General features: G+C 63.6%; 54 protein-coding genes and 1 pseudogene (1 of these 55 only partly in view). 30 read left to right on the forward strand and 25 right to left on the reverse strand.

Annotation, left to right across the window (positions count from 1 at the left end; genetic code table 11):
• Nucleotides 1-32 precede the first annotated feature (32 nt).
• The 4 genes from NKH42_RS09530 (at nt 33) to NKH42_RS09545 (ending at nt 2,714) form a co-directional block, all read left to right on the forward strand.
• Entirely contained in the window at nt 33-785 is a 753-nt protein-coding gene (locus NKH42_RS09530) for an SDR family NAD(P)-dependent oxidoreductase (RefSeq protein WP_352506906.1), read from the forward strand.
• A 91-nt stretch (nt 786-876) separates the two neighbouring features.
• Nucleotides 877-1,605: an SDR family oxidoreductase gene (locus NKH42_RS09535; RefSeq protein WP_352506905.1), complete on the forward strand. Its 729-nt coding sequence runs from the start codon at nt 877-879 to the stop codon at nt 1,603-1,605.
• A complete protein-coding gene (locus NKH42_RS09540) occupies nt 1,605-1,949 on the forward strand; it encodes an Atu4866 domain-containing protein (protein WP_502896106.1) in 345 nt (114 codons plus the stop codon). Before NKH42_RS09535 ends, NKH42_RS09540 begins: the two co-directional genes overlap by 1 nt.
• A 510-nt stretch (nt 1,950-2,459) precedes the next feature.
• Complete coding sequence (locus tag NKH42_RS09545) at nt 2,460-2,714, forward strand: hypothetical protein (RefSeq protein WP_352475839.1); 255 nt, start codon at nt 2,460-2,462, stop codon at nt 2,712-2,714.
• A gap of 113 nt (nt 2,715-2,827) precedes the next feature.
• Here the strand turns inward: NKH42_RS09545 and NKH42_RS09550 are convergent, their stop codons facing one another.
• The 4 genes and pseudogenes from NKH42_RS09550 to NKH42_RS09565 form a co-directional block, all read right to left on the reverse strand.
• On the reverse strand, nt 2,828-3,310 hold the full coding sequence (locus tag NKH42_RS09550) for an ankyrin repeat domain-containing protein (protein WP_352475838.1): 483 nt from the start codon (nt 3,308-3,310) through the stop codon (nt 2,828-2,830).
• A gap of 135 nt (nt 3,311-3,445) precedes the next feature.
• Nucleotides 3,446-4,581 (reverse strand): annotated as a pseudogene (locus NKH42_RS09555) (DmpA family aminopeptidase).
• Between the two features lie 30 nt (nt 4,582-4,611).
• Entirely contained in the window at nt 4,612-6,177 is a 1,566-nt protein-coding gene (gene xseA, locus NKH42_RS09560) for an exodeoxyribonuclease VII large subunit (protein WP_352506904.1), read from the reverse strand.
• A gap of 70 nt (nt 6,178-6,247) precedes the next feature.
• Nucleotides 6,248-7,204: a LysR substrate-binding domain-containing protein gene (locus NKH42_RS09565; RefSeq protein WP_352506903.1), complete on the reverse strand. Its 957-nt coding sequence runs from the start codon at nt 7,202-7,204 to the stop codon at nt 6,248-6,250.
• Between the two features lie 178 nt (nt 7,205-7,382).
• Between NKH42_RS09565 and NKH42_RS09570 the strand changes: the two genes are divergently transcribed.
• Complete coding sequence (locus NKH42_RS09570) at nt 7,383-7,673, forward strand: DUF1127 domain-containing protein (protein WP_352475835.1); 291 nt, start codon at nt 7,383-7,385, stop codon at nt 7,671-7,673.
• Nucleotides 7,674-7,850: 177 nt separating this feature from the next.
• Here NKH42_RS09570 and NKH42_RS09575 read toward each other — a convergent pair whose 3' ends face one another.
• The 4 genes from NKH42_RS09575 to NKH42_RS09590 all read right to left on the reverse strand — a co-directional run bounded on the left by NKH42_RS09575 (nt 7,851) and on the right by NKH42_RS09590 (nt 11,903).
• Nucleotides 7,851-8,828: a DUF937 domain-containing protein gene (locus NKH42_RS09575; RefSeq protein WP_352506902.1), complete on the reverse strand. Its 978-nt coding sequence runs from the start codon at nt 8,826-8,828 to the stop codon at nt 7,851-7,853.
• 102 nt (nt 8,829-8,930) lie between these two features.
• Nucleotides 8,931-10,304: a glutamate--cysteine ligase gene (locus NKH42_RS09580; RefSeq protein WP_352506901.1), complete on the reverse strand. Its 1,374-nt coding sequence runs from the start codon at nt 10,302-10,304 to the stop codon at nt 8,931-8,933.
• Nucleotides 10,305-10,489: 185 nt separating this feature from the next.
• Nucleotides 10,490-11,224 carry a 16S rRNA (uracil(1498)-N(3))-methyltransferase gene (locus tag NKH42_RS09585; protein ID WP_352754322.1) on the reverse strand — a complete coding sequence of 245 codons (735 nt, stop codon included), beginning with the start codon at nt 11,222-11,224 and terminating at the stop codon, nt 10,490-10,492.
• 31 nt (nt 11,225-11,255) lie between these two features.
• Nucleotides 11,256-11,903, reverse strand: a complete 648-nt coding sequence (locus NKH42_RS09590) for a hypothetical protein (RefSeq protein WP_352751543.1) — start codon at nt 11,901-11,903, stop codon at nt 11,256-11,258.
• A 74-nt stretch (nt 11,904-11,977) separates the two neighbouring features.
• On the opposite strand from NKH42_RS09590, the gene NKH42_RS09595 reads away from it, so the two are divergent.
• Both NKH42_RS09595 and NKH42_RS09600 read left to right on the forward strand, forming a co-directional pair.
• Complete coding sequence (locus NKH42_RS09595; protein WP_352751545.1) at nt 11,978-12,676, forward strand: type 1 glutamine amidotransferase; 699 nt, start codon at nt 11,978-11,980, stop codon at nt 12,674-12,676.
• Nucleotides 12,677-12,963: 287 nt separating this feature from the next.
• A complete protein-coding gene (locus NKH42_RS09600; protein ID WP_292664785.1) occupies nt 12,964-13,104 on the forward strand; it encodes a hypothetical protein in 141 nt (46 codons plus the stop codon).
• A gap of 28 nt (nt 13,105-13,132) precedes the next feature.
• Here NKH42_RS09600 and NKH42_RS09605 read toward each other — a convergent pair whose 3' ends face one another.
• From NKH42_RS09605 to NKH42_RS09615, 3 genes are read right to left on the reverse strand one after another with little or no spacing between them, the layout of a single operon-like run.
• Nucleotides 13,133-13,903 (reverse strand): metallophosphoesterase, encoded by a 771-nt coding sequence (locus tag NKH42_RS09605; protein ID WP_352751547.1) that lies wholly within the window; start codon nt 13,901-13,903, stop codon nt 13,133-13,135.
• A 38-nt stretch (nt 13,904-13,941) separates the two neighbouring features.
• Nucleotides 13,942-15,078, reverse strand: coding sequence for an alpha-hydroxy acid oxidase (locus tag NKH42_RS09610; protein WP_352541778.1), 1,137 nt, complete (start codon nt 15,076-15,078; stop codon nt 13,942-13,944).
• Nucleotides 15,079-15,132: 54 nt separating this feature from the next.
• Nucleotides 15,133-15,936, reverse strand: a complete 804-nt coding sequence (locus NKH42_RS09615) for a FadR/GntR family transcriptional regulator (protein WP_352751549.1) — start codon at nt 15,934-15,936, stop codon at nt 15,133-15,135.
• 296 nt (nt 15,937-16,232) lie between these two features.
• On the opposite strand from NKH42_RS09615, the gene NKH42_RS09620 reads away from it, so the two are divergent.
• From NKH42_RS09620 to glcF, 5 genes are all read left to right on the forward strand, one after another.
• Nucleotides 16,233-17,567: a DUF3422 family protein gene (locus tag NKH42_RS09620; RefSeq protein WP_352974051.1), complete on the forward strand. Its 1,335-nt coding sequence runs from the start codon at nt 16,233-16,235 to the stop codon at nt 17,565-17,567.
• Between the two features lie 136 nt (nt 17,568-17,703).
• The gene (locus tag NKH42_RS09625; protein WP_352506897.1) at nt 17,704-19,200 is read left to right on the forward strand and encodes an FAD-linked oxidase C-terminal domain-containing protein; all 1,497 of its coding nucleotides are present in this window, start codon (nt 17,704-17,706) and stop codon (nt 19,198-19,200) included.
• 222 nt (nt 19,201-19,422) lie between these two features.
• Nucleotides 19,423-20,679 carry an FAD-binding protein gene (locus tag NKH42_RS09630; RefSeq protein WP_352506896.1) on the forward strand — a complete coding sequence of 419 codons (1,257 nt, stop codon included), beginning with the start codon at nt 19,423-19,425 and terminating at the stop codon, nt 20,677-20,679.
• Nucleotides 20,676-21,059: a DUF4870 family protein gene (locus NKH42_RS09635; protein WP_352506895.1), complete on the forward strand. Its 384-nt coding sequence runs from the start codon at nt 20,676-20,678 to the stop codon at nt 21,057-21,059. The genes NKH42_RS09630 and NKH42_RS09635 overlap by 4 nt, the downstream gene beginning before the upstream one ends.
• Before the next feature lie 68 nt (nt 21,060-21,127).
• Complete coding sequence (gene glcF, locus NKH42_RS09640) at nt 21,128-22,459, forward strand: glycolate oxidase subunit GlcF (protein WP_352506894.1); 1,332 nt, start codon at nt 21,128-21,130, stop codon at nt 22,457-22,459.
• 12 nt (nt 22,460-22,471) lie between these two features.
• Here the strand turns inward: glcF and NKH42_RS09645 are convergent, their stop codons facing one another.
• Together NKH42_RS09645 and NKH42_RS09650 are read right to left on the reverse strand one after the other, a co-directional pair.
• Nucleotides 22,472-23,392 carry a bifunctional 5,10-methylenetetrahydrofolate dehydrogenase/5,10-methenyltetrahydrofolate cyclohydrolase gene (locus NKH42_RS09645; protein WP_352506893.1) on the reverse strand — a complete coding sequence of 307 codons (921 nt, stop codon included), beginning with the start codon at nt 23,390-23,392 and terminating at the stop codon, nt 22,472-22,474.
• 267 nt (nt 23,393-23,659) lie between these two features.
• Complete coding sequence (locus NKH42_RS09650; protein ID WP_352506892.1) at nt 23,660-24,394, reverse strand: L,D-transpeptidase; 735 nt, start codon at nt 24,392-24,394, stop codon at nt 23,660-23,662.
• 222 nt (nt 24,395-24,616) lie between these two features.
• On the opposite strand from NKH42_RS09650, the gene NKH42_RS09655 reads away from it, so the two are divergent.
• Entirely contained in the window at nt 24,617-25,252 is a 636-nt protein-coding gene (locus tag NKH42_RS09655) for a DNA-3-methyladenine glycosylase I (protein WP_352506891.1), read from the forward strand.
• Between the two features lie 4 nt (nt 25,253-25,256).
• Here NKH42_RS09655 and NKH42_RS09660 read toward each other — a convergent pair whose 3' ends face one another.
• A complete protein-coding gene (locus NKH42_RS09660; RefSeq protein ID WP_352506890.1) occupies nt 25,257-25,511 on the reverse strand; it encodes a hypothetical protein in 255 nt (84 codons plus the stop codon).
• A 227-nt stretch (nt 25,512-25,738) separates the two neighbouring features.
• Here NKH42_RS09660 and hisS point away from each other — a divergent pair, with 227 nt between their 5' ends.
• The 6 genes from hisS to NKH42_RS09690 all read left to right on the forward strand — a co-directional run bounded on the left by hisS (nt 25,739) and on the right by NKH42_RS09690 (nt 33,326).
• The gene (gene hisS / locus NKH42_RS09665; RefSeq protein WP_352751554.1) at nt 25,739-27,301 is read left to right on the forward strand and encodes a histidine--tRNA ligase; all 1,563 of its coding nucleotides are present in this window, start codon (nt 25,739-25,741) and stop codon (nt 27,299-27,301) included.
• A 178-nt stretch (nt 27,302-27,479) separates the two neighbouring features.
• Entirely contained in the window at nt 27,480-28,598 is a 1,119-nt protein-coding gene (locus tag NKH42_RS09670) for an ATP phosphoribosyltransferase regulatory subunit (RefSeq protein ID WP_352751556.1), read from the forward strand.
• Nucleotides 28,595-29,296 (forward strand): ATP phosphoribosyltransferase, encoded by a 702-nt coding sequence (gene hisG / locus NKH42_RS09675; protein ID WP_352751558.1) that lies wholly within the window; start codon nt 28,595-28,597, stop codon nt 29,294-29,296. The genes NKH42_RS09670 and hisG overlap by 4 nt, the downstream gene beginning before the upstream one ends.
• Before the next feature lie 472 nt (nt 29,297-29,768).
• Complete coding sequence (locus NKH42_RS09680; protein WP_352751559.1) at nt 29,769-31,535, forward strand: AMP-binding protein; 1,767 nt, start codon at nt 29,769-29,771, stop codon at nt 31,533-31,535.
• Nucleotides 31,536-31,615: 80 nt separating this feature from the next.
• A complete protein-coding gene (locus NKH42_RS09685; RefSeq protein ID WP_352688493.1) occupies nt 31,616-31,819 on the forward strand; it encodes a cysteine rich repeat-containing protein in 204 nt (67 codons plus the stop codon).
• A gap of 403 nt (nt 31,820-32,222) precedes the next feature.
• A complete protein-coding gene (locus NKH42_RS09690; protein WP_352688495.1) occupies nt 32,223-33,326 on the forward strand; it encodes a calcium:cation antiporter in 1,104 nt (367 codons plus the stop codon).
• Nucleotides 33,327-33,352: 26 nt separating this feature from the next.
• Here NKH42_RS09690 and NKH42_RS09695 read toward each other — a convergent pair whose 3' ends face one another.
• Nucleotides 33,353-33,520 (reverse strand): hypothetical protein, encoded by a 168-nt coding sequence (locus NKH42_RS09695; RefSeq protein WP_352506916.1) that lies wholly within the window; start codon nt 33,518-33,520, stop codon nt 33,353-33,355.
• A gap of 744 nt (nt 33,521-34,264) precedes the next feature.
• Entirely contained in the window at nt 34,265-35,365 is a 1,101-nt protein-coding gene (locus NKH42_RS09705) for a coiled-coil domain-containing protein (RefSeq protein ID WP_352751561.1), read from the reverse strand.
• Nucleotides 35,366-36,020: 655 nt separating this feature from the next.
• Here NKH42_RS09705 and NKH42_RS09710 point away from each other — a divergent pair.
• The gene (locus NKH42_RS09710; RefSeq protein WP_352688499.1) at nt 36,021-36,623 is read left to right on the forward strand and encodes a cupin domain-containing protein; all 603 of its coding nucleotides are present in this window, start codon (nt 36,021-36,023) and stop codon (nt 36,621-36,623) included.
• Nucleotides 36,624-36,688: 65 nt separating this feature from the next.
• Here the strand turns inward: NKH42_RS09710 and NKH42_RS09715 are convergent, their stop codons facing one another.
• On the reverse strand, nt 36,689-37,597 hold the full coding sequence (locus NKH42_RS09715; RefSeq protein ID WP_352506880.1) for a hydrogen peroxide-inducible genes activator: 909 nt from the start codon (nt 37,595-37,597) through the stop codon (nt 36,689-36,691).
• Nucleotides 37,598-37,745: 148 nt separating this feature from the next.
• On the opposite strand from NKH42_RS09715, the gene katG reads away from it, so the two are divergent.
• Complete coding sequence (gene katG / locus NKH42_RS09720; RefSeq protein ID WP_352506879.1) at nt 37,746-39,944, forward strand: catalase/peroxidase HPI; 2,199 nt, start codon at nt 37,746-37,748, stop codon at nt 39,942-39,944.
• An 81-nt stretch (nt 39,945-40,025) separates the two neighbouring features.
• On the opposite strand, the gene NKH42_RS09725 is transcribed toward katG, so the two are convergent.
• On the reverse strand, nt 40,026-40,703 hold the full coding sequence (locus NKH42_RS09725; RefSeq protein ID WP_254819333.1) for an MIP/aquaporin family protein: 678 nt from the start codon (nt 40,701-40,703) through the stop codon (nt 40,026-40,028).
• A gap of 344 nt (nt 40,704-41,047) precedes the next feature.
• Here NKH42_RS09725 and NKH42_RS09730 point away from each other — a divergent pair, with 344 nt between their 5' ends.
• The 6 genes from NKH42_RS09730 (at nt 41,048) to NKH42_RS09755 (ending at nt 47,423) form a co-directional block, all read left to right on the forward strand.
• A complete protein-coding gene (locus tag NKH42_RS09730; protein WP_352688501.1) occupies nt 41,048-42,337 on the forward strand; it encodes an RsmB/NOP family class I SAM-dependent RNA methyltransferase in 1,290 nt (429 codons plus the stop codon).
• A gap of 126 nt (nt 42,338-42,463) precedes the next feature.
• On the forward strand, nt 42,464-42,922 hold the full coding sequence (locus NKH42_RS09735; RefSeq protein ID WP_023677140.1) for a PaaI family thioesterase: 459 nt from the start codon (nt 42,464-42,466) through the stop codon (nt 42,920-42,922).
• Between the two features lie 27 nt (nt 42,923-42,949).
• On the forward strand, nt 42,950-43,630 hold the full coding sequence (locus NKH42_RS09740) for a 5'-methylthioadenosine/S-adenosylhomocysteine nucleosidase (RefSeq protein ID WP_352688503.1): 681 nt from the start codon (nt 42,950-42,952) through the stop codon (nt 43,628-43,630).
• Between the two features lie 55 nt (nt 43,631-43,685).
• Complete coding sequence (guaA, locus tag NKH42_RS09745) at nt 43,686-45,248, forward strand: glutamine-hydrolyzing GMP synthase (RefSeq protein WP_352688505.1); 1,563 nt, start codon at nt 43,686-43,688, stop codon at nt 45,246-45,248.
• A gap of 329 nt (nt 45,249-45,577) precedes the next feature.
• Nucleotides 45,578-46,456 carry an alpha/beta hydrolase gene (locus NKH42_RS09750; RefSeq protein ID WP_352752073.1) on the forward strand — a complete coding sequence of 293 codons (879 nt, stop codon included), beginning with the start codon at nt 45,578-45,580 and terminating at the stop codon, nt 46,454-46,456.
• Nucleotides 46,457-46,475: 19 nt separating this feature from the next.
• A complete protein-coding gene (locus NKH42_RS09755) occupies nt 46,476-47,423 on the forward strand; it encodes a sigma-70 family RNA polymerase sigma factor (protein WP_352754315.1) in 948 nt (315 codons plus the stop codon).
• A gap of 358 nt (nt 47,424-47,781) precedes the next feature.
• Here the strand turns inward: NKH42_RS09755 and NKH42_RS09765 are convergent, their stop codons facing one another.
• Together NKH42_RS09765 and NKH42_RS09770 are read right to left on the reverse strand one after the other, a co-directional pair.
• Nucleotides 47,782-48,429 carry a TetR/AcrR family transcriptional regulator gene (locus NKH42_RS09765; RefSeq protein WP_352688511.1) on the reverse strand — a complete coding sequence of 216 codons (648 nt, stop codon included), beginning with the start codon at nt 48,427-48,429 and terminating at the stop codon, nt 47,782-47,784.
• Between the two features lie 101 nt (nt 48,430-48,530).
• Entirely contained in the window at nt 48,531-48,719 is a 189-nt protein-coding gene (locus NKH42_RS09770; RefSeq protein WP_352688513.1) for a hypothetical protein, read from the reverse strand.
• Between NKH42_RS09770 and NKH42_RS09775 the strand changes: the two genes are divergently transcribed.
• The gene (locus tag NKH42_RS09775) at nt 48,718-49,611 is read left to right on the forward strand and encodes an NAD(P)/FAD-dependent oxidoreductase (RefSeq protein WP_352688515.1); all 894 of its coding nucleotides are present in this window, start codon (nt 48,718-48,720) and stop codon (nt 49,609-49,611) included. The two genes, NKH42_RS09770 and NKH42_RS09775, sit on opposite strands and share 2 nt — an antisense overlap.
• Before the next feature lie 600 nt (nt 49,612-50,211).
• Here NKH42_RS09775 and NKH42_RS09780 read toward each other — a convergent pair.
• Entirely contained in the window at nt 50,212-50,691 is a 480-nt protein-coding gene (locus NKH42_RS09780; RefSeq protein WP_352506867.1) for an SRPBCC domain-containing protein, read from the reverse strand.
• A 16-nt stretch (nt 50,692-50,707) separates the two neighbouring features.
• On the reverse strand, nt 50,708-51,067 hold the full coding sequence (locus NKH42_RS09785) for an ArsR/SmtB family transcription factor (RefSeq protein ID WP_352645093.1): 360 nt from the start codon (nt 51,065-51,067) through the stop codon (nt 50,708-50,710).
• Nucleotides 51,068-51,638: 571 nt separating this feature from the next.
• On the opposite strand from NKH42_RS09785, the gene NKH42_RS09790 reads away from it, so the two are divergent.
• Entirely contained in the window at nt 51,639-52,850 is a 1,212-nt protein-coding gene (locus NKH42_RS09790) for a carboxymuconolactone decarboxylase family protein (RefSeq protein ID WP_352974055.1), read from the forward strand.
• Between the two features lie 196 nt (nt 52,851-53,046).
• Here NKH42_RS09790 and NKH42_RS09795 read toward each other — a convergent pair whose 3' ends face one another.
• Nucleotides 53,047-53,643, reverse strand: coding sequence for an NADPH-dependent F420 reductase (locus NKH42_RS09795; protein ID WP_352688517.1), 597 nt, complete (start codon nt 53,641-53,643; stop codon nt 53,047-53,049).
• Between the two features lie 61 nt (nt 53,644-53,704).
• Nucleotides 53,705-54,439 (reverse strand): SDR family NAD(P)-dependent oxidoreductase, encoded by a 735-nt coding sequence (locus tag NKH42_RS09800; RefSeq protein WP_352473458.1) that lies wholly within the window; start codon nt 54,437-54,439, stop codon nt 53,705-53,707.
• Nucleotides 54,440-54,709: 270 nt separating this feature from the next.
• Here NKH42_RS09800 and NKH42_RS09805 point away from each other — a divergent pair, with 270 nt between their 5' ends.
• The gene (locus NKH42_RS09805; RefSeq protein ID WP_352688519.1) at nt 54,710-55,606 is read left to right on the forward strand and encodes a LysR family transcriptional regulator; all 897 of its coding nucleotides are present in this window, start codon (nt 54,710-54,712) and stop codon (nt 55,604-55,606) included.
• A gap of 202 nt (nt 55,607-55,808) precedes the next feature.
• On the opposite strand, the gene NKH42_RS09810 is transcribed toward NKH42_RS09805, so the two are convergent.
• On the reverse strand, nt 55,809-56,064 hold the final stretch of the coding sequence (locus tag NKH42_RS09810) for a mechanosensitive ion channel family protein (RefSeq protein WP_352754317.1). It continues 1,970 nt past the right edge of the window; the window shows 256 of its 2,226 coding nt (coding positions 1,971-2,226); its start codon lies beyond the right edge, outside the window; it ends in the stop codon at nt 55,809-55,811.

A 56,064-nucleotide genomic window follows, 5' to 3' on the forward strand; every position in this document is an offset into this window, starting at 1 on the left:
CCAAGCCGAAGCCGACCGACAAGGAGTATCCCATGACATCACTCCCTTCCTCCTGGGACCTGGATGGAAAAGTCGCCCTCGTGACCGGCGCGGCACGCGGCATCGGTCGCTGCACGGCGGAGCTGCTGCGTGCGCGCGGTGCCCGGATCGTGGCAAGCGATCTCAGCGACACCGTACGCGAATTGGAAGCCGAGGACGTGGCAACCCTGGTCGGCGACGTCGTCGACGAGGATCTGGCCCGACGCTCGGTCGAGCTCGCGGCGAAGCGCTTCGGACGCCTTGACATCGTCGTGAACAATGCCGGTCGCACGCTCAACAAACGTCTGACGGAGACCTCGGTCGACGACTACGACCGCATTCTGCAGATCAACGCGCGCGGCAGCTTCGTCACCGCCCGTGCCGCTGTGGAACTGATGGCCGCCGGTGGTGGCGGCGCGATCGTCAATGTCTCATCGATCTCGGCCGTCGCGGCCTTCGAGACGCAGGCGGCCTATGCCTCCTCCAAGGCGGCTGTCGCACAGCTGACCAAGGTAATCGCGATCGAATATGGGCGTATGGGCATTCGCTGCAACGCCGTTGCCCCTGGCGTGATCGAAACCGACATCATGGAAGGTGTGGTGGAGAATGGCCGGGAGATGCTGCGCAGTTTCGGCAACGCGCATCCGATCGGCCGGATCGGCCAGCCGCAAGAAGTTGCCGAGGCCATCGCCTTTCTTGCCTCGCCGGCATCCAGCTTCATCACCGGGGCGTTGCTTCTGGTCGATGGCGGCTACACCGCCCAGTGATCCCCTATAAAGCCGGCGCGCCGCGGGAGCTCATCCGCACGCCATCCCTTCACATCGTGAAATAATCACAAAACCAAAAGGATCGTCTACGATGACCATGAACAAAGTTGTTCTGATCACCGGTGCCTCCAGCGGCATCGGTGCTGGCATCGCCCGCGAACTTGGCGCGGCAGGTGCAAAGCTGATGCTCGGCGCGCGGCGCGCCGACCGCCTTGAAGCGCTTGCGGCAGAAATCGAGGCGGCTGGTGGAACGGTTCGCGTGCGAGCGCTCGACGTCACCAAGAGGGCGGACGTCGCAGCATTCGCCGATGCCGCGCGGGCCGAATGGGGCCAGGTAGATGTCATCGTCAACAATGCGGGCATCATGCCGCTGTCGGCCATGGCAGCCATGAAGGTCGACGAGTGGGAGCTGATGGTGGACGTCAACGTCAAGGGTGTTCTGTACGGCATCGCGGCGGTGCTCCCTGAGATGACGGCACGTGGCTCCGGGCATATCATCAATATCGGTTCCATTGGCGCACTGGCCGTCTCGCCCATGGCTGCCGTGTATTGCGCAACGAAATACGCTGTCCGCGCGATTTCCGATGGGCTCCGCCAGGAGAGTGATGATATCCGCGTAACCTGCATTCATCCCGGTGTGGTGGAAAGCGAACTGGCGGACACGATCACCGACGAAGCCGCTGCCGCCGCCATGAAAACCTGGCGCGCTATTGCCCTGCAACCCGGTGCCATCGCCAGGGCAGTGCGCTACGCAATCGAACAGCCCGACGATGTCGACGTCAACGAGATCGTCGTGCGTCCGACGAAGGCGGCGCATTGATGCCATCCACTTTGACCGCAGTGCATACGGGCATTGCCCTTGCTGTAACTCCAGCCGGCCTGACCCTTCCTTCAACTCCAATCCTTGCAGAGGAACCAATGACGCAGCAAGATCATCCTTACGTCGGACTGTGGGTCACCGAGGATCGCCATATCAGGCACGAACTCCTGCCGAACGGCCGTTATGACGAAGCGCGCGGTGACCGCGAGAGCGCCTATCAGGGACGCTACGAAGTGCGGGGCAACCACATAGAATACTGGGACGATACGGGCTTCACCGCGGATGGTGAGTTCGTCGAAGGCGTCCTCTATCATGCCGGCATGATCCTTTACCGCCAGCGGTAGAGAGCCACCCTGAGACAAGCACTTCAGGGCTCCACAAGACGCTATTGCATGCCTTGCATAACGCGCTCGGCAGCTTGCACTGCAAGGCCGGTCACGCCATATCTCTCCCAGCAAGCGCGGCGGAAAGAAGCAGGACCGCGAGCAGAGTCGACATTGCAAATGGTTGTCACTATATAGCGGCGGCTTTGACGGCTCGCCTTTTACGTCGTGCCAGCGAGAGCGCGGTAAATGTGCTAGCTATTGTGACATCTATCGTGATCTAAAACGGCTTGAAAACCGAAAAAAAGCAAATAGAAACAATAGCGCGGGTCGAACGAGTTTCCTCGAGAGAATCAGTCCTCAAAAACCAGAACGTGCTCCTTGAACCCTCCATTCCCTTCGGCTCTGTGGACCTCGGACAAGTTCGGCTTGCCGGGCGAAGCCGACTCGGCTCGAATGGCAGCACGCATCTTTTCGAAGATGCCGACGTTTATGATTACCAATCGGGACAGCCGCTAGGGAAACAGCAGTATGAGTGAACACGCGATCGAGTTCTTGCGCGGGTGGATTGGCGAAAAAGTCCACTGCCAGCCCTCGCCAGCCAGAATCGAGAAGCAGGCCGAGACCCTCGCCAGGGAATGCGCGGCCAAGGCTGCCGAAGCCGGCATACCCCTGGAGGATATTCAGGAAGAGGTCGGCGACATTCAGGAGCTCATTGCTTCGAGGCTCGAAGAGGCGGCCGAGGCCGAGCAGGACGAAAAGAATTCGAACAAGCCCGCCGAGTAATATGCTTAGGAACAGTATGCGACAGTGGCTTGTCGAGATCGAAGTTCCTGGCGCCAGCTATTTGAAGCACAGCATACACCATTAATTGCTTGCTGGGTGAAGCTAGCGGGTTTTCAGCCCAGGAACGCGTTAATGTCGTAATTTCCAATGGTCTTTGCGAGGTCTTGCGGCGAACAGCCAAGCTTGTTTTTCAGTGTCTTATCTGAGCCAGCTGAGAGAAGAAGCTTGATCAACTCGCCACGGCCCCGTGATTCAAACACGGCACGCCACAGGGGCGTGTTTCCATGAATGTCTTGGGAAGAAACATCTGCGCCGCCCTTGACTAGAAGTTCCGCCACCTCGAGCCGATATTCGCGAGCAGCAAAGTGCAGCGGTGTTTCCAGATTCTTGTCCTGCACATTCACCTTCGCTCCACGCTCGATCAGTGCAGCGACGATTGCGGTCTCGCCATCTTTTGACGCATAAAACAACGGCGTCCGGCCTTCGCGATCTAACGCATCGACATCTTTCCCCTCTGAGATGGCCTGGATGACTTCAGCCGAGCTATGTCTCATCACCGCCTTGTGCACGGGTGCGGGACCATCTGGGTTGCTCATACTATGGCTCCGATTGGGCGATGAGTCTTCCAATTGATATTTTTTGGGGTCGTTTATTCGTCGTTGAGCTGCTTTGGGTTAATCCTTCGCGGCTTCCAGGCCATTCCTGCCGAAGACGGCGAAGACCGCGAAAGCTTAACCAAGATCTGCAGTGTGATGCGCCCCGAATCTACCTTCGAGCCACCCTTTCGGCAATGCCGGCACGAAATTGCCGTCGCGCCCGCTCATGTCTTCGTTGGCGATCAAAGCATTGAGGATTGCTTCCTCCACGCTCTGAATGACGGCGTCGAAGAACGGGTTGATGTCGGCATCCGGTATGTAACCGGCGCTGGCCAATTTGCCGGCCGCGCCGCGCGCCGCATCGGCATTGGCCGTGCTGAACGCAAGAAAAATATCGCCGGACGAATTGTATCCATAGCCGCCGGTCAGCGCGACCCCGAGGGGCACGCGTTTCGCCAGCCGTTTCAACTGGTGCGGCATGAATGGCGCATCGGTGGCGACGATCGCGATGATCGAGCTCTTTTCCGCTCGCGGCGTGTTGTCCCGGATCGCCGGTTCGGCGAGTTCCGCTCCGGCCCTGATGCCACCTATGACGAGGTTTCGCCTTGCACCGAAATTCGACTGGACGAAGCAGCCGATCGTGAAACGCTCTCCGTTCCAGTCGACGCTGCGCGAGGATGTGCCGGACCCTGCTTTGAAGCCGAAGGTGATCATGCCTGTGCCGCCGCCGACGCTGCCCTCTTCATCGGCCCGCTTTCAGCCGTGTCGAGCGCGGAAAACACGTGCTCGAAGCTCAGATGATGGCCGTTGATATCGTTGAGAAAGCCATCATAAGTCTCGCCCGCCACCGGCAGCGCCCAGGCGCTGTCGAGCGCGTGCGGCAGCACCGTCTGCATCCAGCGCAACGTTGCGTCGCGGCTGACGCCGCAGGAATGCGTGTTGGTGATGGTGATGGGAAGATTGAACGCTCCGAGCTCCTCTATCAGATGCGAGCCGGTCAGTTCGCCATTGCCATTGGCGCTGAACACACCGGCGAACGCCGGGACGGCCAACTCGTCTCTGGGCCTTGGCAGGATCGCGGTCACGCCGGTGCGTACCGGACCCTTGCCGACAACGAGCGGCCCGTCCCCTGAGATCAGCGTCGTATAGCCGACCGTCACGCCGGGCACATCGGTGATGGCATTGAAGCGGCCTGGGGTGCCTTCGAATGGGATATCGACGGCGCGTGCACGCAGTTTGCCCGAGGGCGTCGTAAGATGCGGATCGGTCATTTCTTCCTCAGAAAAGCGCCTTGGTCTTCCTCAGAAAAGCGAGCCTTGGCCGCCCGGCGCCTTGAGCTTGGCTGCCGACTTGGCAATCGCCTTCGGCCGCGCCGTGCCACTGATGGCGACGGCATCGGCGGTGCCGTCGGCGAACTCCAGCGAAAGCGCCATTCCCGACACGACCTCCGCCGAACGCTTGACCACCGCGCCGTCCGCATCCTTGACCAGTGCGAAGCCTCGCGCCAGCACGGCCTTGTGCGACAGCGTCGCCAGCAATCGATCGGCCTGCGTCAGTTTTCCACGCAGACGGTCCAGCCGCCGCGAAATCGCCTGGTCCTGCCGCCATGCCAGTGCCAGCAGGGCATCGCCTCGCAGTTTCTGCCGTCTGGCGATCGGCGCCGATGACAGTCTGGCGGCCGTGCGCGAAAACCGTGCCCGACGCTCGCGCACGATGGCGAAGAACGCCGCTTGCGCTCGGGCGAGGTCGCGGCGGGTCAGTGTGCGGGCTTCGTTCATGCGCCGCGACAAGGTCGCCGGTGTCAGACGCTGGCCCAGAAGCCTGGCCCGCTTGCGCTCGACGCTGACCGACAGCGCCCGGCCGAGCCGGCTCGTCGCCTCGTCGAAGCGCCGCCGGGGCAGCGCCAGCAACTGGTCGGGCGAGGGCAGCGCCCGGGCGGCTGCGCGCGCCGCCTGCCGCTTGCGTTCGAAATTGCGCGACAGTGCGGTCTTCAACCGCGCGCCAAGGCCGGCAAGCGTCGCTTCGAGATCGACTTTGACCGGCACGGCGATCTCGGCGGCGCCTGTCGGCGTCGGCGCCCGCACATCCGCTGCCAGATCGATCAGCGTCCAGTCGGTCTCGTGGCCGACCGCGGAAATCACGGGAATACCCGAAGCGGCGACGGCCCGGGCGAGCGCTTCGTCGTTGAAGCCCCACAGATCCTCCAGGCTGCCGCCGCCGCGCGCCACGATCAACAGATCGGGCCGCGCGGTGGCGCCGTCCCAAGGCAGTGCATTGAAGCCGTTGACGGCAGCGGTCACTTCCGCGCCCGCCGTCTCGCCCTGCACCCGCACCGGCCAGACGAGCACGTGCAGCGGGAACCGGTCCTTGATGCGGTGGATAATATCGCGGATCACCGAACCTGTTGGCGAGGTGACGACGCCTATGACGCGCGGCATGAACGGCAGACGCCGCTTGCGGGCCGCGTCGAACAGCCCTTCGGCCTGCAGCCGGCGCTTGCGCTCGTCCAGCAGCGCCATCAGCGCACCGGCACCGGCCGGCTCGAGATTGTCGATGACGATCTGGTAGTTGGATTTTCCGGGATAGGTGGTGAGCCTGCCGGTGGCGATCACCTCCATGCCTTCCTCGGGACGGAATTTCAGCCGGCTCATCGTGGTCTTCCACACCACGGCATCGAGCCGCGCGCGATCGTCCTTCAGGCAGAAATAGGCATGGCCGGAGGAATGCGGTCCGCGATAGCCGGAAATCTCGCCGCGCACCCGTACATTGCCGAAGACGTCCTCGACCGTGCGCTTCAGCGCGCCGGAAATCTCGCTCACCGTATACTCGGTGGCGTTGGTGCGTGATTCGGGTGCTGCGTCGCTCATCGGCCGATTGGGGAACGGTTGTTGGCCGCCGTCAAGGCGGCCGTGTTCGATGTCGGCCCCAATCGCGCGATCACCAGCCCGGCAGGATCTGGCTCGGCTTCGTCCGTTTCATCTTGGCGAAGGCGAGGGCGGCGAAATCGAACGTGCCGGTCTCCTGGCCGAGTGGCACGGAAATATTGTCGAGGCTCTCCGAAATGTGGCGCGCAAGCGCATCGACGATCTCCGGCCGCGAGGTCTGGCCGCGCATAATGCCGATGCGGCAATCGGGCAGGGCGCCGAAACCGTCGGCCTCGCCCAGCACCCGCATGCCGGGCCGCAGCGCGCATTCCGGCAGCACCGAGATCGCCAGGCCGGAAAGCACCGCCGCGGCGATGACGGTGGCAGAGAAGCTGGTGAACAGGATGCGGTAGTCGCGGTTCTGCTGGTCGAGCACGTCGGCGGCCGCCCGCCGCCAGATGCAGTTCGGCCGGCCGAAGGCCATCGGCAGGATCGGCTGCTCATGCGTCGCGTGGTTGGCCGAGGTAACCCACAGCAGCGGTTCGCGCCGCACCACTTCCGACTGGCCGCGCGCGTCATTGTGCGTCACCAGCGCCAGGTCGAGATTGCCGCGCTTGATGTGTTCGACCAGTCCCGGCGTCGGTTCGCAGATAACGGTCAGTTCGACATGCGGGTTGGAGCGGGCAAACCGCGCCATGATCTCTGGCAGGAAGCGATCGGCATAGTCATCCGGCGTGCCGATGCGGATGGTGCCTTCGAGCCGGCGGTCGTCGAAGGCGGCCAGTGTTTCCTTGTTGAGATAGAGCAGCCGCCTTGCGTAGGAGAGCAGTCTATCGCCTTCCTCGGTCAGCCTGTTGGTGCGGCCGTCTTTTTCGAACAGCGGTTTGCCGATCCGTTCCTCCAGCCGCCGCATCTGCATCGACACCGCAGACTGGGTCCGATGCACCGCTTCCGCCGCGCGGGTAAAGCTGCCGGTGTCCACAATCGAGATGAAGGTCTGCAACTGATCGAGATCGAGCGGCGCTTTCATTGGCCTAATCCATCATTGATGCTGATGCTAAAGATTAGAAACATTCGTTGGATTAATCAATCGGGCCATGGCAAATTCCGATTGTCCACATGAACGCATGTGAATCGAAGCCGGAACGGCCGCTGTTGCCAGCGCCCGATCGACCGGTTTCGCCCGTTCGAATGTGAAGGAGACCGACATGGCTACGTTTGATTTCGCCACCGAGACCTCGCGCATCACCTCGCGTCCGGCCGTTGCGACGCGCGTGGCCAATGCCGCTGCCAATGTTTACCGCGCCTGGAAAAACCGCCGCGCCTTTTATCGCCTCGGCGAGATGTCGGATGCCGAGCTCGCCGACATCGGCCTGACCCGCGCCGACCTGCACGTTGCTGTCGGTGTACCCTTTGGCCGAGATCCGACAGAAAGGCTTCGCGTCATCGCCATCGAGCGCGCCGAAACGATCGAGGATCTTGCCCGCAAGGTGGTGTGATCGCACGAATTCGCGATTTTGGTCGCATTGAACCTTTTGAGGCACGACGCCACCAAGTTACGCAGGCTCCCCACTCCCTGCCGGATCCCCCCGGCCAGCCTGCGCGCTGCCCGGTCCTCCCAGGACCGGGCTTTCTTTTTTGGGCGGCACTGATGATTGGGGTTGCCGGTTTCTGGTCTAGCGCCGGCCCATGCCCTGCTTGAACTGGTCGAAGATCGACTCCATCCCTTTCTGGTAGTCGTCGCGCTGCTGGGCGCCTGTCTCGAACATCTTGCCGAACAGGTCGTCGAACGGATTTCTCGGCCTGCCGCTCGGATTGGTCTGCGGCTGCGGCGTCTGCTGCGGCGCCTGATGCGGCTGAGACTGTTGTGCGCCACCGCCGAACATGTCCTGCAGTACTTTGCCGAGCGGATTGTCACCATAAGGGTTCTGTGTCTGCTGGGGTTGGTTCTGCGGCTGCTGTGGCTGTGGTGCACCGCCGCCGAACATATCCTGCAGCACCTTGCCGAGCGGATTGTCACCATAAGGGTTCTGTGTCTGCTGCGGCTGGCTTTGCGGCTGCTGCCCGCCGCCGAACATGTCCTGCAGCATCTTGCCGAGCGGGTTATCCGTGTGGCCTGCAGGCTGAGGGGCCGGTGCCTGGCTGCCGCCGCCCGCCTGCCGCATCATCTGCTCGATGAGTTCGCCGAGCGGATTGCCGCCACTGCCTGCCGCATGCATCTGTCCGCCTAGCTGGTTGGTGGTCTGCTTGAACAGCCCGCCCATCATCATCGAGGCGATTGCCGGCAGCATCTGCTGCAGCACCTGCTGGCTGACGCCACTCGCCTGCGCGGCCTGGTTGGCAACGGCCCGCGACAGGTCCTTCGAGCCGAACAGATGGCCGAGAATGCCGTTGCCTTCATCGAGGCCCTGCGGCGAGAAGGCCCGGCTTGCATCCTCGAAATATTTAGCGTGCTGGCCGCTGGCCATCGCCGTCATGAAGGAGCCGAGCCCGTAAGGGTCCGCCGTGTTGCGCTTGAGCCCCTGCGAAAAGGCCGGCAGCAGCGCCGCGACCGCCGCCTGCGTCTGCTGCTGCGACAGCCCGAACTGCTGGGCCAGCGCCTGCATGCCGTTGCCGTTCTGGGCCTGTGCCAGAATATCGAACAAGGAAGGCATTGTTTTCTCCTCCGGGAAAATCCTCGTTGGAGAAGCCTAGTTCGTTTCCATCACTGATTGAAGCGAATTTGCCGGACCGTGGCTCATGCGGATTGCGAAGCGTTAATACGCGTATTCCATGAACACCGGCTCGATCGAGCCGCCCCAGCGTGTGTGGTAGGCGGAGAGCATCTCCTCGGCGCTGGTCGTGCCGCGCGCGACGACCTCGTCCAGCGTGTTGAGGAACGAGGTCTCGTCGTAGCCGTCGCGGTTCTTGCGGCCACGGTTCTTCAGTCCCATGCGCGAGATGACGAGCACGTCGCGGGCGATCTCGCGCAACGTCGTGTTGCGGAAGGGCGCCGAAATGCCCTGTTGCGGCACCGCGTTGCGCATCGCCAGCACTTCGTCATAGCTCCAGCTCGAGGTCAGCGCCTCGGCCGCGTCGAGCGCTGCCGCGTCGTAGAGCAGCCCGACCCAGAAGGCCGGCAGCGCGCAGATGCGCCGCCACGGCCCGCCATCGGCGCCGCGCATTTCGAGAAAGCGCTTCAGCCGCACGTCCGGGAACAGCGTCGACAGATGGTTCGCCCAGTCGCCCATCGTCGGCAGCCCGTCCGGCAGTTCGTCACGGGCAGCGCCCGCCATGAACTGGCGGAAGGTGATGTGCGTCATGTCGTGGTACTGACCGTCGCGGATGATGAAATACATCGGCACGTCGAGCGCCCATTCGACATAATCGGCAAAGCCGAAATCGGGCGAGAAGCAGAATTCGAGCAGGCCGGAGCGCTGATTGTCGGTGTCGCGCCAGATCTCGCCGCGCCAGCTCTGCAAGCCGTTCGGCCGGCTTTCGGTGAAGGGCGAGTTGGCAAACAGCGCCGTCGACAGTGGCTGCAATTTCAGCGACACCTGCATCTTGCGGCGCATGTCGGCTTCGCTTTCGAAGTCGAGGTTCACCTGGATCGTGCAGGTCCGGTACATCATGTCGAGGCCCTTGGTACCGACCTTGGGCATGTAGCGGGTCATGATCTCGTAGCGCGATTTCGGCATTTTCGGCGTCTCGGCCAGCGACCATTTCGGGCTGCCGCCAAGGCCGAGAAAACGAATGCCCATCGGTTCGGCGATCTCGCGCACCTGCGCCAGATGGGCATTGCCTTCGCGGCAGGTCTGGTGGATCGTCTCCAGCGGCGCGCCGGAGAGCTCGAACTGGCCGCCTGGCTCCAGCGAGATCGCGCCCTGACCGGTCGGCTCGACCAGTCCGATGATGCGGCCGGCATCCATGATCGGGTCCCAGCCGAGTTTGTCCTGCATGCCTTCGAGGATGGCGCGGATGCCGCGCTCGCCGCCATAGGGCACCGGGGCATTGCCGTCGACATAGAACGGGAATTTCTCGTGCTCGGTGCCGATGCGCCATTTGTCGCGCGGCTTGTTGCCTTCGGCCAGGTGCTCGACGAGTTCGTCGGCGCCTTCGATCGGCCGGAAATCGGTGGTATCGCGCGCCATAATAGCCCTCCGCACATGACCCCGAAAACCGGCTTCGATTTTCGGAAGGGATCAGGTGCCCAATCAAATGCTACAGCGTCCTTTGCGCGTCCGAAAGGACACGCGGCCACTGCCGGCGCTAGATGGACGAAATGTCAGTAGCCGATCAAGCGAAAAATCCTGAGCCAGAGGGTAACGGGAATTGATCACCAATCGCCGATTGTCGCCTGGATCAGCGCCAGTGCCGCCACCGCCGCCGTATCCGCTCGCAGGATGCGCGGCCCGAGCGGAATGGCGGTAACGAAGGGCAGCGCTCTCAGCATCCTGCGCTCCTCGTCGGAAAAGCCGCCCTCAGGCCCGACCAGCAGACCGAGCTTTCCCTCCCGCACCGCCTGCAATGCCGGCAGGGGATTGTTGGTCGATGCATCCTCGTCGCAGAAGATCAGCCGCCGCTCGCGGTCCCAGCCCGCCAGCAGGCGCTCGAATTTTTCCGCTTCGCGCAGCTCCGGCACCGCCAATATGCCGCATTGCTCGGCCGCCTCGACGACATTGGCGCGCAGGCGCTCGATGCCGGGTTTTGCCACTTGCGTATGCTGGGTGATGACCGGCTGCAGGATGCCGGCGCCCATCTCCACCGCCTTTTGCACGAGGTAGTCGAGCCGCCCTTGCTTCAGCGGCGCGAAACAGTAGACGAGATCGGGCAACGGCGGCTGCGGCCGCTGCAATGCCAGCAACTTCAGGCGCAACGCCTTCTTCGATTTTGCCGCGATCGCAGCCGACCATTCGCCGTCGCGGCCGTTGAAGACCAGAATTTCGGCGCCTTCGCCGAGCCGCAGCACGTGCGAGAGATAATGGCTCTGCTGCGGGCCGACGTCGAACTCGATGTCCGGTCCAAGCCCGTCCGGCACGAACAGCCGCTGCATCTTGTAATTGGCGCGCATCGCCGAGGAATGGGCGAGGCCATCGCCGGCGTCAAGCCTCCGCGCTGGCGTGCCAGACAGGTCTGTAGCCACGCTTCAGCACGGAAACAGTTGTCGCCGGCGTGAGCAGGCCGATTGGACCGTCGGTAAAATCGCCGAATCCCACCGGTTCGCCATAACCGCCGAAACTCCAGGGCAGCGCGGCGCCGTCAAACAGGGCGTACGCCCTGTTTCCTGACGAGATCATGGTGCCGTCCGGCAAATCCGCAAGCGCTTCCGGTTTCAGTCTCGTCGCCCGCCCGCCCGATGCCAGGCGCTCCTTGTGCAGGCGCTTGTCGAGTTGCGGCGCGCGTGGCTCGGCAATGCCGAAGGCGTCGCCGAAACGCCGGACAAAATCCCTGGCCCGCTCGCGCCGGCAGAAGAAGCAGGGACGGTGCCCGGCCGCCAGCGCCGTCACCTCGTCGAGGAAAAACAGTTCGGTCCAGCCGGCCTTGCCGCCAGCCCGGTTGCGGCCCATCGGCTCGCGCCGCACGTTGCCGAATTCGCAGACGCAGATGATCCAGGCTTGCAGCGCCCAGCGCTTCTTCAACAGCGTTCTCGTCTCGGGGTCGTGAATGATGCCGCGATTGCCCATGAACAGGCCGCGCTCCGGCACGGCATGGATGGCGCCGAACGGGTCGACCCGGTTTTGCAGTGGCATAGGCGTTCCCTGTTGGCTGCAATGCTGGCGCCATGATATCGCTCGTTGCATCAATTTCATGTCAGCAGGTTTCGATGCGGGTCTTAGTTGTCCAGAACTTCGACAATGAGGGCCTTGGCCAGATCGGCGCGGCCCTTGTCGAGGCGGGTGCCGCTATCGACCTGCGCCGTCCCTACTGCGGCGACGCGCTGCCGCAAGATAGCGGCGGGCATGACGCCATGGTGGTGCTCGGCGGCGCGCAGAATGCGCTGGACGACGAGCTCTGTCCTTACTTTCCGGGCCTGCTCGACCTGACGCGCGACTTTGCCGAGAGGGATCGCGCGGTGCTCGGCATCTGTCTTGGCGGCCAATTGGTCGCGCGCGCCTTTGGCGGCGAGAACCAGATCGGCGCCGCATCGGAGTTCGGCTGGCACGAGGTCGCGCTCACCGCGGCGGCGCAGGCCGATCCGGTGCTCGCCGCCTTGCCCGAAAAATTCCCGATCTTCCAGTGGCACGACGACACCTTTGCCTTGCCCGAGACTGCCGTGCGGCTGGCCGGCAACGCCGTCGCCGAGAACCAGGCGTTCCGCATCGGCCGCGCCGTCTATGGCTTCCAGTTTCATTTCGAGGCCGACCGGCCGATGGTTCGCGACTGGAGCACGTCCTTTGCACCGTTGATCGCCGAACGCCATCCGGATTGGGCCGTCCGGCTCGACGACGAAATGGCCCGCAACGGACCGCAAGCCGATGCCGCCGGCCTGGCCATCGCCCGCGCCTGGGTGGCGACGATCTGACGGCCCATATAGTCAACGTATTTGGCGACGTTGCATATTTGGCACGCGGCGGCAAATCCGCCGGGGATAACGCGTTTCATCCTTGGCCTGTGTCTGTCCGCCAGCCTAAAAGGCGCGCGCTCTGCATCTTGCGTGCAACCGCGATGAACCTTTCCTGTGACCCGCGCGACACACCGCCGATACAGAACATGCCTAGAAGCGCGAAACCGTCCGACATTTGCGACGTATTTTGCGTTTCAACGCATTGGTAACCCGCTCGTGCATAGATGCAGGAAGCTCAACAAGAGATGACGTCCGTGAAAGCAGCCTTTTTGTCCTTTGTCATGTTGTCGGCTATCGTCTTGTGCGGCCTCGGCATTTATTCCGCCGACGCGGCCAACGACCACAATGCCGTTGACGGCTACGGCGTCACCGCCGCGCTTCGCTAGACCCTCTGCACATAACCTCACGCCTTACCTACGCCCGCTCACCCGTCACCGTCAGGATACGTTTCTCCGCGCCATCCACGACGAGCGCGGTGAGATTTCCTGAGTGCCAGGCGAGGGTGTCGACATTGACGCGGTTGCCGGTGATCTCGGGTTTGGCCACCGGCGTATGGCCGTGCACCACGATCTTGGGATGAAGGCCGGTGTGGTCGTGGAAGACCTCGCGGATCCAGATCAGGTCCTGCGGGCTCTGGCTTTCCAGCGCAATGCCGGGCCGGATGCCGGCGTGACAGAAGAAGAAGTCGCCGAATGTCACTGAAAAGGCCAGCGAGCGCAGGAACTCGACATGGTTCTGCGGCACCGCCTCGACCAGCGCGGCGTGCCCTTGCCGCAAGGCCGCATCGGCGCGGCCAAACCAGTTGCTGCTGCCACCGAGCGACACGCCATAGGATAGCGCCGTCTGGATGCCGCCATAGCGCATGAACAGGCCGTCCGGATCGGGGACATCGAGAAAATCGAGGAAGCCGAGATCATGATTTCCGGCCAGCATCAGGTGACGCGGATCGCGTTTTTGCGCGTCGATCAGGAAATCGACGACGCCTTTGGAGTCCGGACCCCGGTCGACATAGTCGCCGAGATGGATAACGCGCCAATCGGTCGACGGCCTTTGTCCGAGCTCCGCCTCGATCCGCCGGTGCATGGCGGTCAGCAGGTCGAGCCGGCCGTGCACATCGCCGATCGCGTAAAGGCGCATGCCTTGCGGTCCGCGCGCCTCGTAGAAACTGATGCCGGGCTCCGTCAATGGCTGCGTCGCCTCCGTGATCATGCCGTCACGGGACTTTAGCGCCGGAGCTGATCCTTGCCCATGTCGGTGACCAGACGCTTTCCGCACAGTGCCAGCGTTATGTCCATCTCCTTGCGGATGATTTCCAGCGCCTTGGTAACCCCTTCCTTGCCGAGTGCGCCGAGGCCGTACAGGAAAGGCCGGCCGATATAGGTGCCCTTGGCGCCGAGGCACAATGCTTTGAGCACGTCCTGGCCGGAACGGATGCCGCCGTCCATGTGCACCTCGATCGCGTCGCCGACGGCGTCGGCGATCTCTTCCAGCGCCATGATCGATGACGAGGCGCCGTCGAGCTGGCGGCCGCCATGGTTGGAAACGATGATCGCGTCGGCGCCTGTCCTGGCCGCCATCAGCGCATCTTCCTTGTCGAGTATGCCTTTCAGGATCAGCTTGCCGCCCCAGCGCTCCTTGATCCAGGCGACGTCCTTCCACGACAGATGCGGATCGAACTGCTCCTTCGTCCACGACGACAGCGAGGCGAGGTCGCCGACGCCCTTGGCATGGCCGACGATGTTGCGGAAGCTCCGGCGCTTGGTCCCGGCCATGCCGACGCACCAGCGCGGCCTTGTCGCCATCTGCCAGATGTGCTTCGGCGTCATTCGCGGCGGCGCCGAAAGCCCGTTGCGGATATCCTTGTGGCGCTGACCGAGGATCTGCAGGTCGAGCGTCAGCACCAGTGCCGAACATTTCGCCGCTTTTGCGCGGTCGATCAAATCGAAGACGAAGTCCTTGTCGCGCAGCACATAGAGCTGGAACCAGAACGGCTTCCTGGTCACCGACGCGACATCCTCGATCGAGCAGATGCTCATTGTCGACAGCGTGAACGGCACACCGAATTCTTCCGCCGCCTGCGCCGCCAGCATCTCGCCGTCCGGGTGCTGCATGCCGGTCATGCCGGTCGGCGCCAGCGCCACCGGCATCGTCACTTTCTCGCCGATCATGGTCGATTCCAGCGAGCGGTTGTCCATGTCGACAAGCACGCGCTGGCGGAACTTGATCTTCTGGAAATCCTCTTCGTTGGCGCGGTAGGTGCTTTCGGTCCAGGCGCCGGAATCGGCGTAGTCGAAGAACATCTTCGGCACGCGGCGGCGCGCCAGGTCCTTGAGGTCGGCGATGGTGAGAATGCTGCTCATGGATCTTTTTCCGCTGGTTCTTCGCTGGTTCGCGTTGGATTTTCTGGGCGGGGCCTACGGCTGTTTTCTTGCCGCCTCACCGTCACCGGGCTCGGAGCGTTGCCTGAGCCTCAGCCGCGACACGCGCTGCCAGTCGCCGCTGCGCTCGGCCTCGGCCATCGATCGTTCGACGTAGGAGATGTGGTCCATCGCCGCCTGCCGCGCCGTAGCCGGATCGCCGGCCTTGACCGCCGCATAGATTGCCCGGTGTTGCGAAAGCAGCGCCTCGCGCGCGCCCGGCACGTTGAACACCAGCCGCCGGTTCTGGAACACGCCTTCCGACAGCAGCCGATAACAGGAGCGCAGCGTGTGCAGCAGGATAATATTGTGCGCGCATTCGCAGATCGCGTGATGGAACTCGATGTCGATTTCCGCCTCGTCGTCGAAATTGGCGGTCCGGTGCGCCTCGTCCATGCGCGCCATGATGCGGTCGAGCAGCGCCAGATCGTCAGATGTGGCACGCCGCGCCGCATATTCCGCAGCCACCGCCTCGATCTCGCGGCGGTACTCCAGATAGTCGGTCACCGCCTTGCGATGCATCGAGATCAGGTCGGTCACCGGCTTGGTGAACAGCTGGCCGATGACATCGGCGACATGCGTGCCGCCGCCTGGCCGTGTCGTCAACAGCCCGCGCCCTTCCAAGGCTTTCAAGGCATCGCGCAGGATCGGCCGCGACACCTCGAACTGGCGCGCCAGCTCGCGCTCACCCGGCAGCCGGTCGCCGGTGCGCAGTACGCCTTCGAGGATCAGGCTCTCGATCTGCTGCACCACCTCGTCGGCGGTGCGCGAATGCTCGATCCGGGAGAAAATGTCGCTCAAACGGGGTGCCTGGAGGTTGAACCGATGTGGCGCAAGATAAAGCCAGCGTCGCCAACTGGTCAAATTATTTATCCAATTCGCCGGCCGGACCCGTTCACTGCCGCGGCTTCATATCAGCGTAAGCTAAATTGGGCGTTTGCGTCCTCGGGCGATTGCCTCTAGAGCATTCCAGGAAAAGTGTGAAACGGTTTTCCGTCCGGAATTGCGCAGAATCAAAGAGATAGAGCGGTTCGGCGTTTCCGTGAACAAGAGAGACATCATCGCCAAAGGGCTCAGAGAAGCCCGGGGGACCAGCCGTGCCAGACGCCGACCCGTCCAACCTCGAATTCCAGCTGCGCGCCAAAGCCGTGGGCGGCACCGTCATGGGCTTTCCGGCGCATGAAGGTCGGCCCGGCGCGCTCGGCGAGGTCCACGCCCGGCCGCATCCGCTGGTCGAAAAGCCGCGCGTGCTGGTGCAGCTTTCCTTCATGACCGAAGCTGGATCCGGCGTCGATCAGGCCGTGCTTTCCGAATTGTCGCGACGCCTCGGCATCACCGCGCCCGACCCCCACGCCCGCCATCACGCGATGAAATGGGGCAAGGGCTCGCTGCGCTGGGAACGGCACACGGAGTTCTCGACCTACCTCTGGGAAGGACCGCTCGCCGAAAACGGCAGAGGGCAAGAGGACACACCCTTCGGCAACGGGTTTTCGCCGCCGGGCACGGTGATTTCCGGCATTAGGCTCGAAATCCGCAAATGGACGCCGGCGAACGAGAGGCTGATCGCCGGCTTCGACCCGACCAGCCTGTGCTACTCGCTGGTCGAGCGCGGCAACGCCGCCATCGTCACCGATTTCCGCCAGGACGGCGACGGCTTGACCCGCATGCTGGTGCTCGACCGCGGCCTGACCCCGGCGCGCACCGGGGCACTGTCACAGCGGCTGATCGACATCGAGACCTACCGCACGCTGGCCATGCTTGGGCTGCCGCTGGCGCTGACGCTGTCCGGTCGCGCCCGCCGCATCGAAGACAGGCTGGCTCAGACCACCTTGGAAATGAAGGTCGCTGAGACCCGCGACAGCCAGACGCTACTTGCCGACTTGACCGAACTGGCCGCCGAGCTGGAGGCCGATGCCGCTTCCAGCCTCTACCGCTTCGGCGCCAGCCGCGCCTATGACGGCATCGTTCGCGAACGGCTGGAAGCGCTCGATGAAGAGGCGGTGCCCGGCTACGACACCTGGGGCGGTTTTCTGCAGCGCCGCGTGGCGCCGGCGATGCGTACCTGCCGTTCGGTCGAGGAGCGCCAGGCCAACCTGTCGACGAAGCTCACCCGTGCCACCACACTGCTGCGCACCTGGGTCGACGTCGAGGTCGAGAAGCAGAACCGCGATCTTTTGGCATCGATGAACAATCGCGCCCGCCTGCAATTGCGGCTGCAGCAGACGGTGGAGGGGCTCTCGGTCGCCGCGGTTTCCTACTATGTCGTCGGCCTCATCGGCTACGTCGCCAAGGGCGCCTCGATCTTCGGCCATGCCTTCGCGCCGGAAATGGTCACCGCCGCCTCGGTGCCGCTCGCCGTCGTGCTCGTCTGGTGGGGCGTGCGCCGCGTCCGCCGCATGCACTCCGAACCAGGCAAGCAGCCGGGCGAGTAATGTGGGGCGCAGCGGCAGATTGCCGCTGCGGAAGGCGGTCTCGGCCATAGGCCTCTGATCCCGTCCAACGCGGCATTTGCAAGCGACCACTGTCGCTGGTAAAAGATTTTTACCAGTCGATCGAAGGAGGCTGTCGATGTCCGGCCTTGCCATGCCGAAACCAGACGACGCCACGATGCGCCGGCGCGACGAGATCGTCGCCGATGTGCGCATCATGGTGCCGGGCGAGGGCGTCGTCGACGCCGCCAATGCCATGCGCGCCTTCGAGAGCGACGGGCTCACCGCCTACCGGCAATTGCCGCTCGTCGTTGTACTGCCGCAAACCGTGGCCCAGGTCTCGCGCGTGCTGAAATATTGCAGCGAACGCAACATCCGCGTCGTGCCGCGCGGCTCCGGCACCTCGCTCTCCGGCGGTGCGCTGCCGCTCGAAGACGCGGTGCTGCTGGTGATGAGCCGCTTCAACCGCATCCTCGAGATCGATTTTCAGAACCGCGTCGTCGTCGCCCAGCCCGGCGTCACCAATCTCGGCATCACCACCGCCGTCGAGCAGGAGGGCTTCTACTACGCCCCCGATCCATCCTCCCAGATCGCCTGCTCGATCGGCGGCAATGTCGCGGAAAATTCCGGCGGTGTGCACTGCCTGAAATACGGTCTCACCGCCAACAATGTGCTCGGCATCGAGATGGTGCTGATGAATGGCGAGGTGGTGCGCCTCGGCGGCAGCCATCTCGACGCGGAAGGCTACGACCTGCTCGGCGTCATGACCGGCTCCGAAGGACTGCTCGGCGTCGTAACCGAGGTCACCGTACGCATCCTGAAGAAGCCGGAGACGGCGCGTGCCCTGCTGATCGGTTTCCCGACCAGCGAGCAGGCCGGCCAATGCGTTGCCGACATCATCGGCGCCGGCATCATTCCGGGCGGCATGGAGATGATGGACCGTCCGGCCATCCACGCCGCCGAGGATTTCGTCCAGGCCGGCTATCCGCTCGATGTCGAGGCGCTGCTGATCGTCGAGCTGGACGGGCCGGGTGTCGAGGTCGATCACCTGATCGGCCTGGTCGAAGCCATCGCCTACAGGAACGGCTCGACCACATGCCGCATTTCGCAGTCGGAACAGCAGCGGCTGAGCTTCTGGGCCGGCCGCAAGGCGGCGTTCCCGGCGGTCGGCCGCATCTTGCCCGACTATTATTGCATGGACGGCACCATCCCGCGCAAGGAACTGCCGCGCGTGCTCGCCGGCATGCGCGAGCTGTCGCAGAAATACGGGCTCGGCGTCGCCAATGTCTTCCACGCCGGCGACGGCAATCTGCACCCGCTCATCCTCTATGACGCCAACGTGCCGGGCGAACTCGACAAGGCGGAGAGTTTCGGCGCCGACATATTGCGGCTCTGCGTCAAGGTCGGTGGCGTGCTGACCGGAGAGCACGGGGTCGGCATCGAGAAGCGCGACCTGATGCCGGAAATGTTCAACCAGATCGACCTCGACCAGCAGATGCGCGTCAAATGCGCCTTCGACCCCAACCATCTTTTGAATCCCGGCAAGGTCTTCCCGCAATTGAGGCGATGCGCCGAGCTCGGGCGGATGCACGTGCATCGCGGCCAAGTGGCGTTTCCGGACATTCCGAGGTTTTGAGGGTATGTTGGCGCTTGGACACCCCCCTCTGTCCTGCCGGACATCTCCCCCGCAAGGGGGGAGATTGGCTGCTTCAACGTCCTGCTCGCCTTCAAGCGTTGATGGTTGGCGAAAGCCTAAGCGACATCCGATCTCCCCCCTTGCGGGGGAGATGTCCGGCAGGACAGAGGGGGGTGGGAAGGATCGCGGCCTCTCGTCATTTACGACTGGTGGTTCTGCCGCATGACCACCTTCACCCCGACCACATCAGCGGAAACCGTCTCCACCGTCGCTTGGGCAGCGGCGGAAGACTCGCCGCTCGAAATCCTCGGCCACGGCTCCAAGCGCGGCATCGGCCGGCCGCAGCAGAGCGAGCATACGCTCGATCTTTCCAAACTCTCCGGCGTCATGCTTTACGAGCCGGCCGAACTGGTGCTGTCGGGAAAAGCCGGCACGCCGTTGGCCGAAATCGAAAGCCTGCTTGCCGAAAACGGCCAGCAACTTGCCTTCGAACCGATGGATTACGGCCCGCTGCTCGGCGGTGAGCCAGCGCGAGGCACGATCGGCGGCGCACTCGCCGCGAACCTTTCCGGCCCGCGCCGGCTGAAGGCCGGTGCTGCGCGCGACCACATTCTCGGCATATCTGCCGTTTCCGGGCGCGGCGAGGCCTTCAAGTCGGGCGGCCGCGTCGTCAAGAACGTCACCGGCTACGATCTGTCCAAGCTGATGGCCAACAGCTGGGGCACGCTGGCGGTGCTCACGGACGTCACCTTCAAGGTGCTGCCTGCTGCCGAGACCGAAGTCACGCTTGCCATCCGCGGCCTGCTCGACGATCACGCCGCCGCCGCCATGGCGCTGGCGCTGGGTTCCAGCGCCGAAGTGTCGAGTGCTGCCCATCTTCCCGAACGGGTCGCAGCCAGGGTCGCCGGCGGCAGTCTCGGCAGCGATGCCGCGACGCTGCTGCGCATCGAGGGCTTCGGCCCGTCGGTCGCTTACCGCATTGCCGCGCTGAAAGACCTGCTGAAAAACGCTGGGCCGCTGCAGGAGATTTCCGGTTCGGTCTCGTACTCGGTCTGGCGCGGTGTCCGCGACTGCGCGCCGTTCGCCGATGGCAGCGAAAGGCCGGTGTGGCGCGTCTCGATGGCGCCGTCGCGGGGCCACCAGATGGTGCTGGCGCTGCGCATGCAGGCCCCGGTCGATGCCTTCTATGATTGGCAGGGCGGGCTGATCTGGCTCCGCATGCAGCAGGACGATCCCGAGGCTGGCCTGTTGCGCGGCCTGATCAGAAGACATGGCGGCGGCCATGCGACGCTGGTGCGCGCAACCCCTTCGCACCGCGCCGCCGTACCGGTGTTCGAACCGCAAGCGCCGCAACTGGCAGCACTGTCGGCGCGGCTGAAGGCCGGATTCGACCCGAAGAATATCCTCAATCCCGGCCGTATGGCGCCGGGCGCAAGCTCTGCTACTCTCGCGCCGGCAACCGAGGGAGGAGCACAATGAGCGATCCAGGCCAAAACGGTACGTCACGCCAGACCGACCGCTGGCTGGAGCCCGGCCCGACCAACGCGCTGGTCATCTACATCCTCTATCTCGCCGGCCTGGCCATCGGCGTCAGCGGCATTGTCGGCATCGTCCTGGCCTATATCAATCGCGGCAAGGCCGGCGGCTTCGTCGAAGGCCACTACACATTCCTGATCCGCACCTTCTGGATCGGCCTGCTCTATGCACTGATCTCGGCGCTGCTGATGATCGTGGTCATCGGTGTCGTGCTGATTTTCGCCGTTGCCGTCTGGTTCATCGCCCGCTGCATTCTCGGCCTGCAGGCGCTGCAGCGCGGCGAAGCGGTCAAGAACCCCGAAAGCTGGTTTCTAGGATTATGAGCGTGATCCCCAAAAGTGGGTACCGGTTTTGGGAAAAGATCATGCTCAAACGGTAAGGATTTGTTTACGTGCAGACCAATTTCTCAGCTGCCCAGCTCGCCGATCCGCATGTCGCGGAATCGGAGAAGATCCTGCGCAAATGCGTACATTGCGGCTTCTGCACCGCCACCTGCCCGACCTATGTGACGCTCGGCAACGAGCTGGATTCGCCGCGCGGCCGGATTTACCTGATCAAGGACATGCTGGAAAATGGCCGGCCGGCCGACAAGGAGATCGTCACCCATATCGACCGCTGCCTGTCCTGCCTCGCCTGCATGACCACCTGTCCGTCGGGCGTCAACTACATGCATCTGGTCGACCACGCCCGCGCCCACATCGAGGAGACCTACAAGCGTCCCCTGGCCGATCGTCTGACCCGCGCCATGCTGGCCTTCGTGCTGCCCTATCCCTCGCGTTTCCGCGCGGCGCTCAAGCTGGCGAAGCTCGGCCAGCCATTCGCCGGCCTGTTTGAGAAAATCCAGGCCTTGAGGCCTCTGGGCGCTATGCTCAAGCTCGCACCCGCGTCGGTCCCGGCAGTCTCGCCGATGGCCTCGCCGGGCGTCCATGCCGGGCAGGGCGCGAAGAAAAATGGCCGCGTCGCCATCCTCACCGGCTGCGCGCAATCCGTGCTCGATCCCGGCATCAACGACACGACGATTTCGCTGCTGACCCGGCTTGGCGTTGAGGTCGTGGTGCCCGAGGGCGAGGGCTGCTGCGGCGCGCTGGTGCATCACATGGGCCGCGAGGCGGCTGCCCTGGCGTCGGCCAGGCAGAATGTCGACGCCTGGACGCGCGCCATCGAGCAAGGCGGGCTCGATGCCATCGTCATCACCGCGTCAGGCTGTGGCACCACGATCAAGGATTATGGCTTCATGATGCGCCTCGATCCGGCCTATGCCGGCAAGGCGGCGCGCGTCTCGGCGCTGGCCAAGGACATCACCGAATACCTCGTGAGCCTCGACCTGCCCGAGCCGGTGCGCAAGCCGGGCACCGTCGTCGCCTATCACTCCGCCTGCTCGATGCAGCACGGCCAGAAGATCACCCGCCAGCCGAAGGAGCTTCTGGCCAAAGCCGGGTTCGTCGTGCGCGAGCCGCGCGAAGGGCATCTCTGCTGCGGTTCGGCCGGCACCTACAACATCCTGCAGCCCGGGATTTCGGCGACGCTGCGCGACCGCAAGGTCAGGAATATCGAGGCGACCGGCGCTGAAATCGTCGCCACCGGCAATATCGGCTGCATCACCCAGATCGCCTCTGCCGCGAAGCTGCCGGTGGTCCATACGATAAAGCTGCTCGACTGGGCCTATGGCGGGCCGAAGCCCGAAGGCGTTCGCGAAGAGAGGGCGGCTATCGCGGCCCAGTGATCCGCCAGTCGTCTACTCGGCCGCCAGTCTGTCCGCCGTGCCGTAGGTTGCCTGGTAGCGCGCGCGCTGGCGGCTGAGCGCCACCATGGTGTTGCGCAGCAGGATCGCCACGGTGATCGGGCCGACGCCGCCAGGCACCGGCGTGATCCACGACGCGACATGCCTAACGCTCTCGGCATCGACGTCGCCGACGATGCGGCTCTCGCCGTCTGGCCCGATCTCCGAATTGATGCCGATATCGATGACGGCCGCACCCGGCTTGACCATATCGGCCTTGATCAGCCGCGGCTTGCCCACGGCGACGAACAGCGCGTCGGCGCGGCGTGCGTGTGCCGCCACCGAGCGCGTCATGTGATGGCAGACCGTCACCGTCGCGCCTTCGCTCATCAAAAGGAAAGCGATCGGCTTGCCGACGATCTCGGAATGGCCGACGACCACCACTTCGAGCCCCTTCAGGTCGAGGCCGGTTTCCTTGAGCAGTTCGACCGAGGCAGCCGCCGTGCAGGGCGCCAGATCGAGCTGGTTGTAGACGATGTTGCCGATCGAGGCCGGATGCATGCCTTCGACGTCCTTGAGCGGATGCACCGCCGCCTGCAGCGTCTTGATCGGGATGTGCACCGGCACCGGTCGCTGGATGATGATGCCGGTGACGCGCGGGTCGGCGTTGAGGCCGTGGATCGCCGCTTCGAGTTCGCCGGCAGTGATGTCGGCGCGAAAGCGCCTTTCCTCGAAGCCGATGCCGGCAAGCCCCGCCTTGGCGCGCTGGTTGCGGACATAGACGTCGACCGCCGCCGTGTCGCCGACGGTGATCGACACCAGCTTGGGCGGAAAGCCTTCGGCGGTGGCGATCGCCGCGTCCTCGCGCACGCCGGCGATGATGCGTTGGGCAACCGGGCCGCCTCGGAGATAGCGGCTGTCGTCGGAGAGGGTCATCGAGATAGGGCCTTTGTCTGGAACTTAGCCGCCACATAGCAAAGCAACCGCGAACAGGCAGTGCGAAAAACGAACCGCCATGCCCGTCGCGCGACGTGCCGGCGAAATCTTCCCGTCAATTCTTGCTGGCGTTGGCGGAAACAAAAAGGGCAGCACGGCTTGCCGCGCTGCCCTTTCGTGACTGGCCGCATCCCCACACGGCCCGTCCCCCGTTATTCAATACTCCCGAGGCTTCTGAGCAGAATCATCGGTGAGGTCAACCGCAGATTACATCACTACAACCGTCGTGCCAACATTGACCCGCTCGTAAAGGTCGACCACGTCCTCGTTGCGCATGCGGATGCAGCCCGACGACACCGCGCCGCCGATCGTCCAGGGCTGATTGGTGCCGTGGATACGGTACTCGGTCGAGCCGAGATAGAGCGCGCGTGCGCCGAGCGGGTTTTCCATGCCGCCGGCGAGATAGGTCGGCAGATAACGGCCCTTGGCGGCCTCGCGGGCGATCATCACCGCCGGCGGCCGCCAGTCCGGCCAGACGCGCTTGTTGGTGATCTTGTGGGTGCCGGACCATTCGAAGCCCGGCTTGCCGGTGCCGACGCCATAACGCCGCGCCTTGCCGTTCTTCTCGACCAGATAGAGGAAATTCTCTCGCGTATCGATGACGATCGTGCCCGGCTTCTGCGGGCCGTCATAGGCGACTTCCTGCGGCAGATAGATCGGGTCGATCTGCGGCCGCATGATCATGCGCTTGGCCGGTGCCTGCACCGCTGCGGTGCGCAGCTGATCGGGTTCGGCCTGGCGCCGATAGCGCCGTTGCGGCTGCGCCTCTTGCCGGCTCTGCCGCACGGTGCCCGGGGCATGGCCGAGCTGCAGCACCCAGGGCGCCGAAAGGTCGGGACTGACCACCACCGGCGGCCTCTCGGCATAGCGGTCGTTGGCATTGGCGGCACCGGCGGCAAGCACGGCGGCGGCGCCGAACAGTGGGAACAAGAATGTCTTCATCGCAACGCACCTTGATCGTCGAACATGCCGGGGTGCAAAGCCTCCCCGATTTCGCCGACAATGAGCGCGAAGCGGCCACCGAAACATGAATCGGAATGCGTAAAATGCCGATCTGTCAGTAAAGCTTTTGGTGTGGTTACCGCCCGGTTCAGGAATCTGGTAAAGCCACGGTAAAGGCCGCGTCAAAACGCGTTAACGCCAGGACAAGAACGGAATTCCGCCATGGACGAAAAGACAGGTCTGCTTGCCGGTCCCGACGGCGTCGCCCGCTGCTTCTGGCACGGCAACCTGCCGGATTATCTGCACTACCACGACCACGAATGGGGCCGGCCGGTCGCCGACGACCGCCGGCTGTTCGAGAAGATCTGCCTCGAGGGTTTCCAGTCGGGCCTGTCCTGGCTGACCATATTGCGCAAGCGCGACAATTTTCGCGAGGCCTTCGCCGGCTTCGATGTCGACAAGATCGCCGCCTTCACCGACGCCGATGTCGAGCGCCTGCTCGGCAATGCCGGCATCATCCGCCATCGCGGCAAGATCGTGTCGACCATCAACAACGCCAAACGCGCCCGCGAGCTCATCGACGAGGCCGGCTCGCTGGCGGCATGGTTCTGGAAGTTCGAGCCAGGACCGGACGAGCGGCCCGAGATCGTCGATCTCGCCCATCTGCGCGCCAACCCGACGACGGCCGTCTCGGTCCGCATTTCGAAAGAACTGAAGAAGCGCGGCTGGAGCTTTGTCGGCCCGACCACCGTCTACGCCTTCATGCAGGCGATGGGGCTGGTCAACGACCATCTCGAGGGCTGCGTCTGCCGCGAGCCGGTCGAGGCGGAGCGGAAAGCCTTCAAGCGGCCGAAATAGCGGCTCAGGCGCCGCCGGCGCCGGCGAGGAAAAACCCGGCGAGGATGGCCGCCAGCGCGGCGAACACCGGATAGATCACCAGCAGGCCGGTCATCAGAACGTCGCGCATGGTCGGCCCGTTGCGCTGTTGCGCCGCGATCTCGAACGGTCCCGCGATTTGCTTCGTCGCCTTCGGCGCATGGCCATCGGCCGGCCGCAACCGGACCGAAGCGTCGCGTGCGCCGCTATCGATGATGTCGAACTTCTGTAGCGTGGCCATGGCCCGAACCCGTTGTTTCGGCGCGCTTATCGGCCCGGATTGTGTCGGCACGATGCCGCGCGCATGGCGTAATTGTTTCAGCTTCTTTTTCTTGCCTTCTCCCACAAGGGGGAAGGAGAAGCGCAAACCCTTGCCGCTCCCGGCTGCATCGGTTAGGACACCGGCGCCGTGGAAATCGGTTATTTAACCGATCCCCGAAGCGCCACGAAACACCGAGTACCCATCCCATGGCCGACAAATCCGAAAAGATGAAAGCGCGGCTGCCGCGCGGCTTTGTCGACCGCGGCGCCGACGACCTGCGCGCTGTCGAGAAGATGATGGCGACGATCCGCTCGGTCTTCGAGCTCTACGGTTTCGAGCCGGTCGACCAGCCGCTCATCGAATACACCGATGCGCTTGGAAAGTTCCTGCCCGACCAGGACCGGCCGAACGAGGGCGTGTTCTCGTTCCAGGACGACGACGACCAGTGGCTGTCGCTGCGCTACGACCTGACCGCGCCGATGGCGCGCTTCGTCGCCGAGAATTACGAGCGTCTGCCGAAACCCTATCGCAGCTATCGCTCCGGCTGGGTGTTTCGCAACGAGAAGCCCGGGCCCGGCCGCTTCCGCCAGTTCATGCAGTTCGATGCCGACACGGTCGGCACGCCGGGCGTCGCCGCCGACGCCGAGATGGCGATGATGATGGCCGACGTGATGGAGGCGCTCGGCATCAAGCGCGGCGATTACGTCATCCGCGTCAACGACCGAAAAGTGCTCGACGGCGTGCTGGAGGCCATCGGCCTCGGCGGCGACGAGAATGCGGGCCGCCGGCTGACCGTGCTGCGGGCCATCGACAAGCTGGACAAGCTTGGCGTCGCGGGCGTGCGCCTGCTTTTGGGCGCCGGGCGCAAGGACGAGAGCGGTGATTTCACCAAAGGCGCCGGGCTGGACAATGCGCAAATCGACGTTGTCATCAGCTATTTCACAGTCATGGCGCAGCATGATCCCGAAAAAATTATCCAGACACTGGGATCCATCAACCCCGGTGTCAGCAATCTTATCGAGGAAAGGAAACTCGAACATCTGGGCATCACGAACGCCTCGTTTGTTGAGGGTCTTGCAGAGTTGGAGCAGATAAGAACCATGGTCGCACAAAGCGGCTACGGTGAGGATCGCATCCGCATCGACCCCTCCGTCGTGCGTGGCCTCGAATATTACACCGGCCCGGTCTACGAGGCCGAGCTGCTGGCCGAGATCCCCAATGAGGACGGCCAGATCGTGCGCTTCGGTTCGGTTGGCGGCGGCGGCCGTTATGACGGTCTCGTCTCGCGCTTTCGCGGCGAGCCGGTGCCGGCGACAGGTTTTTCCATCGGCGTCTCACGGCTGATGACGGCGCTGAAGAACCTGGGCAAGCTCGATATTTCCGATGTCATCGCGCCGGTCGTCGTGCTCACCATGGACAAGGATACGGAAAGCCTCGGCCGCTACCAGAAGATGGTGGCCGAGCTGCGCGCCGCCGGCATCCGCTCGGAAATGTATCTCGGCGGCGCCGGCATGAAGGCGCAGCTGAAATACGCCGACCGCCGCGGCAGCCCCGTCGCTGTCATCCAGGGCGGCGACGAGCGCGCCAAGGGCGAGGTGCAGATCAAGGACCTGATTGAGGGCGCCCGCATGTCGGCCGAGATCGCCGATAACGCCGAATGGCGCGCCGCACGGCCGGCGCAGGTGACGGTGGCGGAGAGTGAGCTGGTTGCCGAAGTGAAGAAGATACTTGCGGCGCAGGCGGCTGACCGCGCGAAGGGTGGCGCGTGAACACCCCCCTCTGGCCTGCCGGCCATCTCCCCCGCAAGGGGGGAGATTGGATGTCGCGCCTGCTTTCGCCAATCTCCGGCGTTGGAGAAAAGGTGCCGGGGCCCAAGCTGCCGATCTCCCCCCTTGCGGGGGAGATGTCCGGCAGGACAGAGGGGGGTGCCTCGCGCCCAACCGATCAATGACCTCCCGCCCCGCCATCGCATCCGACATCGCGACGCTCTTCGCCGCGCGCAACACCCATGCGGTCGAAGTCGCCGTGCTTCAGCCGGCCGACCCGTTCCTCGACATGGCCGGCGAGGATTTGCGGCGTCGCATCTTTCTCACTGAGAGCGAGACCGGGCAGACGCTTTGCCTGCGGCCGGAATTCACCATTCCGGTCTGCCTCGACCACATTGCCAGCCAGGCCGGCACGCCGCGCCGCTATTCCTATCTCGGCGAGGTGTTTCGCCAGCGCCGCGAGGGCGGCAACGAATTCTTCCAGGCCGGTATCGAGGACCTCGGCGACCGCGACACGGCCGCCGCCGACGCCCGCTCGCTGGCCGATGCGCATGCGCTGCTCTCGCTGGTGCTGCCCGGCCGCGAGCTGGTGGTCACGCTCGGCGACCAGACCATTTTCGAGGCGGTGCTGGCAGCACTCGGCCTGCCGCGCGGCTGGCGCATGCGGCTGGCGCGCGCCTTCGGCTCGGCGGCGATGCTGGAGGCAGCCCTTGCCGACCTCGCCAATCCGCCGCGCAACAGCCAGCTCGCCGGCGCGGTCGCCGCCCTTGTCCTTGATGGCGATCTGGACGCTCTTTCGGCGCATATCGCCGGCGGCATGGAAGAGGCCGGCCTGTCGGCAACGGCCGGGCGTTCGCCCTCCGAAATCGCGCGGCGCCTGGTCGAGAAGGCCGAATTGCGCAGCGTGCGGCTGTCGAACGAGGCATTTGCGGCGCTGAAGGGGTTTCTGGCGATCGACGTGCCGCTCGACAGCGCCGCCGGAGCGCTCGAAAGCTTTGCCGCCGATGCCGGCCTTTCGCTGGGCGCCGCGCTGGAGAATTTTGCCGCCCGCGCCGCGGCCATCGAAAGCCTCGGCCTGCCGATGTCTGAAATCCGCTACGACGCTGCCTTCGGCCGCCCGCTCGATTACTACACGGGCCTGGTCTTCGAGATCGCGGCGCAAGGCGGCGACCGGCCGCTCGCCGGTGGTGGCCGCTACGACCGGCTGCTGACGCTGCTCGGCGCAAAAACGCCGATCCCCGGCGTCGGTTTTTCCGTCTGGCTCGACCGCATCGAGGCGCTCCGGGAGAAGGCGCCATGATCACGCTGGCGCTGCCGTCGAAGGGCCGGCTCAAGGAGCAGGCGCTGGAGGTGCTGGCCAAGGCCGGGCTTGCCGTCAGCCTGCCCGGCGATGAGCGCAAATACCGCGCCCGTATCGATGGCATGGACGGCGTCGAGATAGCGTTCCTGTCGGCCTCCGAGATCGCGGGCGAAATCGGCCAGGGCTCGGTCGATCTCGGCATCACCGGCGAGGATCTGCTGCGCGAAAACCTTGCCGATTGCGAGGCGCGCGCCGAAATCATCGCCCGCCTCGGTTTCGGCAATGCCGATGTCGTCGTCGCCGTGCCCGACATCTGGCTCGATGTCGACACGATGGCCGATCTCGACGACGTCGCCGCCGACTTCCGCCAGCGCCATGGCCGGCGGCTCAGGATCGCCACCAAATACTGGCGCCTGACCCAGCAGTTCTTTTCGCAAAAGCACGGCATCCAGGTCTATCGCATCGTCGAAAGCCTGGGCGCCACCGAAGGCGCGCCGGCGGCCGGATTGGCCGATATCGTCGTCGACATCACCACGTCAGGCTCGACGCTGCGCGCCAACCATCTCAAGGTGCTGGCCGACGGTCTCATCCTGCGCTCGCAGGCCTGTCTCGTCGCGTCGCGGAAGGCGCGCGCGGCGGCGGACGAGGCGATCTTGCGCGATATTGCGGCCAGGATGGCGTTGGTGAACTCGGGTTGACGATTGCGGAGCAGGCGCCGTCGGCCAAGATGCCAATCTCCCTCCTTGCGGGGGAGATGGCCGGCAGGCCAGAGGGGGGTGCTGTCCCGCCGACCTGTCAGCCAATCGGAGCCTCATCCGTTCCCGGTTGGGGGTGCTGAAGTCGAACTTGGCGATCCTTCACACCCCCCTCTGCCCTGCCGGGCATCTCCCCCGCAAGGGGGGAGATCGGATATCGCCTCGGCTTTCGCCAAGCCGCTGACGCCAAGCCGAAGCGATTTCCCTAAAGCACAGCAATTTTGTTCTTGCTTTGTGCCGGCAGCTATGCTACTAATCTCGCTATGGTGCCAATTGGCCCTGAAGACCCGCCCGCCGAGGCGGGTTTTTTGTTTTCGGCCCTGACAGGCGAGTTCCAGCGCAAGCCCCACCATCGACGGGATTTCCACCACCCCGCCGGGCTGATAGGCTCGGCTGGTCTGCGGAGGACACGGCGATGCCGATCAATCTCGACGAGTTGAAGAATGCCACCAGCCTGCGCGGCAAGCGCGATGGCGGCTCGTTCATTGCGCCGGTCGACGGCACGGCGCATGTCTCGGGCGAGCGCAGCGTGCCGCTGCTCAACCTGACGATCCCGGCGCTGTTTGCCGATACGGTCAGCAAATACGGCACGCTCGATGCCGCTGTCTTCGTCGAGCAGGACAAGCGCTTTACCTGGGAGGAACTCTCGGAGACCGTCGATGCGCTGGCCGCCGGCTTCCTGGCGCTCGGCCTCGAGAAAGGCGACCGCGTCGGCATCTGGTCGCCGAACCGCTGGGAATGGCTGGTGACGCAATTCGCCACTGCCCGCATCGGCCTGATCCTGGTCAACATCAACCCGGCCTACCGGCTGGTCGAGCTGGAATATGCCTTGAACAAGGTGGCTTGCCGAGCGCTCGTCACCGCCGCCAAGTTCAGGAGTTCCGACTATCTCGGCATGATCGAGACGCTGGCGCCGGAGATCGCCACGGCCACCCCCGGCAAGCTCGACGCCAGCAAGCTGCCGGCGTTGAAGATCGTCATCCGCATGGACGAGGAGAGTTCGCCGGGCATGTTCAATTTCGCCGATGTGCTGGCGATGGCCGGGCGCGACGAGCATGACCGGCTCGACCGCATTTCCGACGGGCTGAAACCGGACGACGCCATCAATATCCAGTTCACTTCTGGCACGACCGGCGCGCCGAAGGGCGCGACGCTGACCCACAACAACATCGTCAACAACGGCAATTTCGTCACCGCGGCGATCCGGCTTACCGTCGACGACCTGCTGTGCATCCCGGTGCCGCTCTACCACTGCTTCGGCATGTCGATGGGCACGATGGGCTGCGTCACCAAGGGCGCGACCATGGTTTTCCCGAGCGAGGGGTTCGATGCCGGCGCCACGCTGAAGGCGGTGGCAATGGAACGCTGCACCGCGCTTTACGGCGTGCCGACCATGTTCGTCGGCCTGCTCGACCACCCGGAGTTCGCCTCCTTCGATCTCACCAGCCTGCGTACCGGCATCATGGCCGGCTCGCCATGCCCGATCGAGGTGATGAAGAAGGTGGTGTCGCTGATGCATATGGCTGAGGTGACCATTGCCTACGGCATGACCGAGACCAGCCCGGTGTCGTTCCAGAGCAGCGTCGACGACCCCTTGGAAAAGCGCGTCTCGACCGTCGGCCGCGTCCATCCGCATGTCGAGGTCAAGGCCATCGACGCCGAAGGCGCCACCGTCGCGGTCGGCGCGCCGGGCGAGCTCTGCACGCGGGGCTATTCGGTGATGAAGGGCTATTGGGACGACGAGCAGAAGACCCGCGAGGCCATCGACGCGGAGGGCTGGATGCACACCGGCGACCTCGCCACCATCGACGCAGACGGCTATTGCAACATCGTCGGCCGGGTCAAGGACATGGTCATCCGCGGCGGCGAGAACGTCTATCCGCGCGAGGTCGAGGAATTCCTCTATCGCCACCCCAAGATCAAGGAGGTGCAGGTGTTCGGCATTCCCGACCCGAAATACGGCGAGGAGCTGTGCGCCTGGATCGTGCTGAAGCCCGGCCAGATCACCACCGAGCAGGAGATCAAGGCCTTCTGCGCCGGCCAGATCGCCCATTTCAAGATCCCGCGCTACATCCGCTTCCGCACCGAATTGCCGATGACGGTGACCGGCAAGCCGCAGAAATTCCTGATGCGCCAGGCGATGATCGACGAACTGGGATTGGTGACGCAGAAGACGGCTTGAGAAGGCTTGCGTCTACGCGTGACGGAGGCGTTGTTTGGACAACATATTGAGGGGGGTGTTCCATGCGGATTGGGTTAGGGGTGCTTTTCTTGGCAACGCAGCTGGCAGCCACCGCGGCGCTGGCGCAGACGGCGGCCGAGCGTGAGGCCTGCCAGGCAGATTACCAGAGATTGTGCAAAGGCGTGCTGCCGGGCGGTGGCCGCGTCGTCAAATGCCTGGCCGGTCACATGAGCGAGCTGACGCCCGAATGCACGAAGGTCGTCAAGGCCAACACGCCCGGCTAGCGTGTGAGCTTGCCTGCGGATGACATGATGTTTCGGACCAGGGGACAGGCGAGGTGTGCGGGGGCAGGAGGATTCTTGCGAAGAGGACCCCCACCCCTGACCCTCCCCACAAGGGGGAGGGGGACTTTCGGTGGCGCCGACCTTTGCAAATTGCCTGCGTTTCGTCGCCAAAAGGAAAGCAAGGGCGCGCGGCAGCGTTCCCTCCCCCTTGTGGGGAGGGTTAGGGTGGGGGTCCATTTTCGCAAGACTCCAAATGCGATTGCCCTTCCCCTTGAAGGGTGGGGTACGCTGCGATTGAGCTCGTCATGACCTGTCATATGCGATTCCTCTGGATGGTCGCGGTGCGCAACAGTGGTTGCAAATCGCCCTTCCACGGGATTCGCGGGAAGGCAAAACGGTGACAATGAGTGGTTTCGCAAGATCGGCGATTTCCTACGGCATGCCGTTGGCCGCGCTGGCGATGGCTGTCGCGGTCAGGGTCAGCGGGGTGTCGGTGGACGAAGGGTCGCTGGGCACCAGGATATTTATCGGCGCGCTGTCGAGCGCGATCATGTTCATCACCATTTTCGTGGTGCTCGACCACGCCGAGGCGGTGGCCCGGCGGGTAGGCGAGCCGTACGGCACGTTGGTGCTGACCATCGCCGTGACGGCAATCGAAGTGTCGATCATCGTTTCCATCATGCTGCACGGCGCGAACAACCCGACGCTTGCACGCGAATCCGTGTTCTCGACGGTGATGATCACCTCCACCGGTGTTGTCGGCATGTGCCTGACGTTTGGCGGCTGGCGCCATCGCAAGCAGGCAATCGTGCGCCAAGGCACAAGCGCCTATCTGGCGGTTCTGGTCGCGCTGAGCGTCATGACGCTCATTCTGCCGACCTACACGCGAACCACCGATCCCGGCACGTTCTCGGCGGCGCAGCTTGGCTTCGTCAGCGTGCTGTCAGTGCTGCTGTATGCCGGTTTTCTGTTCGCGCAGACTGTCCGCCACCGCGACGATTTCATCGACGCACAAGCACACGGCGCCACAGTGCGAACCGACGCTCACGAAAGCCTCGCCGCCGGCGCTATTCTCCTGCTGATCGGGCTGATCGGCATTGTCATGCTGGCCGAGCAAGTCGCGGCAAGCGTCGAAGATGCGCTCATTGCCTATGAGGTGCCGCAGGCCGACGCCATTGTCGGCGCGATGATCGCCGGGCTGGTGTTGATGCCGGAGGCGATTTCGGCGGTCCGTGCCGCACTCAGCAACGAACTGCAGCGCGGCCTGAACGTCGCCATGGGTTCGGCCTGCGCGACGATCGGCCTGACAATACCGGGCATAGCCGCCGCCAGCCTGCTCACCGGAAGAGGGCTGACCCTGGGGCTGCCGGCGACCGACACGGTGCTTTTGGTCCTGGCGCTTTTCATCTGCAATGTGAGCTTTAGCACGGAGAGAACGACGTTCCTGACCGGGCTGGTGCACCTTGTGGTGTTTTTTACCTGGGTGTTTTTGATATTTGTGCCGTGAGGGGTGGGAGGCGCAGATGGGCTAGACTAGTTTAGAAGCTCGAAGGCGAGGTCGCCCGAAATGCCGCCGAGCCGAGATGGGATAGCGGCGATCATGAAGGTCAGCGTGCCCTCACCTCCGGCGCCACCGCCGAAGAACGCCGCCTTGTAGATGGCGAAGCGGATCGTCCCTCTGTCGACGTGCAGCCCCGTCAATCAGGCTTGGTGCTATATTATTGCAGTGACCCTGCCCGACGCATCGAGGCGACAACTGACTTGCGCCTGCCGGACTTCGATGCCGTCTTCTCTTGCGTAGTCTATTCGCACCTCGATCGGCGCCGTGATTGCACCCCGACGTTGATGCAAGGCGCCTGCGCTTACCGCGTGGACACGGACGGCGCCCAGCGGCGTTGCAGCGGCCATGATCGCCGCGCGGCAGGTTCGCACGACCGCAATCGGCGTACCGGGTTTCGGTGTCAGTGGCCCCAGAGGTCCAAACGGATACCCCTTGGTGGAGTCACCCTCACCGGCTTTGGAAGGCCTGAGGACGGGTGGCAGGACGATGGATTGCCTGGCCGTCTTGGCAGAGGCAGGGGCCGTCGCTGCAGTCGAACTGTCGGGTGCGGTAGCCGCCTCGTTTTCGGCGGACGGATCGTCGCCCACACTGGCACTTGTGCTTGTGTCACCAACGTTGCCGCCGGCACCAACGCCTGCGTCGACTGACCCGTCATCTGCACCGACCGAAGTTCCAACATTTGCTCCGCCTACGCCGTCGACGCTCGTGCCCGCCCCGACAGATACGCCTTGCGAACCGGCGCTCACTCCAGCACCGACTCCGACACCGCCGGCGCTACCGCCCACGCCTGCTTCAAGTGCCGAGGCAGGCCCAATTGTAGTCCCGATCACCAACGCAGCTGCGACATACTTGTTCATAGTCGTCTCCCCTGCGGCTTTCGCTCACTAGTCTTCACTCGCGCGGCTCGAGCTTTTTGATGGCCGTGTTGGAAGCAATGCTGCGGGAAGAGGTATGGTTGCCAGCAGAGCAGTTTGCGGCGACTTTTGGACCTTCACTCTCTGTTTTTCCGGCAAGCCCGGTTTACGGGCTGGTTTGGCGCCCGAACGCGATAACCTACTTGCAAGTGCACTCGCGGGGGTACGTGTTTTCGGCGCGCGCTCCACAGCCGCAGTCCGACGCTTACCCTTGACAGTATCAATTGCCTCACGCGCCGCACTGAGGCTGCGGGCCAGGCCGATAGCCCTTTCACGCTCTTGGTCGAGCGCCGCACTCAATGCTACCGAATTCTGCTTTAAAGCATCGCGCTCCTGGCGAACAATATCGAGGTCACGTACAGCTGAATCTGCTCGTTCGCGTCCCCGTTCGAGTCTTTCTCGAACCTGCTTTAGAGCGGCCTCGGCCACCTGTCGGTCCCTTATGGCGGTGGCCTGCTCGACGGCTGCCAGATTTGCGCCTGTCTTAAGAGCATCGATAGTTTGGCGAGCCGTGGCAAGTTCTTGTTCCAGGAACTCAACCTTGTGCCGCTCGTCATCAAGCGCTCGCTTCGCAGCAAGCTGGGAGGCTTCCATAGAGGGGTGCGCGCCAAGCGCGGCAGCCTTCTCGCTGTTCCAGAGACTGGCTTCAGCCCTGTAGCTTTCGATAACGCGCTGCGCCGTCTCCAGATCGAGCGCGAGCGCTTCGTCTGTTCGCTGCTGCTCTTTTAGGGCTTGTGCTTGCTGAGCCACCGTGTCTGCCAGCACGTGTGCTTGGGCGCTTAGCTCACGTATGCTGCGCTGCATGACGAGTAGCTCCGCTCGTGCTGCGGCCAATTCGCGGCGTAAAGCCACTTCATGCTCGCCCAGGCGCGTTTGCGCACCCTCCTTGAGTGCCTGTGTTTCGCTGAGCACCAGCTCTCTAGATAGACAGGATCCGAGCGCGCTCGGTTGTGGCTTGCACGGTTCTTTGTCGACCTTGGTATGTTCGGAAACCACGACCGACGAGCTGTCGTTAGCTATGGCAACCGCTGGCGCTTCGGGCGCCAACTGACCATTTGCCGGAGATGCCAACAGTAGAACGAGGCATAACGGAATGAGGGACGGCGCGCCGTTACGCCCCCTGCCGCTTATCTGGTGAGGTAAAATCAAGGGCCGTCGTTTAATAAAGGTGAAGTCAGAGCGGAGACATTTTGACCTGGTACTCTGCACATGATTCATCACTGAACCTCACCGATCGCAGCCCTCACCGCTATTGTATTCTCCACTTACTGCACGCCGCGGCGCCGTGGATGCCGCACCAAAAAGATCAATGCTAGTGAAGCACCCTCGGCAACGCCAAAGCACGGAATTGCGCGCAAAGGCTGTTTCCTAATTTCCTTAGTTGTCATCATTCGAACAAACGGAACTTTCGGCTTTTTGGGATGACCATCTTCTCTACCCAACGGCTGTGATGCGGCGCAAAGCAGCCATTCAGGCTGCGAAGGTCGACTTCGGGTCACACCAGACTTTCCGTTTCACGGTACGGCGCATCTCGCCCTCCAATGCCGCCGCCTCCGACCGACGAATATTTGTTGCCAGTTCCACACCTCGTCGTGCTGGATCTTGTCGCGACGCCAAGCACCGTCCATGACTGCCGCACCGTTCGCAGATCTCTGCCGCCAGCGGAACCGACCGCCATCCAACCGGTTAATCGGCATGAAGCTTCCACCAACCCCAAGGGCCCACCATGAGCATTCTGCAAACCACGAAGAAAGCCGTCGAGCAGGTCACTGGTATCGCCAGACCGGACAGGCGAGAGGTTGCCGACCTCCTGAGGCCGCGCAAACCAAACGCGTTTCGGTTCAGCGATGATGGCCTGGTGCCCAACCATCCGTTCTGGCCGCTTGTCGTCTATCGCGGCGCTGTGAAGCTGCCCGAAGACTTCGATCCGGCGGCCGTCATGGAGGCGCTTTTCGAAGCAAATGGCTGGGGCGATAGCTGGCGCAACGGCATCTACGGTTACGTCCACTACCATTCGCGCATCCACGAGGTGCTGGGCGTTGCGCGCGGCACGGCCAAGGTCCGCTTTGGCGGCAGCAAGGGGCGAACGCTGTCGCTGAAGGCCGGCGACGTCGCGGTGCTTCCGGCCGGCACCGGGCACCAGCGTCTTTCCGCATCCGACGATTTTCTGGTCGTCGGCGCCTATCCTCCATCCGGCACCTATGACCTGTGTACGACCGCTGCCGATCATGACAGGGCGGTCGTCACGATCCCCAGGGTCGGCCGGCCGCGCAAGGACCCTGTCTACGGAAGCAAAGGCCCGTTGCTCGCAGCCTGGGAAAAAGGTTGAAGTCGTCCCTTTCGAAGGGGGCCTGCGGGTCCGCTTCGGGCTAACCGGATCCAACATCCGCCGCTCTACGCCGCCAGCACCGCCGCATCCAGCCCGCGGATGATCTTGGCCAGTTCGACGCATTCGTCGTGGCGCACCTTGTTGCGCCGCCAAGCGAGGCAGATCGTGCGCTGCGGCATCGGCTCCTGGAACGGCACGATCTTCAGGTCGCGCATGGCGCTCGCCGGCCCTGCCGCCATTTCCGGGATGAGCGTGACGCCGAGCCCGTGCGCCACCATCTGTAAGAGCGTCGTCAGGCTGGTCGCGCCGTAGCTTGCCATCGCCACCGGCCGCACGCTGCCGCAGACGGCGAGCGCCTGTTCGCGCAGGCAATGGCCTTCCTCCAGCAGCATCAGCCTTTCCAGCGCGGGGCTTTCCGGCGGCACCGGCGGTGAGGCGAAGGCGGGGTCGCCGGCCGGCACGGCAAGGAAGAACCGGTCCGAGAAAAGTTCTTCGGTGACCAGGCCCGGGTAATCGATGGGCAGTGCCGCGACGAAGGCGTCGAGCTTTCCCGAGCTGGTGTCGTCGACCAGCGACGCGGTAACCGCCTCGCGCAGTTCCAGCTGTAAGGCCGGGAAATGCCGTTTCAGCTCCGGCAGCACATGCGGCAGCAGATAGGGCGCCACCGTCGGGATGATGCCGAGCCGGAAGCGGCCTTCCAGCGCCGGGCGGCCGCGCCGGGCCGTCGCCTCGATGTCGCGGACGTCGGCAAGGATGCGCTCGATGCGCGGCAGCAAGCCCTGCGCCTCGTCCGTCATCCGCACCGCCTTGCCGCCGCGCTCGAACAGACGACAATTGAGCCGCAGCTCCATCTCGGCGATCTGCGAAGACAGCGCCGGCTGGCTGACGCCAGCGAGCTTGGCGGCGCGGCCGAAATGCAGCGTCTGCGCCAGCGCCTCGAAATAATGCATCTGCCGGACGGTCAAACCGATCATAAGAAAAACCTATCAGAATAAACAGCAAAGGCAATTTGTGTTTATCGGCCGGGCAGGCTAGTCTGGAACTATTCCAGGATGGCGCGGCTCGCTGGCCCTGCCCGGAAAATCAACAAAATCCCGGAAAATCAACAAATCGGAGGCAAAGATGGACGCGAAAACCGACGACAACAGCGCCGGCAAATGCCCGGTCCCACATGGATCGGCAAGGAGGAGCAACCGTGACTGGTGGCCAAACCAGCTCGACCTTGGCGTCCTCCACCAGCAGTCCAGCCTCTCGGATCCGATGGACGAGGACTTCGACTACGCCAAGGAATTCAAGAGCCTCGATCTCGATGCGGTGATCGGGGATCTGCACCAGGTGATGACCGATTCGCAGGATTGGTGGCCGGCCGATTTCGGCCATTACGGCCCGCTCTTCATCCGCATGGCCTGGCACAGCGCCGGCACCTATCGCATCGGCGACGGCCGTGGCGGCGCCGGCGCCGGTCAGCAGCGTTTCGCGCCGCTCAACAGCTGGCCGGACAACGCCAATCTCGACAAGGCGCGCCGGCTGCTGTGGCCGGTCAAGCAGAAATACGGCAGGAAGATCTCCTGGGCCGACCTGTTGATCCTCACCGGCAACGTCGCGCTGGAATCGATGGGCTTCAAGACCTTCGGCTTCGCCGGCGGCCGCGCCGATGTCTGGGAGCCCGAGCAGGACGTGGACTGGGGATCGGAAACCAAGTGGCTCGCCGACGAGCGCTATTCCGGCGACCGCGAACTTCACGGCCATCTCGGCGCCGTGCAGATGGGGCTGATCTACGTCAACCCGGAAGGGCCGAACGGCACGCCCGATCCATTGGCCGCGGCGCGCGACATCCGCGAAACCTTCGCTCGCATGGCCATGAACGATGAGGAAACCGTGGCGCTCATCGCCGGCGGTCACACCTTCGGCAAGACCCACGGCGCCGGTGATGCATCGCTGGTCGGCCCGGAGCCGGAAGGCGCCGGCATCGAGGCGCAGGGCCTCGGCTGGTCGAGCAAGCACGCTACCGGCATTGCCGGCGACGCCATCACCTCGGGCCTCGAGGTGACCTGGACCACGACGCCGACCAAATGGAGCAACAACTTCTTCGACAATCTGTTCAACTACGAATGGCAGCTGACCAAGAGCCCGGCCGGCGCCCATCAGTGGACCCCGAAGGGCGGCGCCGGTGCAGGCACTGTGCCGGACGCGCACGATCCGTCGAAGCGTCGCGCCCCGGCGATGCTGACCACCGATCTCGCTTTGCGCGTCGACCCGGGCTATGAGAAGATCTCGCGGCGCTTCCATCAGAATCCTGATCAGTTCGCCGATGCCTTCGCCCGCGCCTGGTTCAAGCTGACCCATCGCGACATGGGTCCGGCCGTCCGCTATCTTGGCCCGCTCGTGCCGAAGGAAGAGCTGATCTGGCAGGATCCGATACCGGCAGTCGACCACGAACTGGTCAGCGAGCAGGATATCGCCTCGCTGAAGGCGAAGATCCTGGCCTCCGGCCTGTCCGTCTCAGAACTGGTCTCGACCGCCTGGGCCTCGGCCTCGACTTTCCGCGGCTCCGACAAGCGTGGCGGCGCCAATGGCGCACGCATCCGCCTGGCGCCGCAGAAGGATTGGGAGGTCAACCAGCCGGCGCAACTGGCCAAGGTGCTCGAAAAGCTCGAAGGCATCCAGAGCGAGTTCAACGCAGCGCAGTTCGGCGGCAAGAAGATCTCGCTTGCCGACCTCATCGTTCTCGGCGGCGTGGCCGCGGTCGAGAAGGCGGCGAAAGACGGCGGCCATGACGTGGGGGTGCCGTTCACGCCAGGCCGCATGGACGCCTCGCAGGAACAGACGGATGTCCAGTCCTTCGCCGCGCTCGAGCCGAAAATCGATGGCTTCCGCAATTATGTCAGGGGCAAGCCGCCGATGTCGGTCGAAGCGATGCTGGTCGACCGGGCGCAGCTGCTGACCTTGACGGCGCCGGAGATGACGGTGCTCGTTGGCGGGTTGCGGGTGCTCGGCGCCAACACCGGTCAGTCGAAGCACGGGGTGTTCACCGACAGGCCGGGCACGTTGACCAACGATTTCTTCGTCAACCTGCTCTCCATGAACACTGTCTGGGATCCGGCGGCCGGCTCCGATGAAGTCTACGAAGCGCGCGACCGCAAGACCAGGGCGGTCAAGTGGACCGGCACCCGCGCGGACCTGATCTTCGGCTCGCATGCGCAGCTGCGGGCGCTGGCCGAGGTCTACGGGTCGGCGGACGCCGGGCAGAAGTTCGTCAGGGATTTCGTCGCCGCGTGGACCAAGGTGATGAACGCCGACCGTTTTGACCTGGCGGCCTGATCCGGGCATACGAATTTCTCGACGCAACAAAAAAAGGCGCGGGCCTCGACCCGCGCCTTTGTTCGTTGGGCTTCCGAAAAGTCAGTCCTTCTCGAAGATACCGGCCTTGGCAACCACGCCGGCAATGGCGCCGCCGATCAGCGGCGCGACGATGAACAGCCACAGCTGGCCGATCGCCGCAGTTCCCGAAAACAGCGCCGGTCCGATCGAACGGGCCGGGTTGAGCGATGTGCCGGTCACCGGGATGATGGCGAAGTGCAGGCCGGCCAGCGTCAGGCCGATTACGAGGCCGGCGAACGCCGTGGTGTGCTTGGCGTTGGTGACGCCGAGGATCACCGTGACGAAGGTGAAAGTGCCGATCAGCTCCCACAGCAAGGCCGAGCTGACGCCCCATTTCGTCACATCCCAGCCATTGGCGCCGAAGCCGCCGGTGTGGCCGCCCACCTGTCCGGAGACGATGATCCACAGTGCCAGCGACGCGATGATGGCGCCGATGACCTGCGCGATCCAATAGGGAATGACATCCCTGGCCGGCATCCGCCCGGCGAGGAATACACCGAGCGTCACCGCCGGATTGAGGTGCGCGCCCGAAATCGGGCCGATCGCATAGGCCGCCGCGATCAGGCCGATGCCGAACGCCAGACCGATACCTTCCTGGCCAAGCGGCAGCGCGCCGCCGAAGCCGCCCGTCACCACCGAAGCCGTGCCGATGAACACCAATAGGAACGTGCCTAGAACTTCCGCCAGATAAGTCTTCATTGCCCTCTCCTCGTATCGACCCGCGGCTCCGCCTTTTCTGCGACGCGAATCACCGCGCAAAGAGTATTCGCAACCGGAAAACTTGGAAAGCAGAGCAGTTTCGCAAGCCGCTATGCTTGTGAGCGCCAGACATGCACATTAGAGACTTGTAATATATTAATGAATTGTTTGGTTACGCATGCCGGCGCCCGCTTGGTGGCGGCGGCTCGCGATGCACCAACCCACCCTCGTCACCCCTTGCATGGATTGTCTCGCCGTCGGGGAAACAGAACTGTTTCAATCAGGACACGAAAAGCTCTAAGAGCAGGGCCGGATTTTGTTTTGCTGAGTAATGGAAGACGACAATGAGACTGGGCGGGCGGCTGGCGGCAGCCATTGAAGTGCTTGACGACATTGGCCGGCGCCACCGGCCGGTGGCTGATGCGCTGAAGGACTGGGGCCTGTCGCACCGCTTCGCCGGTGGCGGCGACCGCGCCGCGATCGGCAACATCGTCTATGACGCGCTGCGCCGCAAGCGCTCGGCCGGCTGGCTGCTCGGCGAGGACACGCCGCGCGCCATCGGCTTCGGCGCGCTGCTGCTCGAATGGGGCCAGACGGCGCAGTCGCTGAACGAGGCGCTCGAGGGCGACAAGTTCGCGCCGCCGCTGCTTACCGCCGACGAACTGACAACGCTCGGCGGTCGCCGGCTCGCCGATGCGCCGCCGGCTATCAGGGCAGATATCCCCGACTGGTGCATGCCGCTGTTCGAGCGCGCGTTCGGCACGGCCTGGGTGGAAGAGGGTGCCGCGCTGGCGACACGCCCGCCGCTCGACCTCAGGGTCAATACGCTCAAGGCCGATCGCGGCAAGGTGCTGGCCGAGTTGGCGGAGACCGGCGCCAAGCCTGCGCGGATCGCGCCGCACGGCATCCGCATCCCGCCGATCGAAGGCGACGGCAGGCACCCGAACGTGCAGGCCGAGCCGGCCTTCCAGAAAGGCTGGTTCGAGGTTCAGGACGAGGGTTCGCAGATTGCGGCCGAACTGGCCGGCGCCGAACCTGGAATGCAGGTGCTCGATTTTTGCGCCGGCGCCGGCGGCAAGACGCTGGCGCTGTCCGCGGCGATGGACAATCGCGGCCAGATCTTCGCTCACGACGCCGAGAAGGCCAGGCTGGCGCCGATCTTCGACCGCATCCGCCGCTCGGAAAACCGCAATGTGCAGATCGTCACCAGGCCGGCCGAACTCGCGCCGCTCGGCAGGCATATGGACATCGTCCTGATCGATGCGCCCTGCACCGGCAGCGGCACGTGGCGGCGCCGGCCGGATGCCAAATGGCGGCTGACACAGAGGCAGCTCGACGCGCGCAAGGGCGAGCAGGAGACGATACTCGATGCCGCCAGCGACTTCGTCAAACCCGGCGGCCTGCTGGTCTACATCACCTGTTCGGTGTTCGACGAGGAAAATGGCGACCAGGTTTCGGCGTTCCGGGACCGCCATCCCGGTTTTGTCCCTGTCGATCACCGCCAGCTTTGGGACAGCCGTTTTGCGGGCCACGAAGCGGCCATGCGGATAGGCGCTGCGGGCGGCATTTCGCTGTCACCGTTGCTGAGCGGCACCGACGGTTTCTATTTCTGTGCGCTGCGCCGCGCCGGCTGAACCATTGTCATGGAAACAGAGCCGGGGCCGAATGCTGCAGTGCAGCATTTGCGATTGCCTGCCGCCCACCCCTCTGCGATAAATGACTTTGCAATAAGATTTGCCGAGAAATGAAGGGCGACGGCCATGGCAGCAAAGATCGTTCCTGCTCCCGACTATGAGGACCGCGTCAGGACGTCCTTTGCGCGCCAGAACGCGATGATGACGATTGGCGCCGAGCTGACGCTGGTGACGCCCGGCATCATCGAGATCGAAATGCCCTATTCGGCGGCTCTGACGCAGCAGCATGGCTTTCTCCATGCCGGCGTCATTTCGACGGCTCTCGACTCGGCCTGCGGCTATGCGGCATTCTCGCTGATGCCGGAAAATTCCGGCGTGCTGACCATCGAGTTCAAGGTCAATCTGCTAGCGCCGGGCCGGGGCGAGCGTTTCCTGTTCCGCGGCTCGGTGACCAAGCCCGGCCGCACCATCATCGTCGCCGACGGACAAGCCTATGCGTTCGCTGTCGATGGCGAGGCCAAGCTGATCGCCACGATGACCGGAACGATGATGACAGTGCTCGGCCGCGACGGCATCGAAGGCTGAGGAACGGGCAGGGGAGGATCGACGATCATGGCCGGCAAGGCACCTGGTGAGCTCACCCCGATCTCCGGCAAGTCCGTTCTCTTCGTCATGGCGGCCGAGGCCGAATACGGTCCACACCTGCAGCGGCTGTTCACGCCGCTGATGACCGGCGTCGGACCGGTCGAGGCCGGCGTCGGACTCAGCGCCGAACTGTCCCGGCTGCATGCCGGGGTGGCGCTGCCCGATCTCGTCGTGTCGCTCGGTTCGGCGGGCAGCCGGACGCTGGAGCAGACGGAAATCTACCAGGCCGTTTCAGTCGCCTACCGCGACATGGACGCCTCGCCCCTGGGGTTCGAGAAGGGCGCCACGCCGTTCCTCGATCTGCCTGTCAGCGTGCCGCTGCCGTTCAGAGTTCCAGGCATCGGGCAAGCGACGCTGTCGACCGGTGCGGCAATCGTCACCGGCGCCGCCTACGACGCGATCGCCGCCGACATGGTCGATATGGAGACCTTCGCCTGCCTGCGCGCCTGCCAACTGTTCGACGTGCCGCTTATCGGCCTGCGAGGCATTTCCGACGGGGCAGCCGATCTGAGGCATGTCGGCGACTGGACCGAATATCTGCACGTCATCGACGAGAAGCTGGCCGCGGCGGTGCAACTGCTGGAACAGGCGATCGCCTCCGGCGCAATCGAGTTTGATCTGTCGCGTGAAGATGCGGAATCGGAATGAGAGAGAGGCCTCGCAACCCATTGCGCCGACTCGTTTCTTTCTCTAAACGCTCGCCATGAAAACAGCCAATCATCCCGACACCGTCCTGATTGTCGATTTCGGCAGCCAGTTTACCCAGCTGATCGCCCGCCGCATCCGCGAGGCCGGCGTCTTTTCCGAGATCGTGCCCTTCCAGTCGGCCGAGGCGGCGTTCAAGCGCATCGATCCGAGGGCGGTAATCCTGTCCGGCGGCCCGGCCTCGACCGCCGATATCGGCAGTCCGCGCGCGCCGCAGATCGTCTTCGACGCCGGCGTGCCGGTGCTCGGCATCTGCTATGGCCAGATGGCGATGTGCGTGCAGATGGGCGGCGTCGCCGAAAGCTCCGATCATCGCGAATTCGGCCGCGCCTTCGTCGAGATCGCCAAGGACAGCCCGTTGTTCGAGGGCCTGTGGGCGCCCGGCCAGCGCCACCAGGTGTGGATGAGCCATGGCGACCGCGTCATCTCCCTGCCCAAGGGGTTCGAGGTGCTCGGAAAATCGGAGGGCTCGCCCTTCGCCATCTTCGGCAATGTCGAGCGCAAGATGTACGGCCTCATGTTCCACCCCGAAGTGGTGCATACGCCGGACGGCGCCAGGCTGCTCCAAAACTTCGTCCACAATATCGCCGGTATTGAGGGCGACTGGACGATGCGCGCTTACCGCGAGCACGCGGTCGAGACGATCCGTAAGCAGGTCGGCAAGGGCAAGGTGATCTGCGCGCTTTCAGGCGGCGTCGATTCCTCTGTCGCAGCACTCCTGATCCACGAGGCGGTCGGCGACCAGCTTACCTGCATCCTCGTCGACCATGGGCTGATGCGCAAGGACGAGGCATCAGGCGTGGTGGAGATGTTTCGCCAGCATTACAATCTGCCCCTCATCCTGGTCGACGCTGCGGACCGTTTCATCGGCGCGCTCGAGGGCGAGTCGGACCCCGAGAAGAAGCGCAAGACCATCGGGCGGCTGTTCATCGAGGTGTTCGAGGAGGAGGCCGAGAAGCTCGGCGGCGCCGATTTTCTGGCGCAAGGCACCCTCTATCCCGACGTCATCGAAAGCGTCTCCTTCAGCGGTGGCCCGTCGGTGACGATCAAGTCGCACCATAATGTCGGCGGCCTGCCCGAACGCATGAACATGCAGCTCGTCGAGCCGCTGCGCGAATTGTTCAAGGACGAGGTGAGGGCGCTCGGCAAGGAGCTCGGCCTGCCCGACAGCTTCATCGGCCGGCATCCGTTCCCCGGTCCCGGTCTTGCCATCCGCTGCCCGGGCGGCATCACCCGCGAAAAGCTGGAGATCCTGCGCGAGGCCGACGCCATCTATCTCGACGAGATCCGCAAGGCCGGCCTCTACGACGCCATCTGGCAGGCTTTCGCCGTGCTGCTGCCGGTGCAGACCGTCGGCGTGATGGGCGACGGCCGCACATACGAGTTCGTCTGCGCGCTGCGCGCCGTCACCTCGGTCGACGGCATGACAGCGGATTTCTACCACTACGACATGGCCTTCCTCGGTGCCGCCGCTACGCGCATCATCAACGAAGTGCGCGGCATCAACCGCGTCGTCTACGACGTGACGAGCAAGCCCCCAGGTACAATCGAGTGGGAGTGATGGGGCGTACTGCGGAGTAGAAGAGGATAGAGCAGCATGTTTAAAGCGATGTTGGCTCGGCGATAATAGTCAATAGTCCCAGCCCCCGGCCACCCGGCGACGGCATAGACGAAGCATCTGGCCGATCGGCGAATGTCTGGAACGAACGTCCCACAGAGAAGGGTGGAGCAGCCTAGCCTTGCTGGGTTTGACACCCGGGGTCCGCGGCAACGGCCACCGGCGAGGCGTTGCATCTGCCGGCCACGTATCCGCTGGGTTCATCCGTCTTAGCTGTTCATGGGCACGGTCATCCTTGACATCGCCCTCCTGGACGAATTGGAGCGTGACAAATGAACAGCAAGCAGAGCCTAGCGAACAAGATACACTACGAAACGCTCGCGGAGGCTTTCCGCAGCGGTCGAGAGTCGCCACAGGAAGCATCCGAGTGGTCCGTTTTGACGGCAGAACCGGGCGGCGTCGATTACGTCGAGACGAACGTCGGCGACAAGACCGCGCTGTGGATTCAGCCAAAAACGGCAGCCAAAGACCGGGTCATGCTTTACCTGCACGGCGGTGGCTATGTCGGCGGATCGATCTGGACCCATCGCAAGATGGTCGTTTTCCAGAGCAAGTTTCCGCGCCAAATCGAGCAGGCCGTGACCGCGTTCGAATGGCTCGCCGAGCAGGGTGTCGCGCCGAAGCACACCATAGCTGCAGGCGATTCCGCTGGTGCTGGCCTGATCGTTGCGGCGACGATGAAACTCCGCGATGCGGGACGGCCGCTGCCGGCCGCGATCCTCAGCATCTCTGGCTGGTATGATCTGTCGGCGAGCGGGCACTCCTACGAAAGCAACCGCGAGAAGGACGCCTTCTTCCAGAAGGCGGTCGTGGATATGCTGGTATCGCAAGTCCTTGCAGGGACCGATCCCCGGCATCCACTCGCCAGCCCCATCTTTGCCGATCTGAAGGGCCTGCCGCCGATCTATCTGCAAGTGGGCGGAGACGAAACCCTGCTCGACGACAGCCGAGCGCTCGCCGACCGCGCGAAAGCCGCCGGCGTCGAGGTGCGCATAGACGTATTTCCGGGGATGCTGCACTCGTTCCAGATGATGGCCGGCCGCGCTCCCGAAGCCGACGACGCGATCGCGCGGTTGGCACAATGGGTTCGCCCCAAGCTTGGTCTGGCCGCAACCGCGGAAACACGCGCGGAAGGTCAGGAGGTCGCATGACTGGCAAATTGAAACCCAGATGTGGCAGCTGAAGGACATGCCCGAGCGACCGACCGGCCTGTTCGATGCGCGATATCGCGCCTTCGTCGAGACGGTGTCAGGCGTCCGCGCCCAACTGCATCGCTACTGCGCCCGCATGACGGCCTCACGCCTCCACGGTGAGGATCTCGTGCAGGAGACGCTGTTCGAGGCCTATACGAACATTGAGACCCTCGACGATGCCCGCCGGCTGAAGCCCTGGCTGTTTCGCATCGCTCACAATCGCTGCATCGACTTTCTGAGGCGACGCGATGTGCGCGAGCGCGCGGAGCACGCCTATTCGGACGACATCGGCGTTGTCTCTGCAGAGCCGGCAGCGACCGATGCACGCCGCGCCATCGAACGGCTGGTTGGCCACTTGCCGCCCAAGGAGCGCGCCTGCATCCTCCTGAAGGACGTGTTCGACTATTCGCTGGAAGAGACCGCAGAACTCGTGGACTCGACGGTTGGGGGCGTCAAATCCGCGCTCTCCCGCGGACGGGCGAAGCTCGCCGACTTGCCCCCTGAACCTGCCGGTGAACCGAACCGTCCGCTTGATCCCGACACCGCGGGGCTCTTGCAGCGCTATGTTGACCTCTTCAACCGCCATGACTGGGATGGCGTGCGGAGCCTCACCAGCGCCGATGCTCGGTTGCGGGTCGCCGACTGCTTCGACGGCCTGCTCAGAAGTTCTCCCTATTTCGTCGAATACGAGCGAAACCCGGAGACGTGGACCATGGAGTTGGGGGCGATCGACGGAGAGCCTGTCCTGATCGTGCTCTTCCAGCGAGGCGACCGGTGGCAGGTCGCGTGGCCGGTTCGTGTCCATGTCGCCGGTCGCGTCATCGATCGCATCGAAGATTATTATGCCTGTCCATGGATGTTGGAAAACGCCGCGGAAACCGACCTGAATCTCATGACTGGGCCAGCCATTTTGGGAAGAGCATAAGGCGACGATTTCTCACTTCTGGCCTGGCGGAGTTACGATGGTGCGTCCTCAACGAAAAATCGTGGCGTGCAGCTTTGGCTGCGGTACCGATCGGTGTTCCGGACCTGATCGCATATCGTCGGATGGCACCGTCGCATCACCTATCAAATGTTGTCCCGACTGCTGCCGGATCTGCGATGGAGAGAAGCGTCGACCGCATCCAGCCGGGAGCTTGGACCGCGGTAGATGCGAGCGTCTTTTATCGTTGGGAGAAAGATGAGGTGCCGCGATCTGTGCAAGCTCGGCCGCGCGCGCCGGCCCAATATGACGAAGCGCCTGGACGACGGTCCCGGCCAAGCTGCCCGGAGCAATCAAATGCTTATCCGCCCGCGTGGTCGTTGCCACCGTGCGCGGCGATGAACATGGCGACGGCCGACCGGCAATAAGATTCGATTTCGTTGTCGTCCTCTGCTCTCGCCTCATCGAAGCGTGCGACAATCGGGAGATCGGATCCTTTGAAAAGCGCGGCAAACAAGCGGGCGGACCGGAGAGGATCGGGCACGTTCAGAACCGCCTTCGCGTGCAACTGACGCAACAGGGCCTCGATTTGGGCGATGACATGGGCGGGGCCGGCTTCGTAATGGAGCTTGCTTAACGACTTTTGATTCGTCTTGTCGGCCATGATCATGGCTTCGACACTGCGGACGTCCGAGCTCAACAGCGTGCGAAGCAGGGATGATCCCACCGCCATGAGCTGATCTTCAGCCGAACCGTCGAGGCCTCCAAAAAGGGCCTGTGGTGCAAACTGATGGCAGCGGGTCGCGATGGCCGCGCTGAACAGCGCCTCCTTGTTCTCGAAGTGCCGATAGATGCTGAGCTTGGATATCTTCGCCCGCTGGGCGACCTTGTCCAATGTCGTCGCTTGAAAACCCAATTCCACAAAGAGTTCGCACGCGGCGTCGACTATCGTTTGGCCAAGCGCCTCGTTGGCGGGCCGGCCGCGCCGACCCTGGCTGTTTTCGGTCACGACAATTCCAGTACTTGACAGTATCCTAATTCTTGCATTACGATACCATGTAGTATCTGAAATGTGCAAGCCAATGGGTAGGTTTCAACCTGTCCTCCAAATCAAGTTTCCCTGGGCCGCCCGGCGATATCGAATGCGGCATTGTCCGGCCGGTCAACACAGTGATGGGCGACTTTCTCGTCGATGCCGAAGCCCTGCTCGCTGCCCGTCTCGAGCGCGTATCGCTGGACGATATTTTGCGCCAGGCCCAGCCCAACCCCCTCCATCCACAACACGGAGTTTATCACCATGGATGACGTCATCATCATCGGCGGCAGCTTTGCCGGTCTCGCCGCTGCGCTTCAGCTCGGCCGTGCCCGCCGCAAGGTCACCGTTCTCGATACCGGCCTGCCGCGCAATCGCTTCGCCGGCCACTCGCATGGCCTGCTCGGTCACGATCACAAGCCACCGCTGGACATCCTGGCCGAGGCGCGGCAGCAGCTGGCGCGTTATCCCACGATCAGACTGGTCAGTGCCCGGGCCGACAGCGTCTCCGGCGCCATCGACGATTTCTCCGTCCTCACTGGCGATGGCGAAAGCCTTGCGGCGCGCCGCCTGATCCTGAGCTATGGCGTCGCCGACCAGATGCCTGATGTTCGGGGCTTTGCCGAAGGCTGGGGCACGTCCATCGTGCCCTGTCCCTATTGCGACGGCTTTGAAGTCGCCGGCCAGCATTGGGGCCTTGTCTGGTCCGGCCCGCAGTCGCACAATCAGGTAAGGCTGTTCCACGATTGGACCGACAGGTTGACGCTCTTCGCCGATGGTCACGACATTCCACCCGATATCCGGGCCGATCTGGCGCGCCGCAACATACCTGTCGTCGATGGCCGGATCACCGAGATCGCCCATCACGGGGGCCATATTGCCACCGTCAGTCTCGATACCGGCCGCAATGTCGCAGTCGACATCCTGTTCGCCCATCCGCGCAACAAGCCGTCTGCAAGCCTGCATGAATCACTGGGCCTCGCCACGGTCGATACGCCCCTCGGCATCGCCCTCAAGGTCGACGAGCGCCGCGAAACCAGCATGCCCGGCATCTACGCCGCCGGCGACCTCGCCAACCCCCTCATGGCCTCGGTCACCACGGCATCATCGCACGGCGCGATGGCGGGTATCTTCGCCCAGCAGTCGATGCTGGTTTGAGGGCACAGATACCCTTCTCCGGTTGCCGCGGGCCATCATATTATGAAGGTTGCGGGCCGGTGCCACGGAAACGCGGGGCCCATCTCCCCTGAGGGGCGTCTTTGGCCGGTCAGCTGCGTCAGATCATCACGAAAGAGGATGCCGCTGACCTTCGACGCCTCACGGCTCTTCGAAATCCACTTTCGCACTATCGGAACATCAATGATCCGGTAAATCTATCGCGACGCGTCTTGGACTCGCAGCGCCCGGCAGAGCACCATCTACTGCGCGATGCCAGCTTTGCAATCAGCATGGCGGTCAGGCTTCTGGCGCTACTACCGTTCCGACTGTGCGGCCGAACTATCCTCGACGAGGACATTTGATTGCGGCCCACCGCGCACGTCGGCCTCAGAATGCGTTTCCGAATGCGGTAGTGCTCCAGCGTAGAATGGCGCGCAAAAAGGTGGTTGAGGCGGACGCGCACGACGAGACACCTCGGTTGGTCGTATTGTCAATGAGGTTGATGATGGTCTCGTAGGTCCGCAGAGGGCGGCGACGACCTCGTCGGGGTTCTCTTCCGCGTAGTGAAGAGCCAAGCGGCCGACCGCGAGATCGACGACTTCATGACCGTCCCACGCGCGCGCCCAGGGTGATAAGAAGCTCGTCCAGTTGCTCGAACGTCTCGACCATTGCATCCGCCGCCCCGGTGCCGGCAGCGTCGAGAACTTCCTTCGAGGGATAGAGCTCGTGCAGGACCAGCAGCGTCTTGCCACCTTTTTCCTCGAAGGTCACCGTGGTCACGGGCCCACCCTCACCATCTTCCTCATTGGTCCAGACGAGGCGCGAGTGCGCTGTCACTTCGAGGTACGTGCCGAAGAACACCATAGCATCGGGTTCGAACTCGAGACGGTACTTGCCCCCGACACGAACATCCATTTCGCAGGAACGCAGGAGCATGCCCATCGACTTCGGCACCCACCACTGCTTGAACAGCTCGGGCTTGGTCCACGCCTCGAACACGATGCGCGCCGGGGCGTCAAAGGTACGCGTAACGACTAGCTCACGCTCGGACTTCCGTTCCACCGTCGTGCGGTTCTTCATGGGGGTAGGCTCACTCTCACTTCCTGCGTCCATCGACCTTCTCCTTCTGTTTCAGTTCCTCGATAACCTTATCCAACTCGTCGAAGCGTGCGTCCCAGAGCTGGTTGTACCTCTCGATCCATGCCGCCTCTTCCTCTAGTCGGCGCAGGCCGAGCTTGCAGGTCCGCACGCGTCCGACCTTCTCCGTGGTCACGAGCCCCGCCTGCTCCAAGACGCCGACATGCTTTTTCATGCCCGTGAGGGTCATGTGGAACTTTTCGGCAAGGTCCGTGATCGAAGCGTCTGCACGTCCGAGATGCTCCAGAACGCCGCGTCGGGTGGCGTCCGAGAGCGCGGCGAACGAGGCATCGAAGCGGATCCGAGCATACTGAACCATGTGGTTCAGTATGTAACACACGGATTAGCGGCATTCAAGGGGAGACCGAGCGCGCTCTGCGTTGGTTCTCCATTGAGTGTAGAAAAAATTGCGCCGTTAGATCAATGCGTTGCCATACTCAAGAAACAATCGAGTGGGAGTGAGGGGCGTGCTGTGGAGTAAAGTAGGATAGGATATCGCGCTGTAGGCGATACCAGCACAGCAAAAGTAGCCGAGAGTTCTCAATTCGCGATGACTGGGATCAGCCGGCATTAGCGTCGGCTCCGATGATACAAACCCTCGACTGCAGAGGTCACGTTCCGAGGGTTTGTATCAAATCCGGCTGTGCCTGGTGTGGGGCGGTCGCGACCAGCATTCCTTGTCGAGCGCCTTCGACTATGGCTAGTTCCGCGATGCCTTCTTTGGTTTCGCGGCCAAGTCCGGGACGCTTCGTGAAAGAGATCGCCGATGTCGTGTCGCCCTAACGCAGCAATAACCGAGCACAGCGCACCGCACCCGGCCAGAGTTCTTTGGAGCTGCCCTTGTCGCCGTGGGCGGGACTCTCGCCACGGTCAATCAGAAGGCATATGCAATGACAACAACATCTCAAGCTAGTCGTTATTCGCGCGGTCTTGAAATCTTACGGCAGATTGGCGGAGAGAATTTCGACGCGCCGATTAATAGTCTTGCCGAGACATCCGTCGACCTTTCTCGTTTCACCGTAGAATACCCATACGGAGACATTCTATCGCGGCCAGGTCTCGACCTCCCATTGCGTCAGCTGTGCACTATTTCAATGCTGCTTGCCGACGGAAGCGCCCAGCCGCAGTTGGAGTTTCATATGGCGGGCTTCCTCAACGCCGGCGGCGAGCCGAAGGCGCTCATCGAACTCATGTTTATATCTGTAGCGCTCCTCGGCTTCCCGCCAACGGTAAATGCGATCGGCCTTATTCGTGCGGTGTTCGCTGAGCGCAAGCTCGCTTTTGAACCCATCGAGCCCTCCGCAGGCGATGGATCGACACGCCGACAGGCCGGGTTGGAGGCGCTCGACCGGCTCTCTGGAGGCGATGTGCAGGCATATTTCGATGGCTTTGCTGCCGGTTCGCCTGACCTCGGGCAACTCTCCATCGAGTTCGCCTTTGGTGAAATGCTGGCGCGCGACGGCCTCGACCAAAAAGCCAAACTGTTAGCAATCATCTCGATGCTTGCTGCCAGCGGCAATCGTGCGGCGGCGCTCCGTCTTCATCTCGCCGGCGCGCTTGCCCATGGCGTGACGCGAGAGGAAATCATCGAGGTGCTGATCCAGCTCAGCGTCTATCGGGGTTTTCCGGCAGCGCTCAACGCTTTCGCCGTCGCCAAGGATATCTTCGCTGCCGGGTCGCCAACGATTGCGGCAAACGTGCCCCCACCCGCCGTGGTCGAGAGCCGCGCAGACCGGTTGGAACGCGGGCGTGCTACGCTTGCAGAGACGTCCGGTTCATCGGGCGATGCCGTGGTCCGCAGTTTCGATGATGTCGCACCTGATCTCGGTCGAATGATCGTCGAGCATTCTTATGGTGAGGTGTTCTCGCGGAGCGGAATCGACATGAAGTCTCGGGAACTCAGCGCCTGCGCTGCTCTGGCAGCCGTTGGGTCTGCCACGGCAGAGATTCCGCTTCGCGTGCACATCAACGCCGCGTTGAACGTTGGCGCGACGCGGGAAGAAATCCTGGAAACGCTCATAAACCTCACTCCTTACAGCGGCTATCCCGCGACACAGCAGGCGGTTCGTATCGCAGCCGAGGAATTCTCTAAGCGCGGTTAGTCCCAAAAGGGCAGATCACCTCAGGGGCTTTCAAAACGGCTGACGACGGCCGATAACGGCGGAGCGGACGTAGGAGAGGCCGTCGCGAAACGGTCTCTCTCGCCCATGCGCTTTACTGCTGACGGTCTTTTATCAGGCGCTATGCCGAATGTGCGTGTGCCTGCGAAGCGAAAAATCGACCAATTGATGTCGATAGTCACTCCTTCTTGAACAAATCCTGGAAGATAAGCTGGCCCCAAGTACGGCCGCGTGCGTGCACCAGCGCGCCACCCTCGTTGAGCTTTCCCAGCTTGACGGGTGCGAACCCGAGTTGTTTGGCCAAGGCCGCCACGGGAGCGATCGCGTCCTCGTCGTCGCTCGACAGAAAGACGACCCGGTGGCCGCCCTCGACGATCGGATCGGCAGCCAGGGTGGCCGCAATCAGGTGATTGAACCCTTTCACGAACTTGGCGCCGGTGAACGCCTTCGCGACGAAAGCGGAGGACGGGAGACCGTCCAGCTCTTCAGGGACCGGAAAGAGGTTCATCGCGTCGATGACCGTCTTGCCTTCCCAGCTCGGCAGGGCTTTCGCAACCTCGCGGTGCTCCCCGAACGGGACCGCCAGGATGATCGTGTCGGCCTCGAGTGCTTCCCGCAACGACTTGGTGACGATCGTGGGTCCAATCGCCCGAGCCTGCGGCGCCAACGCCTCGGGCGGCCGGCGGCTCGCGACGGTCACGTCGATGTTTTTACGGGCAAAGGCGTGGGCGAGGGCCTGGCCAATCTTACCGAATCCTACAATTGCGTAGCTCATAATCTTCTCCGATTTGTGTTGGTATTGATTCCCCGGCCTTCAACGGCGCTGGGTTAGCGCGTCAGAGTTGCGCAAGACCGCCGTCAACGGCGACCTCGCTGGCAGTCATGAAGCTGCTGTCCGACGACGCGAGAAAGGCCGCCGCCGCCCCGATCTCCGCCGGATCGGCCATGCGCTGGAGCGGAGTCATCGAGGCGAAGACCTTCTGGCCCTCCTCGCCCAGCGCTTCCTTCGCTAGCTCGGTCGCAGTGGCCCCGGGCGACAGCACGTTTACCCGGATGCCGGTGCCCTTTAGGTCCTCCGCCCAGGTCCGCGCGAGGTTGCGCACTGCCGCCTTGCTCGCGCTGTAGGCGCTCATCCCCGGGGCGCCAGTGGTGCCAGCGCTCGATCCGGTCAGGATTATCGAACCGCCCTCGCTCATCAGCGGCAGCGCCTTCTGGATCGTGAAGATCGTACCCTTCACATTGGTGTCGAAGGTTTCGTCAATGTGCTCGGCGGTGATCTCGCCGAGCCGAAGCTGGCTTCCCGCCCCGGCATTGGCAAAGACGATGTCGAGGGTTCCACGCTCGGCCTTCACCGCAGCGTAAAGTCGGTCGAGGTCGGTCAGATCGGAGACCGAGCCCTTCACCGCGCGGGCATTGGGCCCGAGGTCGGCCACAGCGGCGTCGAGCGCTTCCTGCCGGCGGCCGAAGATGAAAACGAAGGCGCCCTCCTCGATGAAGCGCTTTGCTGCGGCGCGGCCGATGCCGGTAGCGCCGCCGGTGATGACTGCAACCTTCCCTTCAAGCTTTCCCATGACTTATCCTTCCAGGCCTTCGCCTTTGGTTGTGCGGGGACACCCCCGAGAACCTCGAAATAGGTCCGCCGGCGTCAGGTGTTGAGTGCGGAAGCGCGCACATCGGTGGTGCAAAATCGATCCGGCGGGACGCCAGCCGCGACGATCGATGTCCGCCGTTCGGAATTGGGCCGCGCTCGTCGACATAAGCTATGATTGACCGCCCGTACTGCTGTTCGATGTGTTAGATACGGGCTTTGGAAGGCGCACCGTGCGGTGCCGGATTGCACCATGATCGACTGGGATGACGTTCGCTATTTTCTTGCCGTCGCGCGCGGAGGCTCGGTGCGGGCCGCCGCCGAGCGCGTCGGGGTGAATCACTCGACCGTGCTGCGGCGCATCGCCCAGCTCGAGGAACGCCTCGGGGCGCACATGTTCGAAAAGCTGCCTTCGGGCTACCGCCTGACGGCTGCGGGCGAGGAGGTCCTCGAGCTCGCGAACCAGATGGAAGCGTCGTCGCACCAGCTGGAGACGCGCGTCTTCGGGCGCGACCAGAGCGTGCGCGGGCTTCTGCGGGTGACGCTGGCACCGCCCCTCGCGACACACCTGCTCATGCCGGATTTCGCCGATTTCGCGCGTCTGCATCCGGACATCGAGATGGAAATCTTGTCGTCCGGCGAGCTGGCAAATCTGACCAACCGGGAGGCCGACGTCGCGATCCGCGTCGTCTACGACCGCAAAACCCTGCCGCTCAATCTTCTCGGCCTGAAGGGACCGGAGCTGTTCGGCGGCGTCTACATGTCTCGCGATCGACTAGCCGCGTGGCGTGCGGGCGCGCCTGATCCCATCCGGTGGATCGTCATAAGCATTCATGGCATCCCGGATTGGGCCAGCGAGGGTGAGGTTCGTACCACGGGGGTTCCGTTCAGGACCACGGACGGCGAGGCGCAGATCGTTGCAGTACGGCAAGGGCTCGGGATGACGACACTGCCGTGCTTCGTCGGAGATGCCGACCCCCTACTGGTGAGGGTGCCGGGCACCGACCTGCACATGTACGGAACGCTCTGGCTTCTCACACAGGGGGAGACACGCAAGACGAAGCGAGTGCGGCTCTTCACCGAGTTCGTATCCCGCACGCTCGCCGCGTACGCGCCGCTTCTCGCGGGACGGTCCTTATCGCGTGACTGACGCGCGGCAGGTAGCCGATGGCGCTGTCTCGAGCGTACCGCTGTATCAACTTACGCAGCCCGATGTAAATCTCGGGAGGGACTCTGGTTGTAGACTGCCTCGTGACCGTCTTTTTCGTCTTAACGGTTGAAGATAGAAGAGTATCCCTGCCACGGGGGATGCGCGGAAAGCGACGCTGTGACCGGCAGGTGTCACAGCTTTCCTACTCCGGTGTGCTGGCTTTTTTTCTGCGCCGAATAGTGTGCGACTGCGCAACGGCCATTTTCAACTCGGGTGTGATCTCCAACGGCGCATTCTCTGCCCCATGTGGGTTCTGTAGCCCCTGGACCTGGACGGTCGGAAATGGGAGTTCGATGCCCTGCTCTTTGAAGACTTGGCGGAGGCGTACATAGAATTTGCGCTTCATACCGAAGGCGCCTCCCGGTTTGGTTGTGGCCTTGACCCTCAATACGATGCCG

Source organism: Mesorhizobium sp. M1142, from assembly GCF_040318565.1.
Lineage (GTDB): Bacteria > Pseudomonadota > Alphaproteobacteria > Rhizobiales > Rhizobiaceae > Mesorhizobium.

Coding starts and splice junctions, on each gene's coding strand:
- NKH42_RS09750 (WP_352752073.1), top strand. CDS start 45,578: ATGAACAGCAAGCAGAGCCTAGCGAACAAGATACACTACGAAACGCTC.
- NKH42_RS09785 (WP_352645093.1), bottom strand. CDS start 51,067: ATGGTTCAGTATGCTCGGATCCGCTTCGATGCCTCGTTCGCCGCGCTC.
- NKH42_RS09590 (WP_352751543.1), bottom strand. CDS start 11,903: ATGCCACTGCAAAACCGGGTCGACCCGTTCGGCGCCATCCATGCCGTG.
- NKH42_RS09610 (WP_352541778.1), bottom strand. CDS start 15,078: ATGAGCAGCATTCTCACCATCGCCGACCTCAAGGACCTGGCGCGCCGC.
- NKH42_RS09580 (WP_352506901.1), bottom strand. CDS start 10,304: ATGGCGCGCGATACCACCGATTTCCGGCCGATCGAAGGCGCCGACGAA.
- katG (WP_352506879.1), top strand. CDS start 37,746: ATGGACGCGAAAACCGACGACAACAGCGCCGGCAAATGCCCGGTCCCA.
- NKH42_RS09735 (WP_023677140.1), top strand. CDS start 42,464: ATGGCAGCAAAGATCGTTCCTGCTCCCGACTATGAGGACCGCGTCAGG.
- NKH42_RS09795 (WP_352688517.1), bottom strand. CDS start 53,643: ATGAGCTACGCAATTGTAGGATTCGGTAAGATTGGCCAGGCCCTCGCC.
- NKH42_RS09715 (WP_352506880.1), bottom strand. CDS start 37,597: ATGATCGGTTTGACCGTCCGGCAGATGCATTATTTCGAGGCGCTGGCG.
- guaA (WP_352688505.1), top strand. CDS start 43,686: ATGAAAACAGCCAATCATCCCGACACCGTCCTGATTGTCGATTTCGGC.
- NKH42_RS09600 (WP_292664785.1), top strand. CDS start 12,964: ATGACGTCCGTGAAAGCAGCCTTTTTGTCCTTTGTCATGTTGTCGGCT.
- NKH42_RS09755 (WP_352754315.1), top strand. CDS start 46,476: ATGTGGCAGCTGAAGGACATGCCCGAGCGACCGACCGGCCTGTTCGAT.
- NKH42_RS09530 (WP_352506906.1), top strand. CDS start 33: ATGACATCACTCCCTTCCTCCTGGGACCTGGATGGAAAAGTCGCCCTC.
- hisS (WP_352751554.1), top strand. CDS start 25,739: ATGGCCGACAAATCCGAAAAGATGAAAGCGCGGCTGCCGCGCGGCTTT.
- NKH42_RS09655 (WP_352506891.1), top strand. CDS start 24,617: ATGGACGAAAAGACAGGTCTGCTTGCCGGTCCCGACGGCGTCGCCCGC.
- NKH42_RS09790 (WP_352974055.1), top strand. CDS start 51,639: ATGACAACAACATCTCAAGCTAGTCGTTATTCGCGCGGTCTTGAAATC.
- NKH42_RS09625 (WP_352506897.1), top strand. CDS start 17,704: ATGTCCGGCCTTGCCATGCCGAAACCAGACGACGCCACGATGCGCCGG.
- NKH42_RS09575 (WP_352506902.1), bottom strand. CDS start 8,828: ATGCCTTCCTTGTTCGATATTCTGGCACAGGCCCAGAACGGCAACGGC.
- NKH42_RS09710 (WP_352688499.1), top strand. CDS start 36,021: ATGAGCATTCTGCAAACCACGAAGAAAGCCGTCGAGCAGGTCACTGGT.
- NKH42_RS09660 (WP_352506890.1), bottom strand. CDS start 25,511: ATGGCCACGCTACAGAAGTTCGACATCATCGATAGCGGCGCACGCGAC.
- NKH42_RS09645 (WP_352506893.1), bottom strand. CDS start 23,392: ATGACCCTCTCCGACGACAGCCGCTATCTCCGAGGCGGCCCGGTTGCC.
- xseA (WP_352506904.1), bottom strand. CDS start 6,177: ATGAGCGACGCAGCACCCGAATCACGCACCAACGCCACCGAGTATACG.
- NKH42_RS09800 (WP_352473458.1), bottom strand. CDS start 54,439: ATGGGAAAGCTTGAAGGGAAGGTTGCAGTCATCACCGGCGGCGCTACC.
- NKH42_RS09635 (WP_352506895.1), top strand. CDS start 20,676: ATGAGCGATCCAGGCCAAAACGGTACGTCACGCCAGACCGACCGCTGG.
- NKH42_RS09595 (WP_352751545.1), top strand. CDS start 11,978: ATGCGGGTCTTAGTTGTCCAGAACTTCGACAATGAGGGCCTTGGCCAG.
- NKH42_RS09650 (WP_352506892.1), bottom strand. CDS start 24,394: ATGAAGACATTCTTGTTCCCACTGTTCGGCGCCGCCGCCGTGCTTGCC.
- NKH42_RS09540 (WP_502896106.1), top strand. CDS start 1,605: ATGCCATCCACTTTGACCGCAGTGCATACGGGCATTGCCCTTGCTGTA.
- NKH42_RS09545 (WP_352475839.1), top strand. CDS start 2,460: ATGAGTGAACACGCGATCGAGTTCTTGCGCGGGTGGATTGGCGAAAAA.
- NKH42_RS09670 (WP_352751556.1), top strand. CDS start 27,480: ATGACCTCCCGCCCCGCCATCGCATCCGACATCGCGACGCTCTTCGCC.
- NKH42_RS09780 (WP_352506867.1), bottom strand. CDS start 50,691: ATGAAGAACCGCACGACGGTGGAACGGAAGTCCGAGCGTGAGCTAGTC.
- NKH42_RS09775 (WP_352688515.1), top strand. CDS start 48,718: ATGGATGACGTCATCATCATCGGCGGCAGCTTTGCCGGTCTCGCCGCT.
- NKH42_RS09550 (WP_352475838.1), bottom strand. CDS start 3,310: ATGAGCAACCCAGATGGTCCCGCACCCGTGCACAAGGCGGTGATGAGA.
- NKH42_RS09805 (WP_352688519.1), top strand. CDS start 54,710: ATGATCGACTGGGATGACGTTCGCTATTTTCTTGCCGTCGCGCGCGGA.
- NKH42_RS09680 (WP_352751559.1), top strand. CDS start 29,769: ATGCCGATCAATCTCGACGAGTTGAAGAATGCCACCAGCCTGCGCGGC.
- NKH42_RS09585 (WP_352754322.1), bottom strand. CDS start 11,224: ATGCGCGCCAATTACAAGATGCAGCGGCTGTTCGTGCCGGACGGGCTT.
- NKH42_RS09725 (WP_254819333.1), bottom strand. CDS start 40,703: ATGAAGACTTATCTGGCGGAAGTTCTAGGCACGTTCCTATTGGTGTTC.
- NKH42_RS09565 (WP_352506903.1), bottom strand. CDS start 7,204: ATGAAAGCGCCGCTCGATCTCGATCAGTTGCAGACCTTCATCTCGATT.
- NKH42_RS09570 (WP_352475835.1), top strand. CDS start 7,383: ATGGCTACGTTTGATTTCGCCACCGAGACCTCGCGCATCACCTCGCGT.
- NKH42_RS09690 (WP_352688495.1), top strand. CDS start 32,223: ATGAGTGGTTTCGCAAGATCGGCGATTTCCTACGGCATGCCGTTGGCC.
- NKH42_RS09630 (WP_352506896.1), top strand. CDS start 19,423: ATGACCACCTTCACCCCGACCACATCAGCGGAAACCGTCTCCACCGTC.
- NKH42_RS09770 (WP_352688513.1), bottom strand. CDS start 48,719: ATGGTGATAAACTCCGTGTTGTGGATGGAGGGGGTTGGGCTGGGCCTG.
- NKH42_RS09730 (WP_352688501.1), top strand. CDS start 41,048: ATGAGACTGGGCGGGCGGCTGGCGGCAGCCATTGAAGTGCTTGACGAC.
- NKH42_RS09740 (WP_352688503.1), top strand. CDS start 42,950: ATGGCCGGCAAGGCACCTGGTGAGCTCACCCCGATCTCCGGCAAGTCC.
- hisG (WP_352751558.1), top strand. CDS start 28,595: ATGATCACGCTGGCGCTGCCGTCGAAGGGCCGGCTCAAGGAGCAGGCG.
- NKH42_RS09535 (WP_352506905.1), top strand. CDS start 877: ATGACCATGAACAAAGTTGTTCTGATCACCGGTGCCTCCAGCGGCATC.